Origin of the sequence: Bowmanella pacifica (genome assembly GCF_014645355.1) — a bacterium.
GTDB classification, from domain to species: domain Bacteria; phylum Pseudomonadota; class Gammaproteobacteria; order Enterobacterales; family Alteromonadaceae; genus Bowmanella; species Bowmanella pacifica.
The window spans coordinates 57,672-115,342 of the sequence record NZ_BMLS01000001.1; the positions used below are offsets into that span (position 1 = coordinate 57,672).

Below are 57,671 nucleotides of genomic sequence, written 5' to 3' on the forward strand. Positions count from 1 at the left end.
GTTTTTCTGCTTCCAGACGAGCCGCTTCAGTGTCTTCCTCGATAAAATCGGTAATGCCTTTAACCAGCGCATATTCCAGCCGTTTACTCACCGGAAAGCCACGCCATTCCTGAGTTTCTTTTTCGACTTCTTTACCGTCGCCTCGGTATTTTGGCGCCAGTTCCAGCAAGCGGTCAGTCGCCTCAGGGTGGCGGTTAAGAATCACATCTTCCACCGCTTCACGCAGTTCCAGTGGAATATCGTCATACACCGCCAACTGCCCGGCGTTAACTATGGCCATATCCATACCGGCCTTGATGGCATAGTACAAAAACACCGAGTGCATGGCTTCACGCACTGGTTCATTACCACGAAACGAGAAGGACACATTCGACAAACCACCGGAGATATGGGCATGAGGCAGATGCTGGCGAATTTTGCGGGTGGCATTAATAAAGTCCACCGCGTAATTGTTGTGCTCTTCGATACCTGTTGCGACCGCAAAGATATTGGGGTCAAAAATAATGTCTTCCGGCGGAAAGCCGACTTTTTCGGTCAGTAACTTGTAACTGCGCTGACAGATTTCGAACTTACGTTCTTCGGTGTCGGCCTGCCCCACCTCATCAAAGGCCATAACCACAGTTGCAGCGCCATAGCGCCTGATGAGCTTGGCCTGATGCAGGAACTGTTCTTCACCTTCTTTAAGGCTGATGGAGTTAACAATGGCCTTGCCCTGCACACACTTAAGCCCGGCTTCAATCACCGACCATTTGGATGAGTCGATCATCACAGGTACGCGGCTGATATCCGGCTCAGAGGCAATCAGATTTAAAAAGCGTACCATGGCCGCTTCGGAGTCCAACATGGCTTCATCCATGTTGATATCAATCACTTGCGCGCCGTTTTCCACCTGCTGGCGGGCCACTTCCAATGCCGCTTCATAATCGCCTTCCAGAATCAGGCGTTTAAAGCGGGCCGAACCTGTGACGTTGGTACGCTCGCCGACGTTAATAAAGTTGGCGCTGGCTTGTTGAGTCATGCTTACCTCGGTCTGTTACTGTACAAATGGCTCAAGGCCGGACAGGCGTAATTTCACCGGCAATCTGGGCGGTACCCTTGGCGCCTTACCCGCTACAGAATCGGCCAGAATGCGAATATGTTCAGGAGTGGTGCCACAGCAGCCGCCGACAATATTCAGCAGACCTGCATCTGCCCATTCGCGGATATGCACAGCCATTTCTTCACCGTCCATATCGTATTCGCCAAATTCATTGGGTAGACCGGCATTAGGGTGCGCAGATACCGCACATTCACAAACATCACTCAGCTCTTGTACATATTGGCGCAATAAATCCGGCCCCAAGGCGCAGTTAAGGCCGAACGACAGTGGCTTAATATGACGCAGTGAATAGTAGAAAGCTTCGGTGGTTTGTCCGGACAAGGTACGGCCAGAGGCATCGGTAATAGTACCGGAGATCATCACCGGCAAGGATTGAGCGCGTTTTTCAAACACGTTCTCTACCGCAAAGGCCGCCGCTTTGGCATTTAAGGTATCAAAGATAGTCTCGATAAGAATAATATCCGCGCCACCTTCCATCAGCGCTTGCGTGGCTTCTTCGTAGGCTTCCACCAACTCATCGAAAGTGACATTGCGCTTACCTGGGTCATTCACATCCGGGGAAATGGACGCGGTACGGTTAGTCGGCCCTAATACACCTGCCACATAGCGTGGTCGCTCAGGCGTGCTGTATTTTTTGCAGGCCTGTTTGGCCAGTCGGGTGGCCTCAACATTAATGTCATACACCAGCGACTGCATATCGTAGTCAGCCATGGCGATAGAGGTGGCGTTAAAAGTATTGGTTTCCAGAATATCGGCACCAGCGGCCAGGTATTTCTCGTGAATTTCCCGAATCATGTCCGGCTGAGTTAGTACCAGCAGATCGTTATTGCCCTTGATATCCATATGCCAGTCGGCAAAGCGAGTGCCACGATAATCGGCTTCTTCCAGTTTATATTGCTGGATCATGGTCCCCATCGCGCCATCCAGGATCAGGATGCGGGATTTCAGGGCCTCTTCAATGGACTTAAGCTTCAACTAAACAATCCTCTTCGTGCCTTTCAGGCGATATCTGACAAATTAAATGGCGTTTCCTGGTACACATAGTAATTCAGCCAGTTGGTGAACAACAAACTGCCGTGCGAGCGCCAGGTCACTAAGGGTGCCAAGCAAGGGTTATCACCAGGGAAATAGTTTTCCGGCACTGCTGGCTGTGAGCCGGCTTCCAGATCCCGTTGATATTCACCTGCCAGGGTGTCGGGATCATATTCGGGATGGCCGGTGACAAACACCAAGCGCTTATCCCGGCTGGCCGCTAAATACACACCGGCTTTATCAGAGGTCGCTAGTACCTTGATTTCAGGTACCGACTGATAAGTGTCCAACGGAATTTCACCAAAGCGCGAATGACAGGCGTTAAACACAGGATCAAAACCACGCAGTAATTCGTCGTGCTCTTCATTAACCTGATGAGTAAACACCCCGGATAGTTTATTGTCCCGTAAGCGGCGATCAATACCGAAATAATGATACATAGCGGCATGGGCAGCCCAACATAAAAATAGCGTGGATTGCACATGACGACGCGCCCAGTCCAACACCGTTTGCATTTTATCCCAGTACTTCACCGTCTCGTAATCCAGTAGCGCCAGTGGCGCGCCGGTGACAATTAAACCGTCATATTTCTTGTTGGCGATATCGTCGAACTGATGATAAAACGCATCCATATGCGCTTTTGGGGTATTTTTGGGCGCTTCGTTGTCAATACGAATCAGGTCTACATTGATCTGTAGCGGCGTGTTGGACAACAAGCGCAACAACTGCACTTCGGTCTCAATCTTATTCGGCATCAGATTAAGGATCCCCACTTCCAGTGGACGAATATCCTGATTGGCCGCCCGCTCCATCCCCATCACAAAGATATTCTCTTCACCTAATACATCCTGTGCGGGTAAATCATTGGGAATACGAATTGGCATGGCAGTTCTCCGAACAAGTGAGCGAATAGCGCGTAACTCGCGCTATGTAGGCATCTTGCCAAGACGTCTGGAAATGTCAACCTCTTTACGTCTAGACGTCCAAACGAAATGATACATCAAATGGAAAGCTGGCTGCACAGTGACGGTTATCGGCTGCGCTATAAGCAAACACAGCAGCCACGATGCAAAGAACAACGTCAGACACAAGTAAACGAACAGCATATCGCCATAGCAAAACAGTCTAACCTTCAGTCTTCAAAAAGCCGCATAAAGACGCTAGGTTAGCCGTCTTTCCTGCGCATTAATCAAGGCCTTATGAACTGGCAGTTGGCAAGACAATTCCCGTCGCTGGTATGGGTCATGATCCTTGGCGTGTTTTTCTCCCGCGGCACCTTTTTTATGGTGTGGCCTTTTATGGCCATTATGCTCTATCAAAAGTTTGCTTTAAATGAATGGCAGATTGGCCTGACCATGACAATCTCGGCGGTGTCCGCCGTACTGGTGGGATTTTATGCCGGTGCGCTCACCGACAGGTTGGGCCGAAAGACCATGCTCCTCAGTGCCGGTGTGCTGGCCATACTGGCCTTTAGTTTACTAGCGGTTGCCGATGAGGTGCTGTTATATGCCCTGTGTATGGCCTTGTGTGCTATCAGCCGGGAGGTATGGGAACCGCCCGCCAAAGCCCTGATCAGCGATATGTTGCCAAGCGTAGAGATGCGCGAAACGGCCTTTCAGCTACGCTATTTTTCTATCAATGTGGGAGCGGCCCTCTTCCCACTAGCGGGTGTCTGGATGGGTTTTGCCGGTCAGCAACATACCTTCTTTGCTGTTGCCGCCGTTTATCTGGTATTGCTCTGGGCTGTGTGGTGGGCGTTTCGCCGCCCCTCCTCACCAAAAGGGAAAAACGCCAGCCGTATTCCGTTCAGGCAGATTCTGCGGGTGCTAAGTCAGGATAAATTGTTCTTGTTGCTGGTATTGGCCAACACCTTGGTCGCCTTTGTGTTTGCCCATCTGGACTCATCCTTAGTGCAATACCTAAGTCGTGAAGGCCTGGATAATGTGGTGCAGTTGGTGGGCACCCTAATCTTTACTAATGGCATGACCATTGTCTGTTTTCAGTTTGTGATGGTGCGCCTGATGCAAAAGCGCACGCTAGTGCATCGTGTTCAGGTGGGGATGGTGCTACTGACTATCTCTCAGTTGGCTTTCGCCCTTAACCCCATTGACTGGTATTGGGGTTGGATTGTGGCCACATTCTTTTTAAGCCTGGGGGAATGTATTTTATTTCCCACCATGAATATTCAGATTGATCGCATCGCCCCTGCCAATATGCGCGGCGTATATTATGGCGCCGCGTCCTTGTATTCCATCGGCTTTGCTATCGCCCCTTATGCTGGCGGTTTGCTACTGAAAGCTTATGGCGGCCCCAGTTTATTTTTCTTCACTACCCTTTGCTGCCTGGCAGTCTTTGCGCTATATCAGCAGATAGGCCTTGCCACACGCACGTCAGAGGCAACAGAGCCACTGGAGCAAAAAGGATAAAAAGGATGAAAGTGAAAGGATACATGCTATTTGCCAGCGTTTTACTATTAATCAGCCAGGTTCAAGCAGCCCCCCTGGAGCTGGTTAAGGCCGCCAAAGCCCGTACACAACTGGATATTCGTTATGACGGCAGTTATCAAAAACTGGCCTATCCAGGCGGTGATGTGCCTGACAATATTGGCGTTTGCACTGACCTTGTGATCCGCAGTTATCGCACCCTGGGAGTCGACCTTCAGTTGTTAGTGCATGAGGATATACGCGAGCATTTTACCCTCTACCCCTCTAAACGCATTTGGGGTCTGAGTAAGCCCGACCGCAATATTGACCATAGGCGCGTGCCTAATTTGCAGGTGTTTTTCAGCAGATATGGGCAGTCTTTGCCTTTCACTCAGTCAGGCCAGGGGTTTGTGGCCGGCGATATCGTCACCTGGATGTTACCGGGTAACCTGCCACATATTGGCATTGTCAGTGATAAAAACGCACCAGACGGCACGCCACTGGTATTACACAATATCGGGGCTGGCCCGGTGGAGGACAACAGTCTGCTTCGTTATCCAATAACCGGCCATTATCGTTACCCGGCTGTTACTGAGCAATAAACTACAGACATAAGAAAGCCCGCGATAGCGGGCTTTTTGGGTGAATAGTAGCAGAGGTTTAGAGTACCTCTTCGGACACACCGTCTTCAGCTTGCACGGTTTTAGCCAAGAGCAGCTTATCGCGCAGTTGCTTCTCAATAGCCTGGGCCATTTCTGGTTTGTCTTTGAGGTATTTCACCGCATTAGCTTTACCCTGACCGATACGCTCACCATTGTAGCTATACCAGGCACCGGCTTTTTCAACAAACTTGTGCAACACGCCCATATCCACCAGCTCAGCTTCTTTGCTGATGCCTTCGCCGTACATAATATTAAATTCGGCCTGTTTGAAGGGCGGGGCTACTTTGTTTTTCACTACCTTCACGCGGGTTTCACTACCTACCACTTCGTCGCCTTCTTTCACCGCACCGATACGGCGAATATCCAAACGTAATTTGGTTAATGAAAATACACAAGGTGTTAGAGCGCTTAATATTACCGGTCAGCTTACGCAGTGCCTGAGACATCAAACGTGCCTGCAGACCAACGTGGGAGTCACCCATGTCACCTTCAATTTCGGCTTTAGGCGTCAGAGCGGCTACCGAGTCCACCACCACCACATCTACCGCACCGGAGCGCACCAGCATGTCACAGATTTCCAGGGCCTGTTCACCGGTATCGGGCTGGGAGACCAAAAGCTCTTCTACATTCACCCCAAGCTTACCGGCATATACAGGATCTAACGCGTGTTCAGCATCCACGAAGGCACAGGTTTTACCCATTTTTTGGGCCTGAGCAATCACTTGCAGTGTCAGTGTGGTTTTACCTGATGATTCAGGACCATAAATCTCCACCACACGGCCACATGGCAAACCACCAATACCTAAGGCAACATCCACGCTCAGTGAGCCAGTGGAAATGGCTTCAATATCCATGGCCTGATTGTCACCCAGACGCATAATCGCGCCTTTACCAAATTGTTTCTCTATTTGTCCCAAGGCGGCCGACAAGGCCCTGGCTTTATTATCTTCCATTGGTCGCTCCTTACTTGAGCCTGTGATGATGATCGGAATATGAGGCAAGTATACTGTATAGCCATACAGTTACAAGTACTGTATGGCGTTTTGTTTTTATATTTACGAATTTGTGGCTTAAGAAGTACCAGGCAGGCACTAAGCCAGCAATGCCAACGCCTGTTGCAGGGCAAAGGTAATGGCCTGCTCGCGCACCTGCTGGCGATCGCCTTCAAAGCGCTGATGCACACTCACCACCTTATCTGCCAAGGCAAGACCAAACCACACTGTGCCCACCGGCTTTTCCGGGCTGCCGCCATCAGGGCCAGCAATACCGCTTACTGCAATAGCAATATCCGCTTTTGCCGCCTTAAGTGCGCCTTGTGCCATTTCCTCTGCCGTTTGCGCTGAGACCGCGCCATGGACTATCAGCGTGTCATGATGCACCCCAAGTAAACGCTCTTTGACGTCATTCGAGTAGGTAATATAGCCCTGCTCAAACCAGCTGGAACTTCCAGATGTGCTGGTAATGGCGTATCCTATGCCTCCTCCGGTGCAGGACTCGGCGCAGGTAATAGTCCAGCCCTTTTGCTTTAGGGTTTCGCCTAGCTGCTCGGCCAGACGCAGGTTAATTTCTGTCGTCATCATTCCTTACTCCGACAATAAACAAGAATAGCGTCATTATGCCCTCTGATAAATTTGCCTCGCAAGCCGGTCTTTTCGATGAACAGCAACTCGCTCAGCACACGCCTATGATGCAGCAGTATCTGCGGATCAAATCTGAGCATCCGAATATTCTGCTGTTTTACCGGATGGGGGACTTTTACGAACTTTTTTATGACGATGCCAAACGGGCCGCGCAATTACTGGATATATCCCTGACTGCTCGGGGCAAATCCGGTGGTGATCCCATTCCTATGGCCGGGGTTCCCTACCATGCGGTAGAGGGCTATCTGGCTAAGCTGGTTAAGCTCGGCCAGTCGGTGGCTATTTGCGAACAGGTCGGCGACCCAGCCACCAGTAAAGGGCCGGTCGAGCGCAAAGTGGCGCGCATTGTCACGCCGGGCACTATTACTGACGAAGCTTTACTAGATGACAGACGTGACAACCTCTTGGCGGCCATCTGGCAAGGCAAGGAAGGCTTTGGCTACGCCACGCTGGAGCTATCCAGTGGACGTTTTAGTTTATCCGAGCTTAAAAATGAAGAAGCCTTGCTTGCCGAGCTGCAACGTACCCAGCCGGCCGAGCTGCTTTATCCTGAAGGCATGGCAGCCTTGCATCTAATTGAACAGCGTCGCGGATTGCGCCGTCGTCCCGAGTGGGAATTTGATCTGCAAACCGCCATCACCCAACTGAACCAACAATTCGGCACCCGCGAGCTAAGTGGCTTTGGCGTGGACAAGGCCGAGCTTGGCTTATGCGCTGCGGGCTGCGTGATTCAGTATGTCAAAGACACCCAACGTGCAGCATTGCCACATATTCGCGCCATTCGTCTGGAAACCCAAAGTGATACGGTTCAGATGGACGCCGCCACCAGACGCAATCTAGAGCTGACCCAGAATTTAGCCGGCAGCTTGGACAACACTCTGGCCTCAGTACTGGACAAAACCAGCACTGCCATGGGTAGCCGCTTGCTGCAGCGCTGGCTGCATCGCCCTCTTACCGATATTCAGACGCTTACGCGCCGCCAGGACAGCATAGCTGCGCTGCTGGATGCCGACCTGCAGGAACTGCGCGACTACTTAAAACAAGTGGGCGATATCGAACGGGTATTAGGCCGTTTGGCGCTGCGTAGCGCGAGGCCCAGGGATTTTGCCAGACTGCGTCAGGCCTTTGGCCAGCTTCCGGCCATTCGCAGTTTTCTGGCTACCCTGGATTGTCCGCCGCTACACAGCTTGGCTGGCGAAATCAATGAGTTTCCCGAGTTGTTGGATCTGCTGGAGCGGGCGATTATCGACAACCCGCCGGTATTAATTCGCGACGGCGGTGTGATAGCCCCTGGCTACCATGCTGAACTGGATGAACTACGTGCACTGTCCAAAGGGGCCACAGACTATCTGGCGCTTTTGGAAGAAAGAGAAAAGCAGCGCACCGACATTCCAACCCTGAAAGTGGGTTTTAATAAAGTGCATGGCTACTATATAGAAGTCAGCCGCGGCTATGCTGATCTGGTCCCGGCTGAATATGTACGCCGCCAGACGCTCAAGAACAATGAACGCTATATCATTCCCGAGCTTAAGGAATATGAAGATAAAGTGCTCACCAGTCAGGGCCGCGCCCTGGCGCTGGAAAAACAGTTGTATGACGCCCTGTTTGATACCCTGCTGCCGCAACTGTTTGAATTACAGCTAAGCGGCGCGGCGCTGGCAGAACTGGATGTACTGTGTAACCTGGCCGACTGTGCCCAGTTATATGACTATCACAGGCCAGCGTTTAGCCAAGAACCCGGCATTCAGTATGACCGCGGACGCCATGCAGTGGTTGAACAGGTGCTGACCGAGCCTTTTATTGCCAACCCACTGGCCCTTGGTCATAAGCGTCGCATGCTGATTATAACCGGCCCCAATATGGGCGGTAAGTCCACTTATATGCGCCAAACGGCACTAATAGCATTAATGGCCTGCATAGGCAGTTATGTGCCGGCAGAAAACGCTAAGATTGGCCCTATCGATCGTATTTTCACCCGTATCGGCGCCTCAGACGATCTGGCCTCAGGCCGTTCCACCTTTATGGTGGAGATGACCGAAACCGCCAATATTCTCAACAATGCCACGGCAAACAGTCTGGTGCTGATGGACGAAATTGGTCGCGGCACTAGTACCTATGACGGTTTATCTCTGGCCTGGGCAACCGCTTGCTATCTGGCGGAGCAGCTCAATGCTTTTACCTTATTTGCCACCCACTACTTTGAAATGACACAACTGGCCGAGAGCATGGAATCACTGGCCAATGTGCATTTGGATGCGGTAGAGCATGAGGAAGGTATCAGCTTTATGCACGCCGTGCAGGAAGGTGCAGCCGATCGCAGCTACGGTTTACAGGTGGCGATGCTGGCCGGCGTACCCCGCCCGGTTATTCAGGCCGCCAGACAAAAGTTATTTGAGCTGGAACAAAGCGACACCAGGCCCCCCACCAGCGCACCAGGCCCTGTGCCCAGCCAATTGGATTTTATCCAGCAGGATGACCCGCTGCGTAAAGCCTTAAAGAGTCTGAATCCTGACGAACTCACTCCCCGCCAGGCTTTGGAAGCCCTGTATAGCCTAAAGCGTTTGGGCCAAGACTAAGCAAGCCCTCAGGGGCGCGCCATTCGGCACGCCCCTTCGCACAGATTTTGCACGCGGATGACGCTTTTAGATTGAGAGATAAGCGGGATTTGCGTATACTATTTTCCCGTCCTGATAAGAATTCCACACGCCCCCGGCAAACCACTTTAGGTGGTGTGTTTTGCGTTGTGGTACGGATTTCCGATTAACTCCCAAGTCTTAGGTTTCGCATGACAAACTATATTTTCGTGACGGGTGGTGTGGTTTCATCACTAGGTAAAGGTATTGCAGCCGCTTCACTGGCCGCCATTCTGGAGGCGCGCGGGCTGAAAGTCACCATGCTGAAACTGGATCCCTATATCAACGTGGATCCCGGCACCATGAGCCCTATCCAACACGGTGAAGTATTCGTCACCGATGATGGCGCAGAAACCGATTTGGATTTGGGTCACTACGAGCGTTTTATCCGCACCCGTATGACCAGCCGCAACAACTTCACCACAGGTCGTGTGTATGAAGAAGTGATCAAGCGTGAGCGCCGCGGCGACTATCTGGGTGCCACCATCCAGGTTATCCCCCATATCACCAATGAAATTAAGCGCCGTGTTATCGAAGGCGCTGAAGGGGTTGATGTGGCCATCGTTGAAATCGGTGGTACGGTAGGCGATATCGAATCCCAACCGTTTTTGGAAGCCATCCGTCAGTTAGGTACAGAAATTGGCCGTGAACGCGCCCTGTATATGCACCTAACGCTGGTGCCTTATATGGCCGCTTCGGGTGAAGTAAAAACCAAGCCTACTCAGCATTCGGTTAAAGAACTGCGCAGCATTGGCATTCAGCCGGATATTCTGGTTTGTCGTTCAGAAGCCCAGTTACCGGCTAACGAGCGCTCCAAGATTGCCCTGTTTACCAATGTGGCCGACAAAGCCGTTATCAGCTTAAAAGACGTCGACAGCATTTATCGCATCCCGGCCATGCTCAAATCTCAGGGCCTGGATGAACTGGTGGTAAAACGCTTCGGTTTGAGCTGCCCTGAAGCTGACCTGGGTGAATGGGAACAGGTACTGTATGCCGAGTCCAATCCTAATGGTGAAGTCACTATTGGTATGGTCGGCAAATACGTTGCCCTGCCTGATGCTTATAAATCAGTGAACGAAGCATTGAAGCACGCCGGCCTGAAAAACCGTTTAAGCGTTAACATTCAATATATCGATTCTCAGGATATCGAGAGCAAAGGCACTGTGCTGCTGGAAGGTCTGGATGCCATTTTGGTACCTGGTGGTTTCGGCGAGCGCGGTATTGAAGGTAAAATTACGGCAGCCCGTTATGCCCGTGAAAACAAGCTCCCTTATCTGGGCATCTGTCTGGGTATGCAAGTGGCGGTAATTGAATACGCTCGTAACGTGGCGGGCCTGGAAAATGCCAACAGCACCGAGTTTGATCCTAACACCCCTAACCCGGTAGTAGGTTTGATTACCGAGTGGCTTGACGCCGACGGTAGCATGGAAACCCGTACCGAGCGTTCTGATCTGGGTGGCACCATGCGACTGGGCAGCCAGTTGTGCCATTTGATCAAAGGCAGTAAAGTGCATGCCATGTACGGCAGTGAAGCCATTTACGAGCGTCACCGCCACAGATACGAAGTAAACAACAACCTGCGTCCACAAATCGAGGCAGCAGGTCTGAAAGTGACGGGACTGTCTACCGACAAACGTTTAGTAGAAATCATCGAAATAGATGATCATCCATGGTTTGTTGCCGGTCAGTTCCACCCTGAGTTCAACTCTACCCCGCGCGATGGCCACCCTTTATTTGAAGGTTTTGTGGCGGCCGCCGGGCAACATCATAAAAGCAATAATTGATGGGCGTAGCGCGCTGCGCCTGAGCGAATAATGTCGCCCGGTTGGGCGACACATCTTTCATATTCAGAGGCAACAATGTCACAAATCAGCAAGATTATCGGTCGCGAAGTTATGGATTCTCGCGGCAACCCCACTGTCGAAGCCGACGTTTACCTGACCAGTGGTGCCTGGGGACGCGCTTGTGCACCCAGCGGTGCCAGCACGGGTTCTCGTGAAGCCCTTGAGCTGCGCGACGGCGATAAAAGCCGTTATTTAGGTAAAGGCGTCTTGAAAGCCGTGGCCGCCGTCAACAATGACATCCAGGCTGCCCTGTTGGGTAAAGATAGCCATGATCAGCAAGCTATCGACACCATCATGATTGAACTGGATGGCACTGAGAACAAAGAAAAGCTGGGTGCCAATGCCATTCTCGCCGTGTCTCTGGCGACAGCCAAAGCCGCTGCTATGGATAAAAACATCCCGCTTTATCAGCATATTGCCGAGCTGAATGGCACGCCGGGTCAATACAGCATGCCGGTACCTATGATGAATATCATCAACGGTGGTGAGCACGCTGACAACAACGTAGATATTCAGGAATTTATGGTGCAGCCAGTCGGCGCCGCCAACTTCCGTGAAGCCCTGCGTATGGGCGCAGAAATCTTCCACAGCCTGAAAAAAGTGCTGTCGGCCAAAGGCCTGAACACCGCTGTAGGTGACGAAGGTGGTTTTGCCCCTAACCTGAAGTCTAACGAAGAAGCCCTGGCCGTTATCGCCGAGGCTGTTGCTGCTGCAGGTTACGAACTGAATAAAGATGTGACTCTGGCCCTGGACTGTGCAGCTTCAGAGTTCTATCAGGACGGTAAATACGATCTGAAAGGTGAAGGTAAGGTATTTGACTCCGAGTCTTTCGGTGATTACCTGGCAGAACTGACGGCCAAGTACCCTATCGTATCTATCGAAGACGGTTTGGACGAGAGCGATTGGGACGGCTGGGCCAGCCTGACCAAGAAGATTGGCAACAAGGTACAACTTGTCGGTGACGACCTGTTCGTGACCAATACCAAGATCTTAAAACGCGGTATTGATAACGGTATTGCCAACAGCATCCTGATCAAGTTCAACCAGATTGGCTCACTGACCGAAACCCTGGAAGCCATTCGTATGGCCAAGGAAGCCGGTTACACTGCGGTTATTTCGCACCGTAGCGGTGAAACCGAAGACGCCACTATTGCCGATCTGGCCGTAGGTACGGCTGCCGGTCAAATCAAAACTGGTTCACTGTGTCGTTCAGACCGCGTTGCCAAATATAACCAATTGCTGCGTATCGAAGAGATGCTCGGTGGTAACGTAGCCTATAACGGCCGCAAAGAAATCAAAGGCCAGGCCTGAGATTAAAAAGGGGGCAACCGCCCCCTTTTGCATCTATGCAGTCCAACCAGACAGATATCTTTCGGGATGACAGCCAACAGCTCCAGTTTGCCGAGCTGTGTAATGCCTTGTATGAAAGAGAACTGCAAACCCTGTCGCAAATGGGCAACCTGGCCTTATTACAGCGGCGCCTGAAAGGTCTGACACATCATATCAAGCGTATTGCCGCCAGCATGTTGCAACATGATGGTCCATTACAACTGGATATTCACAATGCCAGTTGGCAGGCTAAACAAGCGGCCCATTGTCCCAGAAACGATAACCCAGCCGATACACAGACCTGGTTTAAGCAGCATCTTTGCTTTGGTCTGCCGGTGCCGGTTTGGCAACACCAAACAGGCATTGAATACCTCGAACTGGATTGTATTGATAAGTTTGACCTGGCTGAGGGTCGCTTACATCTGAATAAAAATGGCTGGTTTATGCTGGACGGTAGCCCGGTCAGTGAAAACAGTCAAAATCGCGCCCTGCTTGTGCCTAAAAAAGCCACCCTAAGTGCGGCATGCTGTGGACACAGTTGGAAGCAAGGGCATAGGTTCCATCCTCATACCCTGAGCCTGAGAGAACTGCGTCTGGTTAGTCAGATTAACTGGAAAAATTGTAGAAAGCCTGCCTGAACTTCACCCATTTATATACGCCCGGTGGCCCTGACCGGCACCACCCAGTAGCGCATACTGCCTGGTTGCAGCACCCCCGTTAACTGCTCAAATACGCTGGAAAGCCCGCTTTCTTGCAACATAATATCGAACTGCACAAGTTGCTTATAACCTTGTACCTGTTCGCGAATGCTCAGATTTGCATGCTCCCGGCTGTGCCCCTCAATACTGCGAATAGTAAAACCAGATAACCAGTCCAGCGACATCAACCGGTCCACCACCTCTTCTTTTGCCTTAAGCGGCAGCAGAATACTGAGCAATACGTTGTCTTCACTCACGGGAACGCTCCATTAATCGATAAAATACCGGCAACAAATACAAGGTCGTCAGGGTTGAAGTGACCAGGCCACCAATAACAACTATGGCCAGCGGTCGCTGGATCTCGGCACCAGGGCCGGTGGCAAATACCAAGGGCATTAAGCCAAACATGGCGGTCGTGGCGGTCATCAGCACCGGACGAAGCCGTCTCACCGCTCCCTGGGTAATATGTTCAAGAGCATCGGCATAGACACCCTGCGTTTGTTCAAAATAACTGACCATCACCACACCATTGAGTACAGCCACCCCCAGCAAGGCGATAAACCCCACAGATGCAGGCACAGATAAGAACTCGCCACTGACATAGAGCGCTACCATACCGCCCATCAGGGCAAAAGGAATGTTGCCCAGAATCAGGCCGGACAAGGCCAGTGAGTGGAAAGTGGTAAACAGAATGACAAAGATCAACAGCAAGGCGATAGGCACCACCAGCATCAGGTTTTGCATAGCACGTTGCTGGTTTTCAAACTCGCCACCATATTCAATGCGATAACCTTGGGGCATCTCTATCTGCTGGTCGATGCTGCTTTGCAGCGTTTCCACAAAGCCCACTACATCACGTCCCACCACATTGGTTGTCACAGACACAAAGCGCTTGGCCATCTCTCTTTCAATCAGCAAGGGGCCTTGTTGCATGCTGATATCCGCCACCTGCTGTAAAGGCAAACTAGTGCCATCAGGTAAGAGTATTGGCTGATGCAATAAGTCCCCCACCGCCCTGAACTTAACTGAATTTGGCTGTTCCAGGCTGTTGGCAAAACGGATAGGGGTGGCAATTTCGCCTTCAACAATCTCAGAGACGGTTCGCCCCTCAACCAGCCCCAGTAAATAAGCACTTAGACTCTGAGTACTAACCCCCAGCATGGCGGCAATTTCGGGACGGGCCCGAATATTCAGATATTGCCCACCTTCCACCAAGGCTACTTGCACATCTTCGCTGCCTTGTACCTGTTCGGTAATGTCCCCTATCTGACCGGCCAGCGCCGTCAGGGTATCCAAATCATGGCCAAACACCTTAATGGCCACATCACCACTGGTGCCGGTCAGCATTTCCGATACACGCATCTGAATCGGCTGGGTAAAGTTGATGTTCATACCAGGAAAGTGCGCCAACTGGGCACGAATGTCGGCGATCAACCACTGCTTATCGGGGTTACGCCACTGGTCTACAGGTTTAAGCTGCAAGAAAACATCGGTTTCATTCAGTCCCATGGGATCTAGCCCCAATTCGTCTGAACCGGTGCGGGCCACAATATTGAGGATCTCAGGAATATTCTCCAATAACGCCAGTTCCAGTTGTTTATCCAGCGCAATGGATGCATCCAAGGTGATACTGGGCGACTTCTCAAGCTGAATAATAATGTCGCCCTCATCTAGTTGCGGCATAAAACTCTTGCCGGCCAGTACAAACAATCCCCCCGCCAACACCAGGGAGGCCAGCAACAAGCCGATATAAGGGCGAGGGTGCGCCAAGACATGCTGTAAACTGTGCTGGTATGCAGACTGCAGGCGCTGCACCCAACGGGGCATCTCGGCGGCCTTGGCATTGAGCAGCAGTGAGGACAGCACCGGAATTAACGTAAATGCCAGTAACATTGCGCTGAGCATGGCAAAGACAATGGTTTTGGCCACAGGAGAGAACAATTTACCTTCCAGTCCGCTTAAGGTCAGAAGCGGAGAAAACACGATCACGACGATCAGCGTACCGGCCAATACCGGCGTGGCGACCTCATAACAAGCGCGGAAGATCTGATGCAGCAGCGGCAGTTTGCTTTGCCTGTGCAGGTGCGTTACCGCATTTTCCACCATCACCACCGAGGCATCCACCAGCATACCTATGGCAATCACCAGCCCCCCCAGACTCATTAGGTTGGCCGACAAACCAAAGACTTTCATCAGCGCAAAAGTACCCAGCGCCGCCAGCGGCAGAGAAAGCGACACCACAAAAGCCGCCCGCACATTTCCCAAAAACAGCGCCAACACAATGATCACAAGTACAACCGCTTCTATCAGCGCTTTGATCAAGGTATCTGTGGCCGTTTCAATCAGGTTCGCTCTGTCATAAAACACCTCAACCTTGGTGCCCTCCGGCAAGGTAGGGGTAAGCTCTGCCAGTTTAGCTTTAACGTCACGCACCACTTCGGCGGTATTGCTGTCTTTCAGGGCAATCACCAAGCCTTGTACGGCCTCCTCGGCATTGCGGGTCACGGCGCCATAGCGACTCAGATGCCCAACACTGACCTTGGCGACATCCTGCAGCCTGACGGTCGCCGATACATCGCTTTTCAGTACCAGGGTTTGCAACTGCTCAATATCAGCAAAACGTCCCTCGGTACGCAGAATCAGACTGTCAGTGCCTTTGCTGATACGTCCCAGCCCGGTGTTTTGATTGGTCTGGAGAATAGTGCGTTCAATATCCTCCAAGCCGATACCCAACTGTTGCAGCCGTATCGGATCCGGCAATATCTCGTAGGTTTTGACAAAACCGCCCAGGCTGTTGACATCCGCCACGCCAGCCACGCTTCTAAGCGCAGGTCGGATATACCAATCCAGCAGTTCACGGCGCGCTTGTAGCGACATTGCAGGATTGTCCACCGTAAACATAAACATTTCACTTAGCGGCGTACTCATAGGTGCAACGCCACCGCTTATCCCCGCAGGCAAACTCCCCCAGATTCCGGACAAGCGCTCACTGACCTGCTGACGCGCCCAGTAAATATCGGTACCCTCACTAAAATCCAGGGTAATCACAGTAATGGCGTACTTAGTAGTAGAGCGCAGCATGGCCTGGTGAGGGATCCCTAGCAGCTCAGTTTCCACCAGCCGTGTCACTTGTGATTCAATCTCTGTGGTGGTCATGCCAGGTACTTTGATAATGACCTTGACCTGGGTAGGCGAGATATCCGGAAACGCATCAACAGGCAAGGTTCGCCAAGCTTGCATCCCCACCCCAGCCAACAAAATGGCCAGCAAACCGACAAACAGTCGTTGGCTAAGCGATAAGCGCAGAACAGCAGCCAGCATTATTCTCTCCCCAAGCCCATAAACAGTCCCTGCAAGGCACTGACTGAACGGCTCAGCACAGCTTCACCATCAAGCGCGGTGCTGGCTTGTACCAGTAGCGTTTGGGCTTGTGACTGACGAACCTTTACCGCCACCAGCCGCAGACGCGCCTGCTCGCGCACGGCCACATAGTCTTGATTGTGCAACTCAAAGACAGCAGAAACCGGTACCCGGTATACCGATGATGGATACACAGGTTTCACCGCCAGGGTTTGTCCCAGCTTCAGACCACAGTCTGACGGAATACGACTCCAGGTCTGTTGACGAATACCTTGTAAGCGGCCGTCTACTTTAAACAGGGGCATATCACACTGCCCGCCTTCCACCTCAAATCCATACAGCCCCGCCAGACTATCTGACGGCATCATCACGTTAAGCTGCACCGCAGATGGCGCGATAACTCGAAATAGCTGTGCATCCGCTGACAACCTTTCATCGCCACTGGCAAACATCAGTATCCCATCAACCGGGCTTAGTATCGTGACATTGCCCTGTTTGTCCTGCGACAGCAGGCTGCGTAAATGCCTGACATGCTCCCAGGCTAACGCGGCGGCATGATACTCCCGTTCCAGTGTCAGCCACTGTGGACTGGAGACAATGCCTTTGGTGCGCTCAGTCTGATTGGCCTGATAGTTACGTTCGGCCACCTCAAACAGACGCTTAGCCGCCTGATATTCATCAAAGAAGTGCTCCACTTCACGGCCGCGTATGTCGGCCACCGGCTGACCAGCTTTCACCCCTTCGCCATCATTTACTAACCAGTTTCGTTGCATCACCGCGAAGGGTAAACTGACGTCATAAGCACTGCCGGGTTGATAGCTAACCCGTCCAAGTACTGGACTACCTTGAATTTTTTCTACCGGTTCGGCATTGGCGTACTCAAGTTGATAGGCTTGCAACGCTGCCATGTCGACAGATTGTGGTTGCTCAGTGGCCTGAGCCAAAGGCAACAGGAAAAACAAAAATGCTAGGGGCAGGAAGAATCTGGGCATTGGTCGCAAAAAGTTGCTAAATGATGGCCATGCTTTTACCTTACGCAGGCCCAAAATACATGGGACAAATGCCCTAAGCTCCAAAAAAGGTTTTTAATTCATGGTGTTACGAGACAAGATTTTAACCACTCTATTAATCATCATTATGCTGCTCAACACAGTGGATGTGATTACGGATTATTACCTGGGCATCCCCATGTGGCACATTATTCAGGAAAGCTGCATCGTATTGGCTTCCGCTATGGGGGCGTTGTATATCATCAGAGAAAGTTTGCACCGTCGTCAGCATATTGAACATCTGAAGAATCAGTTAACCCTCAGCCACTCTCAACTTGCCAAAGCCTCCGAGGAAATGCAAAAGGCCCGCAATGACTTTGCCCATGCTATTCAGCAGCAGTTCGGCCAATGGCACCTGACTCAAAGTGAGCAGGATGTGGCCTTACTGTTATTGAAAGGATTAAGCCTCAGAGAAATTGGTGAAGTCAGAGATACCAAGGAAAAAACCGTGCGTCAGCAGGCCTCCTCGGTATATGAAAAAGCCGGTGTTGAGGGGCGTCATGAATTTGCCGCCTGGTTTTTGGAAGATTTTGTCAGCCCTTAAAGGACTAACGACGCAATTCCTGCGGAATAGGTAACTCTTTAGCCAAAGGCTTAGGTCGTTTGCCACGACCTTTCTTCCAGTTTTTCAACTGATACACATAGGCCAGTACCTGGGCCACCGCCATAAACAGTTTCTCCGGGATCTCATGCTCTTCCTCGGTGGAATAATAAATGGCCCTGGCCAGCATGGGGGACTCCACAACAGGTACGCCGTGGGCACCGGCTATTTTGCGGATATGCAGCGCCAGTTCATCCAGGCCTTTAGCCACCAGCACCGGCGCACGAGTGCCGTTTTGATCATACTTGAGTGCCACCGCGAAGTGAGTGGGGTTGGTGACTATCACGTCTGCCTCGGGGACTTTTTGCATCATCCGCCGGGCCGCCGCCTGGAATTGCAAGCGACGAATACGACCTTTGACTTCAGGATTACCTTCGGCGTTTTTACGCTCGTCCTTCACTTCCTGTTTGGTCATTTTCATTTCTTCGTTGTGCTTATAGCTCTGATAAGGCACATCAAAAATTGAAATGGGTATCATCGCACAACAGATGATCAAAAATGCCCAGCCCAACAGTTCCAGCGCATGCATAACGTTACGCGGATAGAGCTCCATATCCAGATGCAGGGCTTCGGCACTGAACAGTCGCAATGCCAGATAAGTGCTGACCGCAACGATAATAAATTTAGCCAGGGCCTTTAGCAGCTCTACCATGCCATTAGGGCCAAACATACGCTTAAGACCATTAATGGGATTAAGTTTACTGGCCTTAGGCTTGGCCGACTCCCAGGTGAAGTTATAGCCGCCCAGCGCGATGGAGCCGTAGATACCGGCAATGGTCACGATAATCAGATAAGCCAGCACTGGCCAGGCAATTTCCATCATACCGCTGCCCCAGGCCTGGAACATATGGTTAACGTCATAGGTCTCATCCCGGGACAAACTGAACATACGCTGCATCACGCTGAACAAGGCGCTGCCTATACTCTGTCCAAGCAGTATCAATGCCCCAGCACTGGCAATTAACACTAAGGTGGTGGACAACTCACGGGAACGGGCAATCTGGCCTTTTTCTTTGGCTTGTTCGAGTTTTTTCGACGTGGGTTCTTCTGTTTTCTCATGTGCATCAGCCATCCGGGTACTCCAGATAAAGCGGAAGGAACAAGGCGCCCCTTTCCTGACTGTATGAGATTAAGTGAACCTGCTGGCACATCATGGGCTGCATACCCTGAGCAACTGACACATAAATAACTGCGCCCGATCCCATTCCTGTTCAAAATGGAAGGTAAAGTTATCCATGGTCAGCCAGATAATGATCAGGCCAGTGATCTGTGCAATGGAAAAGCCGATAGTAAAGACGTTAAGCTGTGGCGCGGCCTTGGTCATAACCCCAAAAGCCAGGTTAATAATTAGCAAGGAAATAATCGGTGCCAGGGAAATAGTCAGCGCGGCCACAAACATCCAGCCGGCAAAGTGCGCCACATCACGAAACTGTTCAGGACTTAAGCTATGAGGCCCAATAGGAAAGGCCTCAAAACTCATCACCATCATCTTGATCATGGCCAGGTGACCGTCCAGTGCCCAAAACAGCAAAGTGGCCAGGATCAGATAAAACTGGCCCACTGCGGGCACGTTAATGCCGTTAACCGGATCCACAATAGACGCAAAGCCCAGGCCCGTCTGCATGGCAACAATCTGACCGGCCAACACAAAAGTGTTTAGCACCAGCGTTGAAATAAAGCCGATGGCAATACCGATCAATAGCTGCTGAATCACCATCAGCCAAGTCCCTACCGAAAACATCTCGGTAATAGGTACAGGCGGCACCACCGGCATAATCAGCAAGGTTAAAAATAACGTCAGCAGGGCACGTACAGGCGGCGGCAAGGTTTTAGCACTGATCCCAATCATAGCGGCAAACATGCCGCTGATACGCATAAAAGGCAGCAGCAAATCGGCCAGAGATTGGGTCAGGGTCGAGGCCAGGATTTCCATTACTGACGGCACTCATTCGGCAAGCAGGCAGAGGAAAGAAACGAGTGACTCTGGCTTAACTCGCGGCCACACACAAAGCGTCTGCGCACTGCATACTGGATATAGTTCACGCTTTACCCCACCACTTCGGGGATACGGTTCACCATTTCAAAGAAGAAATCCATCAGTTGTCCGGTCAACCAATGTCCCCCCCAGGACAGTGCCAGCAAGGTCACAATTAACCTGGGCAGAAAGTTAATGGTCTGTTCGTTGATTGAAGTCGCCGCCTGAAATACCGACACAATCAAGCCCACAAACAGGCTGGGCAAAATAATGGCGGATACCAGCAGAATCACCATAAAAAGGGCTTCGCGCAGGATATCAACAAATATTTCCGGGCTCATAACGTGCTCCCGCTACATGCCAAAACTGTTGGCTAACGTGCCAAAGATCAGATTCCAGCCATCGACCAAAACAAACAACATTAACTTAAAGGGCAGTGCCACAATCATCGGCGATAACATCATCATCCCCATGGCCATCAGCACCGACGCCACCACCAAATCCAGGATCAGAAAGGGAATAAACAACATAAAGCCAATTTGAAAGGCGGTTTTCAGCTCGCTGGTAACAAAGGCGGGGATCAGTACATTCATGGGGACTTCTTCCGGGCTTTGGAACTGGCCCTCATAGCCGCCAATCTCAACAAAGGTTTCTAAATCCTTAACCCGGGTTTGCGACAACATAAAAGCGCGCATGGGCACCTTGGCCCGTTCATAGGCTTCCAGCGAGGTGATTTCCTCATTGAGATAAGGCTGCAGTGCGGTTTCATTCATCTTGTCAAACACCGGCGCCATAATAAACAGGCTCAGAAACAGACTCACACCAATTAGGATTTGGTTGGACGGTGCCTGCTGTAAGCCCATGGCCTGACGCAGAATAGATAACACGACAATGATCCGGGTGAAAGACGTCATCATCATCACAAAGGCAGGGATCAGACTCAGTGCGGTCATAATGGCCAGCACTTGCAGCGTCATGCTGTAGTCCTGGCTACCATCAGGGTTGGTGGTCACAGTCAAGGCTTTGACACCGGCATTGGCCCAGGCCATATCAGGCAACATCAATAAGCCTAATCCCGCCAACAGCATCCATAGCCTAGTCATGCGTCTTCCCCTTCTGCCCCTGCATTAACTGCGTTAACTTGTCTTTGAAATTATCCCCCGACGGCTGCGCCACCTCCAAAGGGCTGTCCAGTTTGGCCAGGTGATTAATATTCTGTGCCGTGACGCCAAGCATATGCTGCTCCTCGCCCACCTGGATCACCAGGATTCGTTCCCGGGTACCAAGGGCCATTGAGCCTACGACTTTCATTTGCCCGCCGCCCTGCTGGGTGACATTAAACCGGCGCATAATGTAGCCAAGCATAAACACCAACGCGATAACCACCACCAACGACAGCAAAACTGACAGATAATCGACGGGGCTATTGAGAGGTTTATTGTCGGCGAAGGAAGGAAAAGAGAACCAGGCCAAGCTGCCAAAAAGCAGCTTAGCCATTGATTTATCTAAGTTTCTTAATACGTTCAATCTGACTGATAACATCGGTTAAGCGAATTCCGAATTTGTCGTTGACCACTACTACTTCTCCATGAGCAATCAACGTGCCATTTACCAGGACATCCAATGGTTCCCCGGCAACCCGGTCCAACTCTACTACAGAGCCCTGGTTCAATTGCAACAGATTTCGGATACTGATGTGACTGCGACCCACTTCCATCGAGATGGTGACCGGAATATCCAGGATGGTATCCAGCTTGCGTTTTTCGTCGCCGCTAATAGGTGCATCATCCTGTAGCTCATCCAGCTCTGCAACCTGGACCTCATCGGTTGAAGCTTCGGCATCGGCCTGTTCGGCCATCGCTGCCGCCCAGTCGTCCATTGCGTCATCATTTTCGGTGCTCATCGCGCTACCTCACTTTCAATTGGCTCCCGCCTGAGCGGGAAAAACCTGTCCAACCGGCATACCGGCGTTATAAATCATCTTCCAGACTGGCAAGCTCGGCGTCTGAGTCCAGACGTCGACCGCCTTTGGTCAAAAGTTGCAGTTCAGATTTCACCGAGGTGGGTCTTGGGATCTTCTCGGTGATCTTCAGGGCAATATTGTCTCTGGAGCGGCCCATCTTAGTGCGGAAGGTGGGTAAGTCTTCCACAAACAACACCACATGCTCTGGCATCTCGATGGGAATAATATCCCCTTCCTGAAGATCCATGATTTCCTGCAACGACAGTTCGATGTCCATCAAGGTCGCAGACACTTCCACCTGCACATCCATAATTTCATCGCGCAGTGCTTTACTCCAGCGCAGGTCGGTATCTTCTTTGTCACTTTGTACGCCAGCATCCAGCAGCTCTCTGATCGGTTCTAGCATGGAATAAGGCAAAGCGACGTGAAAATCACCGCCACCGCCGTCCAGTTCAATATGGAAGGAGCTGATCACCACCACTTCGGTGGGGCTGACAATGTTCGCCATGGCCGGGTTAACCTCGGAGTCCAGATACTCAAAGGACACGTCCATGACTGGGGCCCAGGCTTCTTTGTAATCTTCAAAAATTAGTTTAAGCAGCATCTGAATAATACGCCGCTCGGTGGGGGTAAACTCCCGTCCTTCAATCTTGGCATGATAGCGACCGTCACCACCAAAGAAGTTATCCACCAGAATAAATACCAGGCGCGCTTCCATGGTGATCAGCCCCGTACCTTTTAGGGGGCGGAAACGCACCATGTTCAGACTGGTCGGTACAAACAAGGTATGTACGTACTCACCAAACTTAATCATCTGGATGCCGTTAATCGACACCTCAGCACTGCGTCGCATCATATTAAACAGGCTAACGCGCATATGCCTGGCGAAACGTTCGTTAACGATTTCCAGGGTCGGCATACGCCCACGGACGATACGATCCTGAGAAGAGAAGTCATACTCCAGCGTCGAGGCACCGCGCTCGGAGCTGTCTATCTCTTCTTCTTCGACTTCATCAACGCCGTGTAATAGCGCGTCAATTTCGTCCTGGGATAATAAATCGCTCACCTGTTTATTCCTATTGCATCACAAAGCCGGTAAACAACACTTGGGACACCACATCTCGTCCCGCGATTTCCTGCATCACCTTCTTCACTTCTTTGATGGACTGCTCACGCAGGGCAATCTTGCCCGCTTCAGTGACCAGATCATCGGCGTTGGCACTGGAAAAGACCCTAAGCAACGTGCCTTCAATCATGGGAATATGCATTTTAGCCTGTTCCTCATTATCGGCACCACGAACCAATAACTGCACCTTAATCTCGACTAAACGGTCACGCCCTGTCCCGGGCACGTTAAACACAAAGGGACGAGGCATAGCCACATACAGGGCCGACCCCAGGGCGGCGCTGTTGGAAACCGCCGCACTGTCAGATGCGCCTGGCGTAGGACTCATGGCCTGGCTGTCATCCATAGTTGGCTCATCAGAGCCGCCCAGTAAGAAAAAGGCCGCCGCGCCACCGATAACCAGCACCGCTACGGCAGCGATGATAATCATCATCTTACCTTTCTTCTTGCCTGCGTCTTCCAATTCCAGTTCTTTTTCTGCCATTATCAGTCTCGATTCAAATACCTAAAGCGGATCTTATCTACCGCCGCCACAATAGCAAAGCTTTAACGCATTTGCCCTTGGGGCCTTTTATCTTTTATGTACAGATTTTGTGCAAATCCGGTGCCTAAACAAAATAATCAATGCCGCCAACCCGGCCATTTACCACCCGTAGCTCTGTCTCAACCGCCTCTGCGGCAGCTTCGGCTTCACTTCCCATGCCAGACTGATTTTGCTGGTCGGCAAACTGCTGCCCTTTACCTTCTTGCTGAACAAAGGACTGACCCAGCTCAATGCCTTTTTCTGCCAGCATTTCACGTAATCTCGGTACTGCCTGGTCGAGCATGTCCCGGGCTTGCTGAGATTGCACCACAAAATTTACGCTGGCCTGCTCACCGTGCATATGCACGCGAACCTGCATAGAGCCTAACTCCGGAGGGTCCAGACGAATATCGGCACTCATATTGCCCAGATTCACCAACATTCTGACCCGCTCGGCCAACTGCACGGCCGCTTCCGGCTTGGCTATATTAATGGCTTTATCCAAAGCACTGTGCTGGGTCGAGGTTGCCGCCTTAGCGGTCTCGCTTTGAACCTGGGTCGTTTCTACCTGTATCTGACGCTCTGCCAGACCTCTGATACTAGGGTCAAAAGCCTCCTGGCGCCCTAAAGGCTGCATCTCAAGTAAACTGGCAAAACGTTGCAGCTCGGGTTGCAGCGTAGCAGGCGGAAGCTGAATCCCCTGCTCTTTCAAGCTGCTCTGCACCAGGCTTTGCAGATCCAGCCCCGGCTCTCTGCCTTGCTGCAACTGCGCCTTAAATTCGGCCATACCGGCCTTTAAACTGGCAACAAAATCTCTCACCGCCTCAGGGCCCTGCTGTTTTACCGGCAATTGCTCCGCCAGCTGTGTGAGTTTTTTATCCAGTTCTTTTTCGGGTAACTGCACCAGTTCCTGCAAGGTGACTGATTTCTCGGGTGTTGGCGCTTTGTCGCTTTCATGCTTTAGGGCAGTTACAACAGGCGCAGGAGAGACTTTCTTAACGCGCTCGTCAGTCGCAGCTATAGCCTGGCCTTTCAGGCTTTGGGGCTCTTCACTGGCTTGCACAATAGCCTGCAACTGGCTGAGACTCATCATACCGTCCTGCACCTTAGTGTTCAGTAGCGCAGCCTTTTCGTCATCCGTCATCTGCGCTAGCGAGGCGATTTGCTCCTGACTTATGCCGCCTGATAGGTTTTTCGACTCCAGGCGAAGCAATCCTTCCCAGCCCTTAGCGGTAAATAATTCGGCCGGCACTTTGGGGGCCTCACTGCCCTCCAGGACTTGTCCCAGCTTCACAATGGCACTGGCAAACATCTGCAGTTCAGGCTCTTGGGGCATGTCCGCCAAAAAGGCTTTGAATTCACTCAACTGCTCTGGCGTTAACATCTCCTGCAATACATCAGGATTCAGTCCCAGCTGCTGCAGTAGCGCCAGATTTTCTTCAGTCCAGGCCAGGTCACTTTCGGAACCCTGTGCATCCGCCGTGGCATTAACCTGCCCGGCTTTAAGCCCGTCTTCCTCGGCCGCTACCTGCTCTCCATCCTGGCTTGTTTGCTTACCCAGCACCAATTGATATACCAGCGTTAGCCAGTCGTCGGCTTGTTGCTCGCCCTCTGATATGGGTTGTTGCTGCGCCTCGTCGTCAGTTGACGTAGAGGCTAGCCTGGATAGCTCATCATCTGAAGCTTGAGTACTTTGCTGCGCTGACACTGCCGTCGTAGTGGGGTCCGACTGTTTATCCTGAGACTCAACGGGATGATTTTCTGACCCAGTGGTGTCAGTCTTATTCTTATCTTTTGGGGCGTCAGCCGCATCCTTGGTGCTGTCCCCCTTAGCATCAGGTAGCGCCTTACCTTGCCTATCAGCCACTTCAGGCACCGGCTTTTCATGGCCACCTTTGCGCACCGGCTCAATACTGTGCTGACCTTTCCCTTGTTCCAGGCTTAACTGCTCCCGGAAGATATTCGCCTGACCGGCGTCCGCCGTCTGACTACTATCGTCAGCCAGCACAGCGGCAATCTTGGGGTGAGAGGCGGCAACTTGTTGCATCATAAGGACTGTTCCATCCAAACCTGTATTGCCAATGTCTTGATGAAATAAGGGCACTGGCGCTGTTCACATACTCTTGTATTTAGGGTTAGCAAGTACTGTTCCAGCTTAACCATATGAGCCTAAGTCTGCAGTTGGCGGCGCACAAAACGCTGAATCGCCACTTCATCCAGTAGGGCCTGCTCGCGTTTGTTTTCCAGTTGCTGCGCCTGCTGACGCTTTTTATCAATCAGCATTTGCACTGCTTTACGCTTTTGCTGTTGTTTTAACCACAAGCTCTTACGCTGCTGAGCCACGGCTTTAGCGTTGGCGATAATTTGATTTTGTTGTAAGCAGGCTTTGTCCAGCTTATCGATAAAGGACTGATGCTGGGCAAAGGACAACGCCCCCAGCCCCTGGTTGGCGCGTTGTTGCAGTTGACGAAGATAATCCAGACGATAGCTTTGCAAACCTGTGAGTTTTTGCACATTATCCTGCACATTTTGCTCGGCCAGACGATAATCGCGGGCCAGTTTGTCCTCTTTTTCCTGCTCCCATTTGGCAACCTGTTCTAGCTGGCGGGTCGACATTAGCCTTCTCCCAGGCCTTTAGCCAATGACGCCATGTCTTCCAGGCTTTCATCATAGGGAAGGATTTGTTTCATTTCCTGTTGCAAGAAGCGGTTAATCACAGGCTCGGCCTTAATCGCCAAATCCACCCTGGGATCGGCGCCCCTATTGTAAGCCCCAATACTGATAAGGTCGCGGTTCTGTTGGTAGGTTGAGTACACCTGTTTGATACGCCGGGCAGCTTTAAGATGTTCATCACTAACCACCATAGGCATAACCCGGCTAATCGACGCTTCCACATCAATGGCTGGATAATGGCCGCTGTCGGCCAAACGACGGGCCAGCACCACGTGCCCATCCAGAATCGCCCGGGCCGAGTCGGCAATAGGGTCCTGTAGATCGTCGCCTTCGGTTAGCACGGTAAAAAAGGCCGTAATGGCGCCCTGGCTATCACTGCCATTCCCCGCTCTTTCCACCAAGGCTGGTAAGCGGGCAAATACCGAAGGCGGATAGCCCTTGGTAGCAGGCGGCTCCCCCACGGCCAGGGCGATTTCGCGTTGCGCCATGGCATAACGGGTAAGAGAGTCCACCAGCAACAACACATTCATTCCCTGGTCGCGAAAGTACTCGGCAATGGCCACTGCGGTTTCACATCCTTTGAGGCGCATTAACGGCGAGGTGTCGGCCGGGGCGGCGACCACCACGGATTTTTGACGTTCTTCCTCACCCAAAATGTCCTGAATAAATTCTTTAACCTCGCGTCCCCGTTCACCGACCAGGCCTACCACCACCACATCGGCGCTGGTACCACGGGTCATCATGCCCATCAGCACACTTTTACCTACCCCGGAGCCGGCAAACAGCCCCATACGCTGACCAACGCCCACAGTAATCAGGGAATTAATACAACGCACGCCCACATCCAGCGGCTGGGCGATGGGGCGACGGGATAAGGGATTAATGGGTGGCCTGCTAAGGGGAATACGTTTTTCAACCTTAATGGCGCCCAGGCCATCCAGGGGCTGGCCGTTACCATCCACCACCCGGCCCAGCAATTCCATACCCACTCCAATGCCTTGCTCGCGTGACAGCGGTTGAACCCGGGAACCAGGCACAATGCCTCTTACGGCTTCGGTGGGCATCAGGTAGGTAATGTTCTCCGCAAAGCCCACCACTTCGGCTTCAATTTCACCGTCTATGGTTTGCACTAAACACTGACTGCCCACCGGCATCTGACAACCTACCGCTTCGAGGGTCAGGCCAATACCGCGCACTAGCTTGCCAGCGGCTACCGTATGAGCCTGCGGGATCTGTTGGCGATAGGCCGCAATTTTATCTTTGAGGTTTTGCAAACTGGCACCTGTTTTTACATGGGCAAGTCATGCTCGGATCTAGCCCGTAGCATTATTCCTTACTCAGTCCCTGCTCAAGCAAGAATTTGTCCAACACCTGACGCATGCGCCGCTCAATAGACACATCCACCGCATTGGTGTCGGTAACAATATCGCAGCCGCCCCGTTGCATATTGGGCGAATCAACAAACTGCCAATGGTGGGCTTCAATATGCTGCTCGGAAAAATGCTGCTTAAGCAGTTGCACATCTTCAGGATGCATATGCATCTGGTAACGGCGCTCCTCAATAGGCAACACCTTTAAGCCTTCGCTGATAGCCTGCAGCAATACGTTTTCGTTGGTTTGAATTTCGGTGCGAATCACTGCCCGCGCCAGGGAAACCGCCAGTTGGACCAGTTCGTTTTCAAGCTGTTCATCCACCTGGCTAACCGGCTTTGTCAATTTATTGGCAAGTTCCTGCCAAAGCGCCGCGGCTTCTTCTGCTTCCTGGCGACCGGCCTCTATTCCTTCTGCATGGCCCTCGGCCAATCCTTGCTCTTTACCTTCGGCCAGGCCCTGTTCACGGCCCTGCAACAGCCCTTGCTCATGACCTGCCTGACGGCCTTCGGCCAGCCCTTCCTGATAGGCGGACTGGCGAATCGCTTCAATTTCTTCGGCCGTCGGTGGCAGAATTTCTTCTTCTACCTCCGGCGGCTCATATTTCCACTCGCTGGAGCGATTAATGGCATTGGTTTTATCCGCAGGCTCAGGCTGCGTATCTTCCATATAGGGAAGATCCCAGGAGCGCACACCTGGCTCCTGAGATTGATATTTGAGGACTTTGGAACCGCTCATCCACTGTTACCCCGATAGTCGTTACAGGAACTCGTCGCCGCCACCGCCGCCCAGCATAATTTCGCCGGCATCGGCCAAACGGCGCGCCACGGACAGGATTTCTTTTTGTGCCGATTCCACTTCGCTGATCCGCACCGGCCCCATGGCTTCCAGATCGTCGATAAGCATTTCGGCTGCCCGCTTGGACATATTCTTGGTGATCTTCTCTTTGACTTCTTCGTCGGCGCCCTTGATAGCCTTGAGCAACGCATCTTGCTGCACTTCGCGCAAAATAGTTTGCATGGCGCGATCGTCCACCTCGGCAAGGTTGTCGAATACAAACATCAGATCCTGGATCTGCTGACTCATTTCCTCGTCTTGCTCGCGGATAGCATCCATCAACTGACCTTCGATATTGGTATCCAGGTAGTTCATAATGTCTGCAGCTGACTTCAGGCCGCCCATCTTGGCAGCCTGCGCACCGGCCTGACCGGCAAATTGTTTTTCCATAATCTCGTTCAATTCCTGCAGGGCGGCTGGCTGAACTTCTTCTAAATTGGCAATACGCATCATCAGGTCCAGACGCACCTTTTCCGGGAACTGGCCAATGATCTCAGCCGACTGCTCTGCATCCAGATAAGACAACACTATGGTCTGGATCTGCGGGTGTTCGTTACGAATAATGCTGGCTACCTGCTTGGAGTCCATCCATTTCAGTGAATCCAACCCTTTGGCCCCACCGCCCATCAGGATCTGATCAATCAGGTTGGCCGCTTTATCTTCACCCAAGGCCGCCGTCAGGGCTTTACGCACAAACTCCTGGCTCTGGAAGCCAATGGTGCTGTAATTCTGAATCTCTTCGATAAAGTGTTTGTGCACCGCCGTGATCTTGTTCTGCGTCATGTCTTCCATGCTCGCCATGGCAGTACCCAGCTTTTGTACCTGCTTGGGCTCCATGTGCTTGAGGATCTGCGCCGCATCTTCTTCGGACAAACTCAGCAACAGGATAGCGGCTTTCTCTACCCCTTCGAGCTTACTGACATCATAACCAGGGCTGGACTCAGCTTCTTCCTGGACGTTTGCGACTTGTCTGGTTGCCATGCTTATTCATCCTGCATCAGCCAGCCCTTAACAACCTGGGCTGACAATTCGGGTTCGTTTGCCACCAGGGCACGTACCGCTTTAAGTATATCTTCATCTTTATGCAAATCCGGCAGCATTAGCGAGCCGTCGGCTGCAAAACCCACCTGCCCTTCGTCAAATTCTTGTGACAGCATGCTGATGGTTTCATCTCCCAGATCCAAGCCTGAGTCAGCATCGAAGGCATCCGCCTCACGGGTATCATCGGGGTAGATAAGTTTCTTCAACATGGGTCTGACAATAGCCAGGATCAAGGTGATAATCACCAGACCACCGACCACCAGACGCAGCGCCCGCATAAACCATTCCTGCTCCCACAGAGGCGCTTCGGTGACCACCAAATCGTCGATGCGACTAAAGGGAATGCTCACCACTTCCAGCGAGTCGCCACGGGTAACATCGAAGCCAATCCCACCTTGCAATACACGGCGGATATTCAGCAGTTCTTCCTGGCTTTTCGGCACTGAGGTTACCGTGCCATCGGCGGCAGTTTGCTGGGTGTGATCCACGGCTACCGACACCGACAGGCGACGAATTACGCCGGTCTGCTGCTTAGTATGACTGATGGTGGTATCCAGCTCATAATTGCGCGTTGCTTCTTTATGTGAACGGCCCGGCGTCACCGACTTGGCATTATTACTATTGGCCTGCTCAGGGATATTGGAGTCCAGCGGCGGCTGGTTGCTAAGCGCCCCCGGAATACCAGCGGCAATACCACCCACCGAGTTTTCTTCTACGGTCATTTCGCTTCGCACAGCGGGCAGATCGGGATTATAACGCTTTTGAGTTTGCTCAACCGCAGTAAAATCCATGCTTACGTCCACTTGCGCCGTGTAGTTACCCAGGCCAAGTACGGGGATCAGAATGGAGTCGATTTTCTGCAGATATTCGGTTTCACGATGTTTTTCAATTTCATATTCTTTACGTGAACGAGCAGCCAGGGAGTCCTGAGAGCCAGAGTTAAGCAAACGACCATTATTGTCTGTTACCGTGATACGGCCAGGCTCCATACCTTGTACCGCAGAGGCCACAATATCCACCACCGCATCCACTTCTTCGCCGGATAGCACCGCACCACGACGCAAGGTTAACACCACAGTGGCACTGGGCTTTTTCTCAACCCGGGCAAACACGCTCTCTTTTGGTAAAGCCAGTAACACATTGGCACGGGTAATGGCGCTGATTTCTTCAATAGTACGGGCTAGCTGCTGTTCACGGGCGTGCTTAAGACGCTCCTTTTCAACCCGCTGGCTGACACCAAAACCCATGTCCTGCATGATGATATCGGTACCGCTGTTGGCTTCCTGGCTAATCCCCTGGCGGGCCATCCCCAGCTTGATGCTCTGGTACTGTTCTTCATTAACATAAACAACATTGCCATCCAGGCGATAGTCGATTTGATTCTGGTCCAGGTAATCCAGTGTCTGAATCAGCTCTTCGGTGGGCATTTTGGCCAGCGGACGATAATCCGGCTCCTGCGCCCAAATCACGATAAATACCGCAATGGCCACACAGATAACCAGCGCCACAATCAGGGTGATCTGACGCAGCAGGTCGATGCCCCCCAGGCCTTCCATAAAACCGGAACGTTGCTCCGGGTTGTTATCCGCGTCGGGACTGTTGCCCGTTACGGCCAATTCGGTACCAGTTGCATCTGCCACAGTCTACTCTCCTGTTACACCGGCATATTCATGATTTGCTTGTAGGCTTCCAGCACCTTATTGCGCACCTGTACGGTGGCTTCAAAGGCGATACCGGATTTCTCCTTGGCAACCATCACATCTGCCAAACTCAGGCTGGTATCGCCCATATCGAAGGCGACTTGCTTATTGCGGGCATCAAATTGCAGATTATTGACGTTATCCAGCGCATCTTTCAGCATGTCGCCGAAATTCTCTGCACTGGGATTAGTAACCAGCGGTTGCGCCTGAGCGGCATCCATCCCGGCCTGACGGGCCAGGGACTGTAGTTCGCTGTACAAAGACTGTGCCTTGATGTCCATTGACTGCTCCAAACACATTGGTGTGGAAAATTTTAACTAACAAGGACATAGCAATACTGATGCCAAAATAATTAACTGTTATTTTTCAATCAGTTAAAGCGAATTTTCAGTAACACAAAAAGAAAAGTGTGGCTAATGACGGGAAATTGGCGGCGTAGCGGGCCGGCTGAGAGGATAGTTATGGGGTTATCTTGCTGGTGAGAAATAAAATCCCAAATCAACAAGAAGGACACGAAATACACGAAGGGATCAAAATCAACAAAACCCCTTGTAACTCTTTGTTTTTCCTCGTGTTCTAGGCGGACTTCGTGGTGAGAAATAAAAACCCAATCAACAAGAAGGACACGAAATACACGAAGGGGTCAAAAGCAACAACCCCCTTGTAACTCTTTGTTTTTCTTCGTGTTCTCGGCGGACTTCGTGGTGAGAAATAAAACCCAATCAACAAGAAGGACACGAAGAGCACGAAGGGATCAAAAAAAGCCATCAAGCCTTTGAAATATATTGTTTTTCTTCGTGCTCTCGGTGGACTTCGTGGTGGGAAAATAAAACCCAATCAACAAGAAGGACACGAAGAGCACGAAGGGATCAAAAAAACTACCAAACCCTTGTAACTCATTGCTTTTCTTCGTGTTCTCGGTGACCTTCGTGGTGAGAAATAAAAACCCCAATCAACAAGAAGGACACGAAGAGCACGAAGGGGTCAAAAGCAACAAAACCCATTATAACCTATTGTTTTCACTCGCATTACCCGTGCATTTCGGGATAAAAACAGCACTTCCCACAGAAAGTCATCAAGCAGGGACTTCTATTCCCACATCACGCATTCTGGCCAGCTTATAGCGTAAAGTACGCGGGCTGATCCCCAGCTTATCCGCCACCGCTTTACGACTGCCGTTACAAGATTTAAGCGTATCCAGAATAATCTGATGCTCTTGTTGCTGTAACTCCATGCCCAGCTTGCTACCTTCCGGCTCCCAGTCCTGCTCTTGCATATCCTGAGGCAAGTCTTGCTCTAGCATTAAATCCACTGCATCGATCTGATTGTCGGTAGCCAGGATCAAGGCACGCTGGATCACATTCTCCAGCTCACGCACGTTGCCCGGCCAGCTGTAGTGCTGCAATTTATTTCTGGCCGCCGCACTAAGCTGAGGAATGACAGTGCCGGTTTTCTGACTGTGGCGCTCTATTAAATGCTGGGCCAACGGGATAATATCACCCGGACGCTGCACTAAGGGTGACCAGGTTAACGGGAACACATTCAGACGGTAGTACAAATCTTCACGAAACTCCCCTCTGCTCACCGACTGACGTAAATCGCGGTTACTGGTGGCAATCACCCGTACATCTAATTCGATGGTTTTGCGACTACCAAGACGTTCCACCTCACGCTCCTGCAATACACGCAGCAGCTTGGCCTGCAAAGCCAGATCCATTTCGGTAATTTCATCCAGCAGAATGGTACCGCCCTGGGCCTGTTCAAACTTACCCGGACAGGCTTGCAAGGCACCGGTAAAGGCGCCTTTTTCGTAACCAAACAGCGTGGCTTCCAACATATTTTCCGGAATAGCCGCGCAGTTGATGGCCACAAATGGCTGATCCGCACGGCCTGATTGGTCGTGAATATAACGGGCCAGCACTTCCTTACCTGAACCACTTGGCCCCAATACCATTACTGTGGCATCGGCCTTGGCCACTTTCTGCGCCAGCTCCAGCAGCTTTTTACTGGCCGGATCGGCCACCACAGGCTGACGGGACTCCACCTTCTGAGCTGGGGCGTAACGCCCCACCAGATTCAGCAATACCTGAGGGGCAAAAGGCTTGGCCAGATAGTCCGTAGCACCGTCACGCATGGCCTGTACTGCATCGTCAATAGTGGCATAGGCGGTCATCAGCAACACCGGCAGATTCGGCAATTTCTGTTTGATACTGCGCAGCAAGGACAAGCCAGACATCTGACCCATTTGAATGTCGCTGACCACCAAATCCACCTCTTCGTGGCCCAGCAGTGCCATTGCCGCTTCGGCACAATCGGCCTCCAGGATCTGATACCCACCTAGCAGCAATGTGTCGATCAGGGCTTCACGTAAGCCGGCATCGTCTTCAACAATTAAAATCTTGCTGTTACTCATCCTCTGCACTCCTTAGGTGTTAGGGACGTATCCAACTGCCTGAGCATCGGCAGACGGATCTCAAACTTAGCGCCGCCCTGCTCCAAATTGCAGGCCCGCACGCTGCCCTGATGGGATTGCGCGACGGCTTTAACCACCGCCAGTCCCAGGCCTGTGCCCTGTGACTTGGTGGTATAGAAAGGGTCGAAAATATGCAGTAACTGCGCCTTGGGAACGCCTGGGCCATTGTCAGCCACAGAAATCACCACGTTTTCCTCGTTACCTGGATCTCGTCTGGCCTGCAGGTGCACCCGGCATCCTTTAGGCATGGCCTGAAGACTGTTATGGATCAGGTTTTGTAAGGCGCTGGCCAGCGCGGTTTTATTGCCCAGTACCAGAATATCCGGCTCTGGCAATTCCACACTCACAATGGCCTGACGGGCCATCAACATGGCTTCAGCACCAGACTCCACTTCCAGCATTAAACTTTGCAGTGACAACTCGCTCACTACCTGCTGCTCGCCGCTTTTGGCAAACAACAACATATCATTGACCTGCTGCTCCAGGTCTTTTAACCGCGACAGCAACTTATCGGCAAACTGTCCGCGCGATTCCTGAGCCAGGGTGGCATTTTGCAAATTGGCCGCATACAACATGGCGGCAGATAAGGGAGTGCGAATTTGATGGGCCAGTGACGCCACCATCCGCCCCAGCGATGACAGCTTTTGCAAGTGACTCAGTTGTTGCTGTAAACGCCTGGTCTCGGTGAGGTCGGTCAGCACAATTAGCTGCCCGGGTTCCAGCTCCAGCGGACTGATAGCCAGCTTGACCTTGCGCCCGTCGTACAATGACACTTCATGACCATCATCGGCTTGTGGTTTGAAGGAACGGCTGATAATGGTTCGCCAGGCTTCCCCTTCCAACGGCTCGCCTAAGAGTTCAATGGCCACCTGGTTGGCCTGGCGTACATGACCATTGCCATCCACCACAATCACGCCGGCAGGCATCACCTCAAGCAAGTGCTCAAGGCGGGAAGCCTGCCGCTTAAGGCTTAGCAGCTCTTCCTCATCCGGCAGTAATGCAACGCTGGGAAGGGTGTGGAAGGTATCCCCTGATGTGGATTGGCTCACCATAGCGACCTCGTGTCAAAACTTAGACGTTATAAAACAGACACAAGGGTAAAGCAGGGACTATGCCAGAATTTTAATAGATTTATTTCAATAAGTTAGCCTGAAAAACTCAGACATTTTTTTGACATAGCCAACAATCTTACAAATCAAAAACGCAGTATACTGCAACAGACTAAACCACTGGAGTTTACGGCCTTTTAGCACTCGCCTTTATTGGCCCTGAGCGATTAAGCATGCCGTCAATGATGCCTTGAAGCATATATCTCAACCTCATCATTCTATCGGGTAAAAGGACGCAATTGGTAAAAATACGTAAAGGCATAACGGCAAAATTGCGGAACTTCCAATACAAAGGAACGTATGAGCGACGAGAGAGCAAAAAAATGTTTCTAAACTGATAGTAAAGACGAACTGGCGCACCAACTTTATAGGTTATTCCGGCAAAGCGTCGCCTTCCATCCCCCAGCTTATGAGACATACAAATGTCTAATGCTAAGCCAACAGAAAAGCCATGTTTCCTGGCTCTCCAGCACCATTCGTGATCAACACCATCAATAAACAAAGCATCATCTTTTAAACCAATCTGCTGTAACCAATGCAGATCTATCATCATGCCAGAGGCAATGATTTGGGGGACAGAAGAGATATCATCAAACTGCTCAATCTCGGTTTGAATTTTTGGCCGCACTATTTTCTTAGTATAAGAACACATCAAAGATGGACCGAGCGCCACCAGCCTCGGCAAATAGTGCTGCCTACTCTTTTGAAACAATTCAGCCAGCTTGGCAACAAAACCTATATCAAACTGACTATCTTGATCAAACAATAAGCCAAAATCGCAACCATCTTTAAGCAAGTGCTGTAGCCCGACATTCTGCGCAGACGCGATACCGATGTTGTCAGGAAAGTGGAAGAATATCTGATTTTCATAGCCAGCCAGAGCCAACTGGGAATACGTACTTTCAGGCGAGTTGTCAACGATACAAAGGGCATCAACCTGTTGAGCTAAATTGTCCAGTAAGGCTTTAGCCTCGTTCAGCTCAGGCTTATATAGAATGACAACGGCACCAATTTTCAATGCTTCACCAACTTATCAAGAATAAACCTATCCAGCTTATAAGCCAGTTTAACCACTTTGGCAGGCATGATGCGCAATGCTAACACCGATACAGCATAGAGGATGTTTGATAGGGAATAGCGCTTGAGTTTATTCATTGCAAACCATCTTGCTTTAAACTCGTTAATCGATTTGTCAAATCCCCTTCTTTTGTAGAAGTCATTCACTCTTCTGAACTTTAAAAGTCGCTCACTCAAATTCTCGAATATATACCCTGCTTGCATCAATTCGATCCACAGGAAGTAGTCTTGGGTATTCTTTAGTTCTTTTCTATAGCGAAAGCCATGTTCAAAGACACTGTAACGAAAAGCGACCGTTGGATGATTCATCGAACAACGCTTCGGCAGAAAGTCAAAGATTTCCTGGTGAGACAAGGGCAGTTTTCGCCCTCCGACTTCTACACCGGCTTCGTTAATTTCGACCAAAGATGTACCTAGCACCGACACGTGAGGATGACGTTCAAAAAAACTCACCTGTTTTTCTAAGCGCTTGACTTCGGAGATGTCATCCGCGTCCATTCTGAACAAATATTTAGGAGATAACACCGCACAACGCTCGATGACTTCATTCATGCATGAGCTTAACCCCAAATTTTCTGTCCCAATCAACACAACCAGTTGCTCGGTCTGCTGCTCTGCGGCTTGCAAAAAGGACAATATAGGAGATGGCAGCGGTCCATCCACAACAACAAAAAGAAGAAAGTCGCGGAAGGTCTGTTCCAAAATACTGTCTACGGCTTGCTTAACCCATTCTACGCGGTCTTCCTGATAGACAGCCATGGCTACAACAGCCTGGCAGCACTTACCCTGCAAGCTTTTTCCCAAATACTCAAATTGATTGTTCAATCTACTCTCTACGAAATTTAGTACAGTATTAAAAAACAGCGAGACAAACCGCTGAACTGGATAAAATGGCGGGAAAATAACAGAAACAGAAAAATAATTCTGCCTCTAATTGATATCTTTTACCGTTCTAAAACCAATATGTGACGTACCAAGGCCTCTTTCTTGAGCTTGTCTGGCCGCAGGACGGAATCTGGCGCAATAGTCACTGGAACAAAGGAAAGAGCCTCCTTTGACCACCATTACCTGCACATTTGGTTGTTTAGCACCGAGTCCACTGAATAAGTTTTTCCGCAATAGTTCATCACTTACAGCATGTCCATGATAAAAGGGACTGGATGTCCACTCCCACACGTTTCCAAGCAAATCATGTATGCCGTATTGATTAGCAGGAAACTGAGCAACAGGCGCCATCCCAGCAAAACCGTCGTCAGCATCATCAGAATAGGGAAACGCTCCTTGCCAGGTATTTGCAAGGTGGCGTTTTCCATCCATTATCTGCATCCCCTTAGCAGCAAGCTCAAACTCAGCTTCTGTAGGCAATCGGTGACCTTTCCAATTGGCATAATTCACTGCATCCTCGTATGAAACATGAACCACAGGATAATCATCCAGTCCTGTTAAGTCAGACCCTGCACCGCGAGGGGCGGCCCAATAAGCTCCTGGCACAAATGTCCACCAGCTCATATTATCAACTGGTTCCTGACTACTCTCAGGCAGATCAAACACTGCTGCGCCTGCGATTCTCATTGCACTGGGTAAATCTGGATAATCCTTTCTGGAGGGGACTTTCTCGGCAGTAGTCACATACCCTGTCGCCTGGACAAAGCTAGCGAAATCTCGATTTGTCACTTCAGTTTTACTCATATAAAAGGAGTCAACAGATACAGCCGTGCCGCCTTGTTCCTCTGGGTAAAGTGCATTTTCACCTAAGATGATGGTTCCGCCAGCAACCAGCACCATACCCTGTTCAGCATTACTCCTATTTTCTTCATGCCGATCACATCCAGACACGACAATTAGACAAAAACACAGCAACACAAACCTGATCAACATGTAAAAGTTAGCCTTTTTTTGTAAAAAAGTAGTGACGGTACTCTTGTTGATCAGCAACCATAAAGTTCTCCTGCTTTAAGGTCAGATGCCTGTTATAGGCTGGATCATGCGCGATAACACTAGCCCAACTACTTTGTAGATATGCCACTTCGGACTCAAAACGCTGTATTTTTTCTGGTGTATCTTCAGCCCCGCGAGAAACCGATTCGTGATGATAAAGAACGGCTTCTGCGCAAAACAAATTTCTTCGTCCCAACTCCCTGATCTTTAGACAAAAATCAACATCGTTAAAAGCGACTTTAAGATCCTGTTCATTCAAGCCTGCAACAAGCTCAAAATCAGCCCGCTTGACGAGCAAGCATGCGGCTGTAACTGCACTTACATTGTGGCTGGCGATCAAGCGTTGCATATAACCAGGCGCATCTGAGGCAAAAAATTTGTGAGCATGCCCAGCACCACCGCCATAGCCCATAACAACCCCGGCATGTTGAATACTATTATCACTGTAGAGAAGCTTTGCGCCAACGCACCCGATCTCAGGTCGCATAACCTGCGCAACCATAGCGGTCAGCCAGTGTTCACTGATAACTTCAATGTCATTGTTCACTAAACCAATGACCTCACCTTTACTGTGCTGAACAGCATAGTTATTGATAGCTGAATAGTTAAATACGCCAGGGTATTTCAGTAAACGAACCTTGGGGTGCTCGGCTACCTGCTCAAAGTAGGCCAAGCTTTCAGCCTCATCTGAATTGTTATCAACTAGCAAAATTTCAAAATTTCGATAAGTACTAAGGTTCAGGATCGAATCAATGCAGGACTGCACGAGCTGCCAGGCATTTCTGGTTGGCACAATCAAACTCACTAATGGCTGGCGACTAAGATGCCAATTCAGACATAAATGATGTTTATCACCCTGAGTCAAATCCGCCCTTACAGATAACTTTGTTTGTATACCTTCAGGTAAGCCTTTGAGGATATCCGGCTCGGGCTGTTGCTTATGCAACAAGCAAAAGGAGATATGTTCAACGACACATTGTGTGTCTTCCAGCGCCACAGCCATAAACCAATGTCTGATAAAATTTTCATATACCTTCACCGATTCATGGCGAAGAAGTCTGAAAGATTTAAGCCATACGCCAGTTGACACATAACCACAGGTTAACTGCAGATCTGGGTTCCAATCTGGGTAAAACTGAGGAGTGCTTTTTAATCCTTTATTATCAATAAAATCACAGTCGGTATAAGCCAGCGTAGCGTCTTGCAATGGCCAGTTATGCAGCACAAAGAGCAATTTAGGATGTAACAATTCTCCTTCCCGAAAGACGAAAACGGCATTCTCATCCCAGCTCAAAGGTAAAGCACTTAAATCACGCTCAACACTAATACTACCGTTCAAAGCACTCCAGCACCCCGCGACGTATCTTTTACACTGTTCAACTTGTGAGTCATTCACCCATAACACCAACTTAAATGTCGATGAGTTAAAAGCGTCTAATGAAACTAAACTCTCAATACTTTGCGAGAGTGACCGCTCTGACAGATTAGTTACTAGCAGCAAAAAGTAAGGCTGCGCTGAACCGCACAGTGCAGCCATCTCCTCTTCTTGCAATCGCAGATTTGCCTCAAAGCGCTTCTGCAAAACCAACTCTGATGGGAAATATTGAACATGACCGGTTTGACGCAACCATCTGGTGTATCGGCTGGTTAGTCCGTGATGCTGCCTGGCATAGCGCCGCCACGATTTTGGCAAACGACTAATCACCAACTTCAAAAAACCAACCGCAACCTTTTTAATCACTGAAACCTCTTAAAGTCTGAAACACTTCCTATTGAAGCGAATAAAGTAAATCTCTGTTATTAGTCTTAATCACTGAGGTTGAGGTAAATAGTGATCGTACCTGGCCCCAAAAGGCGCAGGAATCTCCGTCATGGGGTCGGCCCGCTGCATTTCGTCCGACCAATATAGTAGTTGCTGCCGAAGCTCCTCGGCGATATCAGGGTATTGCTGAATTAGATTCAGATTTTCACCTTCGTCCGACTCCATATCAAAAAGATACTCTCGCTTTATACCTGCTTGGAGATACTTCCATTTTCCTTTTCTTACCGCTCTTTGCATCCAGAAACGCCAATAGAGTGCCCGTTCATCCAAATAGTCAGTCTTACCTTCAAGCGCTGGCAGCAAGCTAACACCATCGAGTTCTGCTAATGAATCCTCACCGGCCAGTTCCAGAGCCGTATAAACTGCATCGAGTGACGATACCGGCTTGTCTACAACCTTGCCGGCCGGAAACTGACCTTGCCACTGAACCAGGTAGGGCACCCTAATACCACCATCAGTAAGCATGCCTTTTTCACCAATTAAAGGATCATTCCTGGAACCATTCCAAGCTTCACCTCGCTGATCCAGCGGCGCATCGGTCATATCGTCACCTAAGGGCGCACCATTGTCACTGATGAAAAAGATAATAGTGTTCTTCATCAATCCATGCTTTTCTAACGTGCCAACAATCTCTCCCACACCATCGTCAATTGCGGCCATCATAGCCAAAGCATAACGTCGCCTGGTTGGCATATTCTCAGGTATACGAGATAGATAAAAATCGGTGGCTTCCAATGGGACATGTGGGCCATAGGGAGAAAAGTAAAGAAAAAAGGGGCTCTGAGCATTACGTTCAATGAACGTAGTGGCCGCCTGATTAGTTAAGTCCAATCTATACTGATTATTTATCTGATAGCCAGGCAATTTATCATTGCCATTCAGTTCAAAGTTAGTCCAGTAGCGTCGTTCATATCCCCAAAATACGTCGTCAAACCCCCTCTCGTCGGGAAAGAATGGGCGCTTATAATCCAAAGGAAGTTTTTCTATACTCTGATTGGATGCATAAAAGTCTGGATGATTTTGTTTCAGCCACTCTTTAGAATTTCCCATGACTTCCAGATGCCATTTACCCACCATGCCAGTTCGATAACCCAGCTTTTGAAAACGACTAGCAATAGTTTCAACATTGAGAGGCATGGGAGCAAAGCGGTTTTCATCCACGCCAAATTTTTGTTGGTACTGTCCAGACATCAACGCAGCTCGAGATGGCGTGCATTGCGGGGACGTCACATACCCATAGGTAAACCGGGTTCCAGATGTTGCGAGCTTATCAATATTCGGTGTTTTCAGATCCTGGCGAACACCTTGAATACCTAAGTCTGCATAGCCCTGATCATCAGTAAAAATCACGATGATATTGGGTTTATCCGGATAGCCTGTAGAAGGTTCCTCTGGTTTGGGTAAACTGGGGGTCGGCTGGTCACCTGAACCGCCACATGCAACTAAAACAAACAACGAAATTGCAACGGATAGGATCCGCATAATTACTTCCTATATAAGCCGGTACGAAGGTCTGCACGCTTCATCCCAGGTTTAAGCTCTAATGACTCGTACTCAGCAATCCTTGCTTTAATCATCGGACCATTTGGTCTCAGTTCCAGGGCTTTTTTCCACACCTCTAAGGCCAAACGTAAGTCAACACGCTCGACGTCTTTCGCCAAGGCAATAAGCTCCTCTGAAGAGGTGCAACGATTTACCGCAAAATAGGTTTGAATAGACAATCGAACATCTTTAAAGACCGATTCTCGGGTTAAGCCACGCAAAACGCCCATCATTCGCACAAAGTATCCTATAGGAACATGGCAAATACTCCGTAACGTCTTCTTATACCGTTTCTGAACAAATTTTCTTGATTCTAGTAATGGCACTTCTAGATTCAATGAGGTTACAAACTGCCTTAGCGACTCGGAATAACCTTGGTAACTTTCTGGTTCCAGAGTAAAAGTAACAACAGGTGAATTATCTTCGCTAAGGTTGTACCCCACCCTATTTAATTTTAACGGTATTTCATCTGATGGACGCCCTCGATTCAGGAGCGACAGGTACTCTTTCTCCGACCTGAATAGCCTGTGTACTATCATCACATCGCGCAATTCATGCAGACTCTCATGCAAACTTTCTGGTTTATTTTTCATTCCCTTGAACGCTTTACCATCACACAGCGTAATTTTCCCTTGATTCAGATAGGGAACATGTAAGTTTACTCTGGCGACGCTGGCGTCTAGCCGGATCAGTGATTTAACCAGAGGAAAAATATGTCCTTTGATATCTTGGCTTAGTGCGGTGAATGACCTTTCGCTTCCTTTCTCATTTAACCACTGAAAGGAGATACAATCTGACTTGGGATTTTCGGCAATACAGTGCTGAACTTTGAAGGACAGACACTTCGGCATCCAGAACTCGTCAATATCTAAAAACATCACATAGTCAAATTCACCGGAGTCGCGACATTCCTGAAAAGATTTGGCATAGATCAGATATTGGATATGCGCAGAAACAGCCTGAGGGCAATAGTCAATCCAATCCGCATAGAAGAACTGCACATTCGTATGCTGCTCTTGAATTAAACTTAGTATCTGAGCACTGTTATCAGATGTGCGGTTAAGGTAAATATCAATTGCATCAAAGCCGACATATAGATGATGGTGGATCCATTCAGGAAGATAAGCAGCCTCATCTTTTGCAACTGCCACCAGTTTAACTTTAGGGGTTGAACGCCCTGCGGATGGACGACCTATTACATTATTCATGTTAAACCTATGAAAAACACATTGTAGACTTTCTGCTTTTCAGCGCGTACAGCAATGCGATATCTCACCCCTGTTGTCTCAGTTTACGTTCTTTAAAATCAGCCAAAAGTGCTTTTATTTGTGGCCCTGAAGGTCTAATTCGCAGCGCCTGTTCTAAATATCCTATGGCTTCATCCAAGTCATGAGGCGCCGCATGCCGGGCTAGCTGTTTTAAGACTTCTACATTGTCTGAATGTTGTTGCGCATAAACTTTACGAAAAGCCTGAAATTGTCTCCGAATCTCATCAATTCGCACACCGGTGAATATCCTCGCCATATCATTGTAATGCTCTGGCAGGCTCGCTGAGATATTCTCCACCGCAGTTGCGTACCGCTCATGCACAAAACGCTTAGCTTCTTCATAATGCTCAGCATGCTTTACCCGTTCCTTGAAGCTCAGCAGGCTCTTCTGGTACTCAGCAAACTTCTGGCTGGGAAAGTTCACTTCATGTGAGGCAGCTCCCCTTCTTGGCAAACCATTTCGGTTATTCTTGTATGCGAAATTGTTACCCGGCCTGCCGCGATACAACAAAGACACATATTCGTACTCGGAACGATTTGCTCTATGGAAAATAAAAAAGGACTTAAGACTGTTAAGCTCATCCGAGACCGCTTGTTCTAAATTTTCTCGGCCCACGAATGTTCGCCCATCTGCCAGCACGGGGACAACTCCATCGACCAACTCTGGCACATGATGCTTTAGTTCCAGAATAGAAGTAGAGACAGGGAGTAAAGTTTTCCCCAAAGGGGAAAGGTTTCCAATCAGAGTTTCCGATAAGCTAGCAAATAGAACGTCATTGCCTAAATCGTTCAACCATTCAAAGAAAATGGCAGAGTCTCTACCTATAGAATTCAAGCAACTTTTAATACTTGTCTCAAAATCTACCGGGCACCAGAACTCATCGATATCCAGAAATAAAATATGAGTAGCCGAGTTATCTCGTCTCGCTCTATCCAGTGCTTTGGCATAAACGATAAACTGGATCTGTTTTTTGGCTGACGCTGGACACATATCAATCCAGTCAGCATTATGCCAAGTTACATTGGGATATAGCGTACTGATCTCTGACAGCACTTGGGCAGAATTGTCATTGGTTCTATTGATATGAATCTCAATATCATCAAAACCAAAAAACAAATGATGGTGCACCCAGTCAGTTAGGTAAGCAGCTTCATCCTTGGCGACAGCAACAATTCTAACTTTCAAGGGGGTATCTAATGCAAAAGAGTCATTCATCAGCCACCCTCAAAGCATGGGCAATTTTACCAATCAACTGCTGGGCTGGCAGGCTGAAAGACCACTCATCACTCACTACTTTGATGCTTGCCAATTCATTGTTGGGCTGGTAGTTGACCAGGTTGTCTTTAAAACGATTTTGCATTATCTGTTCGCAACGACTGTCAACAAAATAATTGCCTACACGTAATTCTCGCTCAGCACTACGAACAATAGCTTTTAGTTCATCTAAACCAATAGAGATTAATTCTGGAAGATGCTTTACATATTGATTTCGAACCCATGAACCAGTTACCCCAAAGTTCACTTTAAATACATGATTGAGGGCTCGGATAACTTCAATATCTGCAATATCCATAGACCGATTGACCGCATCAGGATTGTCGTTAGACTGAATCATGTCATCCCGGTATTGCATGCCAATAATATTCATAAAATCGGGGATTAAACTACGACCGCGCTGAGATGCGTCATAATCCAACACTTTAACGTTGTCTTTACCAAACACATGGCAAAACATGGCAACTTTCAAATCGGCGGATAACATCTGACTTTGTCCTGGTCTTGCCAGATGATCATGATAATAGGCAAAAAAGCTCTCAGTACCGCCATGTTTTACCGTTTCCTGCCAAATAGAGTAAAGCTTGTAACTTGCCCTCCTCCAAGCATAAATAATAACAACTTGCTTGTTGTCCAAGGTATTACGCAGGTACTCAAACTTGTCCCGGTTTAAAGAAATAAAGTCTTCACTGGATAGCAGGAAATCGTGTGGTTCATGATTAAAAAACGCAATATCTTCATCGGTCAGTCTTTGCTCATCCAATAGCGCTCTAAAAGGATGGTGGCCAAAGATATTCTGATAGCGCTTAGGGTAAACCAGATTGTTCTTGAACAACTCACCTCTGTTGTCTAACAAAAACTTCTGCAAAGCAGTTGTACCGGTTTTGTGGGGACCCACATGTAAGTAAAAAGTATTCATTATATGCTTTCTGTAATCTTATTCGCCAAAGAACGGATAACGGCCCAGGTTGCTGACAAGTGGGCCCCACTTGAAGATATTGGCTTCATTTATCTCTCCTTGATGTTCATTGTTAATTGGTGGCATTCCTGCTGCCTGCCATTTGTCGTTAGGGTGCAAAATATGTAAGTTCGCGAGTCCATGATCGCCACACAGCTGAGCATCAGAACGCACATTATCGCCAACATGAATGTAAGAACCCGGCAATGTCTCCAATAGCTCCCGGATATGCTGCCACATATCTCCTCTATCCTTTCGTAAACCCAGTTCGCTCGATACAAACAACGTGAACGATGCACTTATGCCCACTTTGCGCAGCATGGTTTCCACTTGCTTGTGGCTGTAATAGGTATCGGAAATAAACCACAACGTCTTGTTTAAATCAGACAGTTTATGCACCAATTCAACCATTTCCTGCTTCGCAACTATTTGCTGAAGATCGAAGTCAAACTCCAGTTCCATTAGCCCTCTGGCATGATCAGGATCCAATTCCATAAGCAATGCCAGCCTGTCATATACCTGATTGATACAAACATCACCCGAGAAATTGTGCTCTTTTCTAAGCGCCAACTCTGTTTCATTTCGTAACGCAACAAAAGACTGAGGGTTAGGCAGAAGTCCCTGCTCCTGCAAGTATTGTCCCACTTGGTACTTGGCATAATCCGGTTCATTTAGCCTACGACTGAGCACAGTATCAAACACATCGAAGGAAACATGATCGAAGCGCCTCAGCTCTGTAAACAATTGCTCTGGTGGCTTATGGTAGCCGGCAAAAAGATGACTTTGATCATCCGTAAAATGGCCAGTCGGGGGATGATAAAAAAACTGTTTATAACCGTTTTTTTCGGCCAACAAGCCTAATACTCGTTCAAGGGCATGTAACCAGGAACCATCATTTGGCAAAGGCTCTGCAGGGAAATCTTCATATGTGTAGACTTTCTCTAACAGTGGTTTTAATGCTTTAGGGCGCGCCCAAAACATGCCTCCGACCGGGTAGCTGATAAAGTTATTGGTCAGGTCTATTCCCCACTGGGACGCAAACTCTCTGGCGAAAGGCTTATTACAGGTCCAATGATTCACCCAGGGCGGCATCATCCAAAACGTAGTTGGGTAGTAAATGCCAAGCTCAGGGTGCTCATCAAATAACCGTAACAGACAAGAGACAACGTGCTTATCCTTAAATAAATACTGATTAAGGTAATCAAACCACTGCGTTTGTTCGCGCCCTGAATAGAGGGACTTTTTCGAATGCAAATGGCACATTAAGTCATAGTCAAGTAACTCAGGTCCAAACTCCACCAGCAACGGTCCAAAATTACGTCCGCGATTTGGTACCTTAACTACCTTTAACTTGCCTACCCGTTTTAATCTGCTGTACCGCCGGGTCACATCCTGGCAAATTTCTTCGCTGGCACAGGCGACAAAAACATCGACCTCAAGGGGAAAAGCTTTTAAGCACCTAAAGAACTTATCAACAAAATCCGGATAAAAGATATGCAAACAAATGGCTACTTTCTGTTGATGCCAGGTTGGCGTTTCTTTTGCTATTAACTGATTTGACGGCAACCATCTTGGGCGAGCTTCCTGTACAGCACGCCCTTCATAACGACCATTGTAAAGATAATGTAAGAGCGGATTCGCCCCCGAATGATAAATATCCAAATGCGAGCGAAGATAGTGCTCGGTATCAAACTTGGCGGACGGGTTCACATTGGCATAAGGCGCCTTATTGAGGTAATCCTCAAATGCAGCCGTCTCGCTTTTGAACATTCCATAGTGTTGTTGATACCATTCCAGATCAAAAATCCCGGCTTTTTTGGCCATGCGTAAGTGGCGTTTAACTCGGAGAAATTCACGCCCTCTGAGCAATATAGTCGCACGTCGATATAGTCCGGCCAGGGAACGCCTAACTAACTTTTTCATAGGTCACACCCCAAATAACTGTAAAGGGTTTACATTTCCATTGCCGGAGATAACATCATCTACATCAAATAATGGACAAACAGCCCTGGGCAGAAGATTACGTTTGGTCACATATTGCTCATACATAGATTCTATTTCTTCCACGCTAAAGCGAACTTGATGCCTGAAAAAATGCTCAATCGCCTCTTGGGCTCCGGCAAAAACCTCTTGCAGATCATGAAAGTGACTTTGTGTACGCGCTTGGCGACCATAAAAGAAGTGGAACCTGGGGTCTGCCAATTCAGACATTCTGCCTAATTCCACAAATTGGCCATTGGGCGCCGTCAGTAAAGATTCAAGAAACAAGGACCTATCAAGCATCAAATAACCATCGCCCATTCGCACACCGGTTTTAAAGACGCTGCGAATATCAGCAGGGTAGCCATCGATATCATGAGTACCATCTTGTGTGGTGATAAAATACAGCCCCCGTGTGGGACACTGCAGCAGACGAGTCAGCAGCTTTTGAATAGTTCCGCTATACCCCACGTCAACCATCAGAGGAACATCATCTCCTACCACGCCTAAACTTTGCAGATAATCGATATAGGCATTTCTGCTGTCCTGAACCATTGATTTGAGCGCAGCCAAATGCTCACTTAACACGACTTCCAGCTCACCGCCTTGTGCTGGCAACTCATAAATATCAGCCAGCTCTTTTTCACTGAACAATTGCACTAATTGAGAGAGAGTAAAGCCAAATCGGCCAACCAATAAGTCCGCTAATGTCCCTTTGAACTTGTGGTATAAGCTCCATTGCCATGTGTAGGGATCAGCGATGCTGATACGAAATAAAAAAGTGCGTGATACATTAAGGTAACAGGCTGGATATGACGGCAGCAGCCCACTAGCGACTAAGTCTTGATATACGCGCTCAAAGAAATAGCCTTCACGAGCCAGGAAAACTATCCGCTGAGGCGGCTCTGACCGACAAACTTGCTCTAAAGCGTGCAAATATTCGCTACAGATAGGGCCCAGAAAGTTAAAGCCGAAATCACGTAAAGCAACGGTTCTATTCATGAGTAGTCACTGTAGTAAAAAACACGTTTAGTTCTGTTAAATCACCACATCGGCGGCGAAAATGAGGGCGAATACTAACATATGGCACGGCGGATATTCATCTGTTTTACCCGACTGAGATACCCCGAGATAGTCGCTACCACAGTGAAGGTATCTGTTGGAATACCCTTTGGACAGCAAGCTGTTCTGTCTTCAAGCTATAGCTTTGGGCGATTCGCCTTCCCTTCCAGCGACGAATAATGCCAGATATACCACGCCCCCTTACCAACGCTTCTTGAATAGCCGCAATACAGGCTTCTGAATCTCGCTCACACACGCTGATATTCGCTGATGACAACGAATACTCCCTACTGGCAATACAGTCAGGTACGATAGCCCAATCAGACAACGCCATGGCTTCAATGCCGGGTAAGTAAAACCCCTCGGTGTTGTTGGGCAATGCGAGCGTTACCAGGCTCTGTGACATAGCCTGATGAACAGCACTACGCTCTACCGGTTTATCATGCAAGATAACAGACAAGCCGAGCTTAGCGGCCTTGTCCCTGACGCTGATGCCTAAATCAGGGTTTTTAGTGGCCAGAATGTACAGCTGGAAGACTTTAGGGTACGTCACTTTGGGGAACTCATGTCCCATACGAATCGTAAAGCAAGGACCATTAGCATGAGGAAGAATAGCCTGTCTTACTGCTTCAGAAACACAAAGTCGTATCGCTCGGTGAGATAAGAACTTAAATAGCGGATGGTGTTTGTTACCATGGCGAACATGCTGAATAAGATTAATCTTAGGCTGCGCCTCACTTGCAAATGGTAGGTAATCATCCCAGTCCATACCGGCCAGAAACACTATATCCGCAAGGTCAGGGCGATACTCAGATTCATAGCTAACCTTATCTATCCCTTCAAACAGAGTAGGCTGAATGGCAGAACGATTTTCCAGCCACAATCGCAGTGAAAACGAATCTTGCGCTAGCAGATGTCCCATATAGTCTCTGACTTTCTGATGCCCGCCCGTATATGCCAGATAGCGGCGATGAAAAGAAACTGTTTTGCGCGACATCTTTTAGCGGCTCCTAATGAGGTGACAATTTGCGTCTGACCGGCTATGGTATCCGCCTTTTGGCAAGGCACCAAACTACGCGTGAAATTGGTCAATTTACATATCATTGGCGTACAAAAAGCAGGCACTACTGCGTTAGCCAGTTTTTTGCAGCAGCATCCTGCCGTATTCCTGGTTAAAGGAAAAGAGGCGCATATATTTGATCATCCTGATTATTCACTTCAGGCAAATCCAATTGAGTTTGCGCATCAACACTATCAAAGGCGCACCCAAGGATACAACGGACAGCCCTTCATATGCGACGCCACGCCAATTACCGTGTATAACCCTGCGTTCTTAGCGAGTTGCTATCAATACAATCCTGACGCTAAATTTATTCTGATGCTCAGAGATCCCGTAGAAAGAGCCGTGTCACACTACAAAATGTCCAGGCGCACAGGGAAAGAAACGCGCAACATGCTCAGCGCTTTTTTACTTGAGCCGTTACGCCTTTATTTGGCGACCAAAAAACAGGACTGGCGCTTTGACTCTCCCCTTCGCACGCAATCCTATCTTAATAGAGGACGCTATAGCCGGCAGTTACAGACAGTGTTCAACACAATTCCTGCGCCGCAAATCCTGATACTGAATCAGGAAGCGTTGCAAACCGAACACGAACAGAGCTTACTGCGCGTCTTTCGCTTCCTAGATATTCACCGCCACGCGATTCCGCCACAAACCGTGTTTGCCGCTCCCCCGTCTAAACTGACATTAAACGAGCGACTGGCCAGGGCGTACGCACGATTGTACTTCTGGCTGATGGGTGAATCCCCAAAAGCATGGCAGCAAGTGCAGCACAAGCTTTCTACACCAACTGTATAGACTGGGTTACTTTTTCTGCTTGCTCGAGTACCGTCGGCAACAAGGTATAAAAATCGGTATCTTCAACCAGTTCCTCTGGCCATGGCAACGTGTTTAAAGCGGCTGGTGAATACCAGAACATTTTATCTGTTGGCACAATAACCCGTTCAGAGGGTTCTGGTAGCCCATACTTCTTGCATTTTTGTTGCTGAGCCGTAAGCCAGCTTTCTTGCAGTAACAACTCTGCGTGCTGCGGAAGATATGGAGGAACAAGCAACGCAGCCGGCTCGTTGTGGCTAAAAAAGCTAAGGGCTTTATTTAGCAGCTCATCTGTTCCAAGTAATCCGTACCACTGAGCCAAAAGTCGGTTGCAAATCTGACCGACTGGCGCATCTGAATAGGTATGTAACTTTGCCACCGCCGGGTACCCTGCCAGCGCTGCAGAGCAACACGCCAGCCATGCTTTGGCTTCGGGGTAACCAGAGGGTAGAGAGTTGATATGTACCTTACCTGACCAGCCTTCTACAAGCTGCTCAATCTCAGATTGCTGCTCAGTGGTCGTCACAATGTGTAGTTCAATCTGCACCTTATGGCAATTCACCAAGGACAATAGCGCTTGAAGGCGCTGAGGATCCTGAGTGTCTATATAAAGTGCCATCGGCGTGCCAGTTGCCCCAATCGACTTGTTCTGAGTATAAGCCGGCCTATCCAGCGGCAGCCCAAGATAACTATTCAACAGCGGGCGGGGCCAAAGCTTTTGCCATTGACGGTAAATACTAGTGCGCAAATGCGTTGCACCAGAACAAGACAGTGTACGATTGGCGTCTTCCAACCAGGCCTGATTATCTCTAAGTAAAAATCCCACCCGCAGATTATGCAAATCCAGAGTCTGTCCTTCGGCTTTATTAGCTTGTACAACCTTAAGAACCTCTTCATAACTCAAGACCTCATAGCACTGCCTAGCGAGCAGATTGGCAGGTGAGCTTATTACTTCGCTCTCGGCACTGGTCGGTTGCTTATCTACTAACCATCTTTTAACCATGGGATGGTTTGGCGCCAGGGATTGTGCCTGCCTCTTAAACAGAGCATAACTTTCCTTATTGCCCAGCGCGTTATGAACCTGTGCTAAGCGCACCTGAATAGCAACTTGCGATGGACTGAGGGCGCTCGCTTCCTCTAAAACCTGAAGCGCCTGATTAAATAGCTTTTGCTGATAGTAGATATCACCTAAGCCTACCAGGTAATCTACTTGATAATCCATCCGCAGCGCCTTAATCATTGCCAACTCGGCCAACTCATAAGCCCTGACCTTCTGGGCCAGTTGCGACAACTGATGGAACAACTCAGGTCGGCTAAGGGGCTTATACAGCAATGTCGCTTCAATCACCTTGCGCGCTGCCGGAGTAGCAAGCTTGGCGATTCTGGCCAGAAGCTCCCGTTCACCGATATCTGCCAGGCCATCAATCAGCGGTAACACACCTAGTTCCCTTTCACCTATAGGACGCAGAGAGAAAGGAATAACCTGAGGAAGAGATGCATCATCCTTGTGATACCAATCATCACATTTGTCGCTAAACAGGTCCCATTGCTCAATACGCCAGTGACCCGTATGAACCTGCATGGCTCTGAGCCTGGCAAGTTTGGTTAGCGCATAAAAACCCGCGTTATGTGTAATCTTTGCCAATGACAAAAACTGTTCGACTGATCCATATGGACGTCTAAAGCCGTCGGAAAACAATTCTGGCTGTAACAGCTTGTGAGGTATGGAAGATAAAAAGCCGAGCAACTCGGCCCAAGTGAGTCCGTCAAGCTTAAAGCCCTGATGACTTAATTCACCAGGCTTAGCAACTGGTTTATGTGGATGATCAGCGACGGAATACGGCGAAGAACAGGAGCCAGGTGCAGGCACCTGCGCGTGATTCTGCAGACGTTGCCAGAGTTCATCCAATTGTTTACGAAGGTCATCCCCAATAAATGCCACCGCGTCAGCGTCCAGCGTGGAGGTCATCAATTCAGGCTTAAATTCACTGGGCGTCAAACAACTTACCGGCAGTGCCAGCTTATCAGCCAGCGGTTGTGCCTCAAATCCTCCACTGGCGAAGCCTTCCTGAGCAATCAGCACACATTTATCCGGATGCGCCAAATAAAAATTCAGCATTCTTTGATTGCTGGACAGCCACATTTGAAAAGCCAAGTCGGGTTGCTGCCAGAACCGGTAATTGACCCGGTTGGCGGCAATGGGTGCCATGCTGTTAATTAAATGTCGACTGGCCCTGTTTAACAAAGACTGCGCTGCATTTGCCCAATGTCTGTAGATAAAAATGTACTTAATAGCCTGTTGCCCTGCAATCTCCCAATCATCAAGGAAGTAGACAGCTCTCGGGTCTTTTACCCCCTGAATAATGTTGTCCTGGGTGCGCCCCTGTATATAACGTATTAGATAGTTTTGCAGCCAACTGGGCTTTATCAACTGACTGTCGTCGCAGTACTGCCAATTAGTGCCATTGATCTCAAATATCTTGTCATGCAACCTAACCACTGGCATATCTTCCAGATGGCCTAACGGGTTGCTAAAACTCGCCCCCATCAAGTCTTCTCCCATGCGCATTCCGCCTTTGGCCAGGCACTGGGCAATCATAGACGTTCCGCTGCGATGGAAGCCGCTGCAAAGATAGAAATAGCGATCTGAATGACTCAAGTCACATTACCCTAAGGGAGTGAAAGTTGGCGAATAGTACAAGGTTCTTGTGGCATTTTCGAATAGGTCGGACTAGGTTGAGCAGATTTTCCCCACTGTTGACTGACGAGGCAGGAATCCGTGTCCCACTTAAACCCCTATGGCTGATAATCTGTCGCAGATTTGCTGTTTGGAATACAGCCTCTCTTGGGCCAGCGCCAATAAGCCGCTACGGTTTGAAGAAAGTGCCGCCAATACGCTGCTGGAAAACACTCTCTCCTGACGAGACAGCGATGTACTGCGCTGTAATACCGGCAGCCTTAAGGCGTTATCCAGCACCGCGCCACCAGATTCCAAAACAGCCTCATAGCGCACAATCGCATCAGCGTGTTGCAAAAATACGTCGCTAAACCATTTGTAAATCAGTAGCTGACGGGCAAACAGGTTCTTTTCGCCAGCCAATTGCCTTTTTAGCTCAGGGCAGAATCTTTCACCGGCAGGCAATCGACCGCGATTAACGGGTAAATCCACTGTCATCCACGACAACAAAACATCCACGGGGTTACGAACAATCGCCACAACAGGGTAATGGCGTTTCAATTCGGTAAAATGGGCGGTAAATAAGGCATTTTGCTTTACCACCAGCGTAAAACTGTCGCTGCTACGAGGCGGTAAGGTTACCATGCCTCGTTGGGCGACAACCTGACGCACCGCTCCGCGGGTTTCCATCCCCACGGGGTTTTCAATACGTAAGCCACCTTTGTCACCGTGCTCAAATGCCTCGCCATCAATGATGGCTTGCCGCAATGCAGCTACCCGCTGAGATAAATGCGCAGCCACAGCGGGCTTGCCTTTTAAATCAGGGATACTTGGTGGGTTGATGGGTTCGTGCAGCGCCACGGTATCTTCGCGCTCATTCAGTAATTTACAGCATAGCGTGGTACCAGAGCGCGGTATGCCAGTAAGCAAAATTGTAGCAGTATAATTTGGATTCATATTTAGTCGCGACGCACGTCAAGTATATTAGTCACCGGAGGCGCTGAGCTATCAAGAGCAATAATTTGTATGGCTGCAGAAATATCCTCCGGCAAAGCATCTAAAAACATACGCGCCGTAACGCGGCTGGGCGCACCCGGCGCTATATCTACCAATTCATCAGCATTGAGCTTTAATACGCCACCAGCGGGAATGACCCCAACCGACTTAGTTCCGGGGGTATAGTTCTCGGCCACGGCCTCTTCACTGAGAAAAGTTGTTAAATAGCTGACGTCGTAGCCCGCATGATTAGCGATAATCAATTTTTGTCGGTAGCCTGAATAGGTGGTGACATAAGGTAAGTCGATACTTGCCGCATCATAAGTTACCTTGCCAAAAAACGCGTCATCCAGACCAATACCGAGGTTTAGGCGAAACTCAGACCTCGCCACCCGACGCTTTGAATCAGTCTGGTCTAAGCATAATACGGGGTAAGTAACCAGTTGGTCTATACTGAGTTGGAACTCTGCCGAAGCAGGTTCTGTCGTGACTGCTAGTCTGGAACCTGAACAATCGTCAGAATCATTAAAAAACAGTTTATCGGCCCCAGACGTTACATACAAACGGGCATCCTTAGTCGATGTACTGACGTCAGGCAATAGATCTCTAAAATCGACAATAAAGCTACTGTCGCTGGCTTTTCTAACGCCAGTTTTAATCAGCCATTCACCTTGAAACTTTGCCAGCGAAGCAACATCCCCATCGCTATCACCTAATCCGAACGTCCCCGGTGAGCGAAAAGAGGGAACAAAGCGCAGAAAATCCGAACCAAACCCTACCTTGTGTACGTAAGCTTCAGCAAAACTGCTTTCCACACCATCAACCACTTTGAGCATATCTGCCTGCTTCCTGACCAGAGGCCGTTCTTGACTAACCGCGCTGGCAGCGTCTCCATACATGGCATACCTAACACCTAAGGGGATACTGCTATCTTCAAAGCGAAGACTTTGAAGCTCAAGCATTAAGCCCACATCCTGTCCGGTGGGAGTGGCTGAGGAGATTTCAATAATGGCGAAACTGTCACCTATGGCGCCGCCCTGAGAAAGCACACTGTGATAGTCAGGTGATAAAACCACACCTGTGCCAGGCAAGGCATGCTCGAAGACACCATTATGCAAATCAATACGCACATATCTGTGCTCAGCGGATATTGCAAATCCGGCGCTAACCTTAATATTCAAATCATCAGCGCTACTGCTGACAATCAGGTTACCGTTGTTCTTTAACTCATCACGCGTCAGGGCTTGCTCAGCATAAAGTAAAGGAGTTCCCTGATCTAAATCCCACGCCGCTGAATAGGCATTTAAGGAAAAAAGAGCCATCAATACAAGGCTATACTTCATAGTCTATGTACCCGTAAAGGGAAAATAATTTTTAGCGGAAACAATAAAAAAGCCTTCGCTAGGCGAAGGCTTTTTTCAGACTAAGTAAAACTTAGTTCAGAACTACTGTATCAGTAGTACCATCAGCCAGGTTTACTGACTGAGAAGCAGCAGAAACGTCTGCATCTTCAGCTTCGATTTCGATAACAGCAGAAGTACGAGTCTTACCGCTCAGCGTTACGATATCGGTAGCTTTAATAGCCAGCATCTCGCCTGCAGGTACAGAACCAGTGGCTGCAGCACCAGCAACAGCAGTTACACCGTCTTCAGAAACGAAGTTAATGGTGTAAGCGGCATCAACAGAACCGTAGTTAACGATGTAGATGCGCTGGTTGTATGCATTGAAGGTAGTCAGATAAGGCACTTCAATAGAAGTGGTATCGTAAACGATACGACCCAATACATCAGATACTTCATCGGTATTCAGCTCAATGCTGTAAGAACCTTTAAGAATTTCTTCTGCACCGTCTACTTCAACACACAAGTAGTAAGGACCAGCGTTAACATCGGCAATAGCTACAGTGGCTGCATTTTCATCAGCATTGATACCGGCAGAAACATCGATAGAGGGAACACCACCAACGTCCGCACAAGTCGCTTCATCTTCCAGAGTCCAACCAGCAGCACCAGCACCAAAGCTGAAGTCACCAGTAATGGTCACTGTCTGAGCAGCAGTCAGGAAGGTAGCGGCGTTAACCAGGTTACCATCTGGATCGTAAGCAGTACCATCTACATAAGCATCAGTATCCAGTGCACCTACCTGACCCAATGTAGCTGACAATGCGTCACCTTCACCAGCAACAGTAGAGAAAGCAACAAAGTCACTAGCAACAGTAGCAGTTGAGAAACCTTCATCAGCAATTTCACCAGTTACAACAGAAGTAACGGTAGACAGTACGCCAGAGTCAGTGTACAGAGCGTTAGTCTCGTTTACTGCATCGGCCGCGGTTTCATAAGTGGTAACTGTAACAGCTGTGTTACCAGTTGAGTTCAACAGATAATCAGCCGCAGCAACAGTGTAAGAACTGTCAGCTGCAGGAACGTCTGCTGTAGCAGCCACTTCGAAGATTACGAAAGATTCACCGTTACCACCTTGAGAGATAGTAGCAGTAGCAGCACCAGCACCTGTCAGAGTCCAAGTAGGAATAGCAGCAAACTCAGCGCCGTTACCCAAAGTAACACGAACATACTTAGAAGTACCGTTACCAATGGTAAAACCTACACTGGCAGACAGATCCAGAATGTTGGCTGCGTTGGTTGCTTCCAACAGACCATCGGTCAAATCAGTAGCTGTGATTGCTTCAGCAGCAAAAACTGCGGTATTAGTAGGATCAGCAGCGGTACCAGCCGCATCCAAATCTACAACAGCGAATGCGTTCAGTGAGAATGCTGAAGCGATAGCCGCAGCCAAGATCTTTTTATTTAACATTGAAAAACTCCTGCAAGAGTAACTATAGTTTTTTGTTAGTCGTGGCGATGCGCCAACAAGTCCTCGGTGACCAATCACCAGACCACCCCCAATAAGCTACAACACCGTATTGTAGTAATCAACTCTTTTAAAGTGTAGTTTTATCAGCAGTAACACTAACTTACCGATGAAGTTGACGGATTTATTTGTAGCACGCCACTACCGTCGGCGCAACTATAGAGCATGAACCACCTATCTACAACGATTTGGCAGGCAATTGTAGAACATCTGCTTAACTTTTCACCAAAAACTTAAAAGTTCTATTCTCTTAGGCTGGTTAAGCCTTCGTTATAAAAAACTATAATAGGGCATCAGTATACATCCCCTATTAGTTAAAGCACCTGACGCCAAACATAGGGGAAAGTGTTTTTTTGCCCACGCTGAACACTGACGGCTATACCCACCCCGCCTTTATAAATACGAATAATCACCCTGTTCCCACCAAGGGGGCTGTAGTAATCCTGAGATTCCAGTAAAAAACCCGGCTCAACCTGATAAGCCTGTTCAAAACGGGTAAACCATTCTCCTTTTGCGCGGGCCAATGCCAGCCGTTCCGCGGAATCCGGCCAGATGACCGCCCAAAGCGCCACAGGTATGGCATTAATATTCAACACGGGCGTGCGGCGTAAACTGCACTGGGTGAGTATGTCGGGATACTCAGATAAAAGCGACTGCCAACCATATACCCTGGCCAGTTCAGTGCATTGTTGCAGTAAATAATTGCGTGGCGGTGGCAGCTTGGCTTTTTCATAGGTGCCACCTTCCGCCCCCCCGGGCCGGCTCCATTGATCGCCGTCGGCATAATCAGCCAGCCGGTCAGCATAGCGGGCCTGATCCGGCGCCGAGTAGCCTTTGCCTTTAAGCCAACGCTTTAACCAATAGGGAGAAGCTGAATTAATAGGCAGCAGGCCATTTTCATTTTGAAGCGAAAACTTAAGTCCTTCATCCGTTTTGTATTCATAGCCATCCATGCGCAGTTCATCCCCGGTGAGAGGCTGCAAAAACAAACCATCCTCATTACGCTCGAATCCCTTGGCATTGAGGCCCTGGCTTACACCGGCAAAGGTCCACCGCTGGGTAACTAACAGATATGTCAGTTGATTGGCCTTGGCATATACCTCAGCTTGGTCGCTGAGCATCTGCTTGGACTCATACGCCAGGCTCAAACGCTGCTGCATTAAAGCCGAT

General features: G+C 49.5%; 48 protein-coding genes and 1 pseudogene (2 of these 49 cut by a window edge). 8 read left to right on the forward strand and 41 right to left on the reverse strand.

The window, feature by feature from the left end; translation table 11 throughout:
• The 3 genes in view from metH to metA are tightly spaced (at most 23 nt apart) and all read right to left on the reverse strand, a layout consistent with a single transcriptional unit that may run on beyond the window.
• Window positions 1–1,018 carry the 5' end (the start) of a methionine synthase gene (metH, locus tag IEX02_RS00275; RefSeq protein ID WP_229701954.1) on the reverse strand. The gene continues 1,607 nt to the left of window position 1, outside the view, so only the first 1,018 of its 2,625 coding nucleotides appear in the window; its start codon is at window positions 1,016–1,018; its stop codon lies beyond the left edge, outside the window.
• Window positions 1,019–1,033: 15 nt separating this feature from the next.
• The gene (locus tag IEX02_RS20300) at window positions 1,034–2,074 is read right to left on the reverse strand and encodes a homocysteine S-methyltransferase family protein (RefSeq protein WP_268237367.1); all 1,041 of its coding nucleotides are present in this window, start codon (window positions 2,072–2,074) and stop codon (window positions 1,034–1,036) included.
• Window positions 2,075–2,097: 23 nt separating this feature from the next.
• Entirely contained in the window at window positions 2,098–3,015 is a 918-nt protein-coding gene (metA, locus tag IEX02_RS00280; RefSeq protein ID WP_188688583.1) for a homoserine O-acetyltransferase MetA, read from the reverse strand.
• A 315-nt stretch (window positions 3,016–3,330) separates the two neighbouring features.
• Between metA and IEX02_RS00285 the strand changes: the two genes are divergently transcribed.
• Complete coding sequence (locus tag IEX02_RS00285; RefSeq protein ID WP_188688586.1) at window positions 3,331–4,557, forward strand: MDR family MFS transporter; 1,227 nt, start codon at window positions 3,331–3,333, stop codon at window positions 4,555–4,557.
• Between the two features lie 5 nt (window positions 4,558–4,562).
• Window positions 4,563–5,156, forward strand: a complete 594-nt coding sequence (locus tag IEX02_RS00290) for a DUF1287 domain-containing protein (RefSeq protein WP_188688588.1) — start codon at window positions 4,563–4,565, stop codon at window positions 5,154–5,156.
• 58 nt (window positions 5,157–5,214) lie between these two features.
• On the opposite strand, the pseudogene recA reads toward IEX02_RS00290, so the two are convergent.
• Together recA and pncC are read right to left on the reverse strand one after the other, a co-directional pair.
• Window positions 5,215–6,169 (reverse strand): annotated as a pseudogene (gene recA / locus IEX02_RS00295) (recombinase RecA).
• A gap of 138 nt (window positions 6,170–6,307) precedes the next feature.
• Window positions 6,308–6,796, reverse strand: coding sequence for a nicotinamide-nucleotide amidase (pncC, locus tag IEX02_RS00300; protein ID WP_373284952.1), 489 nt, complete (start codon window positions 6,794–6,796; stop codon window positions 6,308–6,310).
• Window positions 6,797–6,831: 35 nt separating this feature from the next.
• On the opposite strand from pncC, the gene mutS reads away from it, so the two are divergent.
• The 4 genes from mutS (at window position 6,832) to IEX02_RS00320 (ending at window position 13,300) form a co-directional block, all read left to right on the forward strand.
• Complete coding sequence (mutS, locus tag IEX02_RS00305) at window positions 6,832–9,432, forward strand: DNA mismatch repair protein MutS (protein ID WP_188688590.1); 2,601 nt, start codon at window positions 6,832–6,834, stop codon at window positions 9,430–9,432.
• A 209-nt stretch (window positions 9,433–9,641) separates the two neighbouring features.
• Window positions 9,642–11,273 carry a CTP synthase gene (pyrG, locus tag IEX02_RS00310; RefSeq protein WP_188688592.1) on the forward strand — a complete coding sequence of 544 codons (1,632 nt, stop codon included), beginning with the start codon at window positions 9,642–9,644 and terminating at the stop codon, window positions 11,271–11,273.
• Between the two features lie 75 nt (window positions 11,274–11,348).
• Window positions 11,349–12,644, forward strand: a complete 1,296-nt coding sequence (gene eno, locus IEX02_RS00315) for a phosphopyruvate hydratase (RefSeq protein WP_188688594.1) — start codon at window positions 11,349–11,351, stop codon at window positions 12,642–12,644.
• A 35-nt stretch (window positions 12,645–12,679) separates the two neighbouring features.
• Window positions 12,680–13,300, forward strand: coding sequence for a hypothetical protein (locus tag IEX02_RS00320; RefSeq protein WP_188688598.1), 621 nt, complete (start codon window positions 12,680–12,682; stop codon window positions 13,298–13,300).
• An 11-nt stretch (window positions 13,301–13,311) separates the two neighbouring features.
• On the opposite strand, the gene IEX02_RS00325 is transcribed toward IEX02_RS00320, so the two are convergent.
• The 3 genes from IEX02_RS00325 to IEX02_RS00335 are packed head-to-tail and all read right to left on the reverse strand — an operon-like array spanning window position 13,312 to window position 17,712.
• Entirely contained in the window at window positions 13,312–13,617 is a 306-nt protein-coding gene (locus IEX02_RS00325; RefSeq protein WP_188688600.1) for a DUF3240 family protein, read from the reverse strand.
• Window positions 13,610–16,681, reverse strand: coding sequence for an efflux RND transporter permease subunit (locus IEX02_RS00330; protein WP_188688603.1), 3,072 nt, complete (start codon window positions 16,679–16,681; stop codon window positions 13,610–13,612). Before IEX02_RS00330 ends, IEX02_RS00325 begins: the two co-directional genes overlap by 8 nt.
• Window positions 16,681–17,712, reverse strand: coding sequence for an efflux RND transporter periplasmic adaptor subunit (locus IEX02_RS00335; RefSeq protein WP_188688606.1), 1,032 nt, complete (start codon window positions 17,710–17,712; stop codon window positions 16,681–16,683). The genes IEX02_RS00330 and IEX02_RS00335 overlap by 1 nt, the downstream gene beginning before the upstream one ends.
• Window positions 17,713–17,812: 100 nt before the next feature.
• Between IEX02_RS00335 and IEX02_RS00340 the strand changes: the two genes are divergently transcribed.
• Window positions 17,813–18,313 carry a helix-turn-helix transcriptional regulator gene (locus IEX02_RS00340; RefSeq protein ID WP_188688609.1) on the forward strand — a complete coding sequence of 167 codons (501 nt, stop codon included), beginning with the start codon at window positions 17,813–17,815 and terminating at the stop codon, window positions 18,311–18,313.
• Window positions 18,314–18,317: 4 nt separating this feature from the next.
• On the opposite strand, the gene flhB is transcribed toward IEX02_RS00340, so the two are convergent.
• The 28 genes from flhB to IEX02_RS00480 all read right to left on the reverse strand — a co-directional run bounded on the left by flhB (window position 18,318) and on the right by IEX02_RS00480 (window position 49,081).
• On the reverse strand, window positions 18,318–19,442 hold the full coding sequence (gene flhB / locus IEX02_RS00345) for a flagellar biosynthesis protein FlhB (protein ID WP_188688611.1): 1,125 nt from the start codon (window positions 19,440–19,442) through the stop codon (window positions 18,318–18,320).
• A 78-nt stretch (window positions 19,443–19,520) separates the two neighbouring features.
• Window positions 19,521–20,303: a flagellar biosynthetic protein FliR gene (fliR, locus tag IEX02_RS00350; RefSeq protein WP_188688615.1), complete on the reverse strand. Its 783-nt coding sequence runs from the start codon at window positions 20,301–20,303 to the stop codon at window positions 19,521–19,523.
• Window positions 20,304–20,416: 113 nt separating this feature from the next.
• Window positions 20,417–20,686, reverse strand: coding sequence for a flagellar biosynthesis protein FliQ (gene fliQ / locus IEX02_RS00355; RefSeq protein WP_188688617.1), 270 nt, complete (start codon window positions 20,684–20,686; stop codon window positions 20,417–20,419).
• A gap of 12 nt (window positions 20,687–20,698) precedes the next feature.
• Window positions 20,699–21,448: a flagellar type III secretion system pore protein FliP gene (gene fliP, locus IEX02_RS00360; protein WP_188688620.1), complete on the reverse strand. Its 750-nt coding sequence runs from the start codon at window positions 21,446–21,448 to the stop codon at window positions 20,699–20,701.
• A complete protein-coding gene (gene fliO / locus IEX02_RS00365; protein ID WP_188688623.1) occupies window positions 21,441–21,842 on the reverse strand; it encodes a flagellar biosynthetic protein FliO in 402 nt (133 codons plus the stop codon). The genes fliP and fliO overlap by 8 nt, the downstream gene beginning before the upstream one ends.
• Before the next feature lie 4 nt (window positions 21,843–21,846).
• On the reverse strand, window positions 21,847–22,248 hold the full coding sequence (gene fliN / locus IEX02_RS00370; protein ID WP_188688627.1) for a flagellar motor switch protein FliN: 402 nt from the start codon (window positions 22,246–22,248) through the stop codon (window positions 21,847–21,849).
• 67 nt (window positions 22,249–22,315) lie between these two features.
• On the reverse strand, window positions 22,316–23,374 hold the full coding sequence (gene fliM, locus IEX02_RS00375) for a flagellar motor switch protein FliM (protein WP_188688630.1): 1,059 nt from the start codon (window positions 23,372–23,374) through the stop codon (window positions 22,316–22,318).
• 10 nt (window positions 23,375–23,384) lie between these two features.
• On the reverse strand, window positions 23,385–23,918 hold the full coding sequence (fliL, locus tag IEX02_RS00380) for a flagellar basal body-associated protein FliL (protein ID WP_188688633.1): 534 nt from the start codon (window positions 23,916–23,918) through the stop codon (window positions 23,385–23,387).
• A 124-nt stretch (window positions 23,919–24,042) separates the two neighbouring features.
• On the reverse strand, window positions 24,043–26,007 hold the full coding sequence (locus tag IEX02_RS00385; RefSeq protein WP_188688636.1) for a flagellar hook-length control protein FliK: 1,965 nt from the start codon (window positions 26,005–26,007) through the stop codon (window positions 24,043–24,045).
• Between the two features lie 119 nt (window positions 26,008–26,126).
• Complete coding sequence (fliJ, locus tag IEX02_RS00390) at window positions 26,127–26,573, reverse strand: flagellar export protein FliJ (protein WP_188688639.1); 447 nt, start codon at window positions 26,571–26,573, stop codon at window positions 26,127–26,129.
• Window positions 26,573–27,904 carry a flagellar protein export ATPase FliI gene (fliI, locus tag IEX02_RS00395; protein WP_188688642.1) on the reverse strand — a complete coding sequence of 444 codons (1,332 nt, stop codon included), beginning with the start codon at window positions 27,902–27,904 and terminating at the stop codon, window positions 26,573–26,575. The genes fliJ and fliI overlap by 1 nt, the downstream gene beginning before the upstream one ends.
• Window positions 27,905–27,956: 52 nt before the next feature.
• The gene (gene fliH / locus IEX02_RS00400; RefSeq protein WP_188688645.1) at window positions 27,957–28,739 is read right to left on the reverse strand and encodes a flagellar assembly protein FliH; all 783 of its coding nucleotides are present in this window, start codon (window positions 28,737–28,739) and stop codon (window positions 27,957–27,959) included.
• A gap of 21 nt (window positions 28,740–28,760) precedes the next feature.
• Window positions 28,761–29,819, reverse strand: coding sequence for a flagellar motor switch protein FliG (fliG, locus tag IEX02_RS00405; protein ID WP_188688648.1), 1,059 nt, complete (start codon window positions 29,817–29,819; stop codon window positions 28,761–28,763).
• A 2-nt stretch (window positions 29,820–29,821) separates the two neighbouring features.
• Entirely contained in the window at window positions 29,822–31,519 is a 1,698-nt protein-coding gene (gene fliF, locus IEX02_RS00410; protein WP_188688651.1) for a flagellar basal-body MS-ring/collar protein FliF, read from the reverse strand.
• A 14-nt stretch (window positions 31,520–31,533) separates the two neighbouring features.
• Window positions 31,534–31,860, reverse strand: a complete 327-nt coding sequence (fliE, locus tag IEX02_RS00415; protein WP_188688654.1) for a flagellar hook-basal body complex protein FliE — start codon at window positions 31,858–31,860, stop codon at window positions 31,534–31,536.
• A 794-nt stretch (window positions 31,861–32,654) separates the two neighbouring features.
• On the reverse strand, window positions 32,655–33,992 hold the full coding sequence (locus IEX02_RS00420; protein ID WP_188688657.1) for a sigma-54-dependent transcriptional regulator: 1,338 nt from the start codon (window positions 33,990–33,992) through the stop codon (window positions 32,655–32,657).
• Window positions 33,989–35,104, reverse strand: a complete 1,116-nt coding sequence (locus tag IEX02_RS00425; protein WP_188688661.1) for a sensor histidine kinase — start codon at window positions 35,102–35,104, stop codon at window positions 33,989–33,991. Before IEX02_RS00425 ends, IEX02_RS00420 begins: the two co-directional genes overlap by 4 nt.
• 184 nt (window positions 35,105–35,288) lie before the next feature.
• Entirely contained in the window at window positions 35,289–36,179 is an 891-nt protein-coding gene (locus tag IEX02_RS00430; RefSeq protein ID WP_229701955.1) for a glycosyltransferase family 2 protein, read from the reverse strand.
• Complete coding sequence (locus IEX02_RS00435; RefSeq protein WP_308422474.1) at window positions 36,176–37,063, reverse strand: glycosyltransferase; 888 nt, start codon at window positions 37,061–37,063, stop codon at window positions 36,176–36,178. The genes IEX02_RS00430 and IEX02_RS00435 overlap by 4 nt, the downstream gene beginning before the upstream one ends.
• 105 nt (window positions 37,064–37,168) lie before the next feature.
• Entirely contained in the window at window positions 37,169–38,173 is a 1,005-nt protein-coding gene (locus tag IEX02_RS00440; protein ID WP_229701957.1) for a formylglycine-generating enzyme family protein, read from the reverse strand.
• Window positions 38,124–39,917, reverse strand: a complete 1,794-nt coding sequence (locus tag IEX02_RS00445) for a glycosyltransferase family 2 protein (protein ID WP_188688663.1) — start codon at window positions 39,915–39,917, stop codon at window positions 38,124–38,126. The genes IEX02_RS00440 and IEX02_RS00445 overlap by 50 nt, the downstream gene beginning before the upstream one ends.
• 69 nt (window positions 39,918–39,986) lie before the next feature.
• Complete coding sequence (locus tag IEX02_RS00450; protein WP_188688666.1) at window positions 39,987–41,480, reverse strand: sulfatase family protein; 1,494 nt, start codon at window positions 41,478–41,480, stop codon at window positions 39,987–39,989.
• Window positions 41,481–41,482: 2 nt separating this feature from the next.
• The gene (locus IEX02_RS00455) at window positions 41,483–42,748 is read right to left on the reverse strand and encodes a glycosyltransferase family 2 protein (protein ID WP_188688669.1); all 1,266 of its coding nucleotides are present in this window, start codon (window positions 42,746–42,748) and stop codon (window positions 41,483–41,485) included.
• A 64-nt stretch (window positions 42,749–42,812) separates the two neighbouring features.
• Complete coding sequence (locus IEX02_RS00460) at window positions 42,813–44,024, reverse strand: glycosyltransferase family 92 protein (RefSeq protein WP_188688670.1); 1,212 nt, start codon at window positions 44,022–44,024, stop codon at window positions 42,813–42,815.
• Window positions 44,017–44,847: a hypothetical protein gene (locus IEX02_RS00465; RefSeq protein ID WP_188688674.1), complete on the reverse strand. Its 831-nt coding sequence runs from the start codon at window positions 44,845–44,847 to the stop codon at window positions 44,017–44,019. The genes IEX02_RS00460 and IEX02_RS00465 overlap by 8 nt, the downstream gene beginning before the upstream one ends.
• A gap of 174 nt (window positions 44,848–45,021) precedes the next feature.
• Window positions 45,022–46,965, reverse strand: a complete 1,944-nt coding sequence (locus tag IEX02_RS00470) for a rhamnan synthesis F family protein (protein WP_229701959.1) — start codon at window positions 46,963–46,965, stop codon at window positions 45,022–45,024.
• Between the two features lie 3 nt (window positions 46,966–46,968).
• Window positions 46,969–48,024 (reverse strand): HAD family hydrolase, encoded by a 1,056-nt coding sequence (locus IEX02_RS00475; protein WP_188688675.1) that lies wholly within the window; start codon window positions 48,022–48,024, stop codon window positions 46,969–46,971.
• Window positions 48,025–48,160: 136 nt separating this feature from the next.
• The gene (locus IEX02_RS00480; RefSeq protein WP_188688678.1) at window positions 48,161–49,081 is read right to left on the reverse strand and encodes a glycosyltransferase; all 921 of its coding nucleotides are present in this window, start codon (window positions 49,079–49,081) and stop codon (window positions 48,161–48,163) included.
• A 45-nt stretch (window positions 49,082–49,126) separates the two neighbouring features.
• Here IEX02_RS00480 and IEX02_RS00485 point away from each other — a divergent pair, with 45 nt between their 5' ends.
• Window positions 49,127–49,942, forward strand: coding sequence for a sulfotransferase family protein (locus IEX02_RS00485; protein WP_268237369.1), 816 nt, complete (start codon window positions 49,127–49,129; stop codon window positions 49,940–49,942).
• Here IEX02_RS00485 and IEX02_RS00490 read toward each other — a convergent pair.
• The 5 genes from IEX02_RS00490 to IEX02_RS00510 all read right to left on the reverse strand — a co-directional run.
• Window positions 49,926–52,619: a hypothetical protein gene (locus tag IEX02_RS00490; RefSeq protein ID WP_188688683.1), complete on the reverse strand. Its 2,694-nt coding sequence runs from the start codon at window positions 52,617–52,619 to the stop codon at window positions 49,926–49,928. The genes IEX02_RS00485 and IEX02_RS00490 overlap by 17 nt on opposite strands.
• A gap of 129 nt (window positions 52,620–52,748) precedes the next feature.
• Window positions 52,749–53,594, reverse strand: a complete 846-nt coding sequence (locus IEX02_RS00495) for a sulfotransferase (protein WP_188688686.1) — start codon at window positions 53,592–53,594, stop codon at window positions 52,749–52,751.
• 2 nt (window positions 53,595–53,596) lie between these two features.
• Entirely contained in the window at window positions 53,597–54,976 is a 1,380-nt protein-coding gene (locus tag IEX02_RS00500) for a hypothetical protein (RefSeq protein ID WP_188688689.1), read from the reverse strand.
• Window positions 54,977–55,067: 91 nt separating this feature from the next.
• Complete coding sequence (locus IEX02_RS00505) at window positions 55,068–56,444, reverse strand: hypothetical protein (protein ID WP_188688690.1); 1,377 nt, start codon at window positions 56,442–56,444, stop codon at window positions 55,068–55,070.
• Between the two features lie 371 nt (window positions 56,445–56,815).
• Window positions 56,816–57,671: the 3' portion of a type II secretion system protein GspK gene (locus tag IEX02_RS00510; protein WP_188688693.1), read on the reverse strand. It continues 86 nt past the right edge of the window; only the last 856 of its 942 coding nucleotides appear in the window; its start codon lies beyond the right edge, outside the window — the gene reads right to left on this strand; the stop codon is at window positions 56,816–56,818.

Bases quoted from the DNA above. Each gene is read 5' to 3' on its own strand.
- IEX02_RS00425 (WP_188688661.1), bottom strand. From the start codon at position 35,104: ATGGTGAGCCAATCCACATCAGGGGATACCTTCCACACCCTTCCCAGC.
- IEX02_RS00475 (WP_188688675.1), bottom strand. From the start codon at position 48,024: ATGAATAGAACCGTTGCTTTACGTGATTTCGGCTTTAACTTTCTGGGC.
- IEX02_RS00500 (WP_188688689.1), bottom strand. From the start codon at position 54,976: ATGAAGTATAGCCTTGTATTGATGGCTCTTTTTTCCTTAAATGCCTAT.
- metA (WP_188688583.1), bottom strand. From the start codon at position 3,015: ATGCCAATTCGTATTCCCAATGATTTACCCGCACAGGATGTATTAGGT.
- fliG (WP_188688648.1), bottom strand. From the start codon at position 29,819: ATGGCAACCAGACAAGTCGCAAACGTCCAGGAAGAAGCTGAGTCCAGC.
- fliP (WP_188688620.1), bottom strand. From the start codon at position 21,448: ATGACTAGGCTATGGATGCTGTTGGCGGGATTAGGCTTATTGATGTTG.
- IEX02_RS00285 (WP_188688586.1), top strand. From the start codon at position 3,331: ATGAACTGGCAGTTGGCAAGACAATTCCCGTCGCTGGTATGGGTCATG.
- IEX02_RS00330 (WP_188688603.1), bottom strand. From the start codon at position 16,681: ATGCTGGCTGCTGTTCTGCGCTTATCGCTTAGCCAACGACTGTTTGTC.
- IEX02_RS00450 (WP_188688666.1), bottom strand. From the start codon at position 41,480: ATGCGGATCCTATCCGTTGCAATTTCGTTGTTTGTTTTAGTTGCATGT.
- IEX02_RS00470 (WP_229701959.1), bottom strand. From the start codon at position 46,965: ATGAAAAAGTTAGTTAGGCGTTCCCTGGCCGGACTATATCGACGTGCG.
- fliO (WP_188688623.1), bottom strand. From the start codon at position 21,842: ATGGCTAAGCTGCTTTTTGGCAGCTTGGCCTGGTTCTCTTTTCCTTCC.
- fliL (WP_188688633.1), bottom strand. From the start codon at position 23,918: ATGGCAGAAAAAGAACTGGAATTGGAAGACGCAGGCAAGAAGAAAGGT.
- IEX02_RS00320 (WP_188688598.1), top strand. From the start codon at position 12,680: ATGCAGTCCAACCAGACAGATATCTTTCGGGATGACAGCCAACAGCTC.
- IEX02_RS00480 (WP_188688678.1), bottom strand. From the start codon at position 49,081: ATGTCGCGCAAAACAGTTTCTTTTCATCGCCGCTATCTGGCATATACG.
- eno (WP_188688594.1), top strand. From the start codon at position 11,349: ATGTCACAAATCAGCAAGATTATCGGTCGCGAAGTTATGGATTCTCGC.
- IEX02_RS00495 (WP_188688686.1), bottom strand. From the start codon at position 53,594: ATGAATCCAAATTATACTGCTACAATTTTGCTTACTGGCATACCGCGC.
- IEX02_RS00385 (WP_188688636.1), bottom strand. From the start codon at position 26,007: ATGATGCAACAAGTTGCCGCCTCTCACCCCAAGATTGCCGCTGTGCTG.
- pyrG (WP_188688592.1), top strand. From the start codon at position 9,642: ATGACAAACTATATTTTCGTGACGGGTGGTGTGGTTTCATCACTAGGT.
- IEX02_RS00460 (WP_188688670.1), bottom strand. From the start codon at position 44,024: ATGAATGACTCTTTTGCATTAGATACCCCCTTGAAAGTTAGAATTGTT.
- IEX02_RS00420 (WP_188688657.1), bottom strand. From the start codon at position 33,992: ATGAGTAACAGCAAGATTTTAATTGTTGAAGACGATGCCGGCTTACGT.
- fliQ (WP_188688617.1), bottom strand. From the start codon at position 20,686: ATGAGCCCGGAAATATTTGTTGATATCCTGCGCGAAGCCCTTTTTATG.
- IEX02_RS00335 (WP_188688606.1), bottom strand. From the start codon at position 17,712: ATGCCCAGATTCTTCCTGCCCCTAGCATTTTTGTTTTTCCTGTTGCCT.
- mutS (WP_188688590.1), top strand. From the start codon at position 6,832: ATGCCCTCTGATAAATTTGCCTCGCAAGCCGGTCTTTTCGATGAACAG.
- IEX02_RS00340 (WP_188688609.1), top strand. From the start codon at position 17,813: ATGGTGTTACGAGACAAGATTTTAACCACTCTATTAATCATCATTATG.
- IEX02_RS00290 (WP_188688588.1), top strand. From the start codon at position 4,563: ATGAAAGTGAAAGGATACATGCTATTTGCCAGCGTTTTACTATTAATC.
- fliR (WP_188688615.1), bottom strand. From the start codon at position 20,303: ATGGAAATCCTGGCCTCGACCCTGACCCAATCTCTGGCCGATTTGCTG.
- flhB (WP_188688611.1), bottom strand. From the start codon at position 19,442: ATGGCTGATGCACATGAGAAAACAGAAGAACCCACGTCGAAAAAACTC.
- fliJ (WP_188688639.1), bottom strand. From the start codon at position 26,573: ATGTCGACCCGCCAGCTAGAACAGGTTGCCAAATGGGAGCAGGAAAAA.
- fliN (WP_188688627.1), bottom strand. From the start codon at position 22,248: ATGAGCACCGAAAATGATGACGCAATGGACGACTGGGCGGCAGCGATG.
- IEX02_RS00455 (WP_188688669.1), bottom strand. From the start codon at position 42,748: ATGAATAATGTAATAGGTCGTCCATCCGCAGGGCGTTCAACCCCTAAA.
- pncC (WP_373284952.1), bottom strand. From the start codon at position 6,796: ATGATGACGACAGAAATTAACCTGCGTCTGGCCGAGCAGCTAGGCGAA.
- fliE (WP_188688654.1), bottom strand. From the start codon at position 31,860: ATGGACATCAAGGCACAGTCTTTGTACAGCGAACTACAGTCCCTGGCC.
- IEX02_RS00485 (WP_268237369.1), top strand. From the start codon at position 49,127: ATGGTATCCGCCTTTTGGCAAGGCACCAAACTACGCGTGAAATTGGTC.
- IEX02_RS00505 (WP_188688690.1), bottom strand. From the start codon at position 56,444: ATGTTAAATAAAAAGATCTTGGCTGCGGCTATCGCTTCAGCATTCTCA.
- fliH (WP_188688645.1), bottom strand. From the start codon at position 28,739: ATGAGCGGTTCCAAAGTCCTCAAATATCAATCTCAGGAGCCAGGTGTG.